General features: G+C 53.1%; 52 protein-coding genes (1 of these 52 only partly in view). 44 read left to right on the top strand and 8 right to left on the bottom strand.

Annotated elements, in window-relative coordinates; translation table 11 throughout:
- From C812_RS10275 to C812_RS10225, 11 genes are all read left to right on the top strand, one after another.
- A protein-coding gene (locus tag C812_RS10275) for an NAD-dependent epimerase/dehydratase family protein (protein ID WP_016312591.1) crosses the window boundary here: on the top strand, positions 1–347 show its 3' end. The gene continues 670 nt to the left of window position 1, outside the view; 347 of the gene's 1,017 nt are visible here — the last part of the coding sequence; its start codon lies beyond the left edge, outside the window; it ends in the stop codon at positions 345–347.
- Complete coding sequence (locus C812_RS10270; protein WP_016312590.1) at positions 347–1,423, top strand: dihydrodipicolinate synthase family protein; 1,077 nt, start codon at positions 347–349, stop codon at positions 1,421–1,423. Before C812_RS10275 ends, C812_RS10270 begins: the two co-directional genes overlap by 1 nt.
- Positions 1,424–1,482: 59 nt before the next feature.
- Positions 1,483–3,552 (top strand): alginate lyase family protein, encoded by a 2,070-nt coding sequence (locus C812_RS10265; protein ID WP_016312589.1) that lies wholly within the window; start codon positions 1,483–1,485, stop codon positions 3,550–3,552.
- A 194-nt stretch (positions 3,553–3,746) separates the two neighbouring features.
- Positions 3,747–5,069, top strand: a complete 1,323-nt coding sequence (locus C812_RS10260; RefSeq protein WP_157274724.1) for an ABC transporter substrate-binding protein — start codon at positions 3,747–3,749, stop codon at positions 5,067–5,069.
- 40 nt (positions 5,070–5,109) lie between these two features.
- Positions 5,110–6,081 carry a carbohydrate ABC transporter permease gene (locus C812_RS10255; RefSeq protein WP_016312587.1) on the top strand — a complete coding sequence of 324 codons (972 nt, stop codon included), beginning with the start codon at positions 5,110–5,112 and terminating at the stop codon, positions 6,079–6,081.
- Positions 6,078–6,893: a carbohydrate ABC transporter permease gene (locus tag C812_RS10250; RefSeq protein ID WP_016312586.1), complete on the top strand. Its 816-nt coding sequence runs from the start codon at positions 6,078–6,080 to the stop codon at positions 6,891–6,893. The genes C812_RS10255 and C812_RS10250 overlap by 4 nt, the downstream gene beginning before the upstream one ends.
- Positions 6,894–6,958: 65 nt before the next feature.
- Positions 6,959–7,951, top strand: a complete 993-nt coding sequence (locus tag C812_RS10245) for a Gfo/Idh/MocA family protein (RefSeq protein ID WP_016312585.1) — start codon at positions 6,959–6,961, stop codon at positions 7,949–7,951.
- Positions 7,941–8,777, top strand: a complete 837-nt coding sequence (locus C812_RS10240) for a sugar phosphate isomerase/epimerase family protein (RefSeq protein WP_016312584.1) — start codon at positions 7,941–7,943, stop codon at positions 8,775–8,777. The genes C812_RS10245 and C812_RS10240 overlap by 11 nt, the downstream gene beginning before the upstream one ends.
- On the top strand, positions 8,774–10,096 hold the full coding sequence (locus C812_RS10235; protein WP_016312583.1) for a helix-turn-helix domain-containing protein: 1,323 nt from the start codon (positions 8,774–8,776) through the stop codon (positions 10,094–10,096). The genes C812_RS10240 and C812_RS10235 overlap by 4 nt, the downstream gene beginning before the upstream one ends.
- Before the next feature lie 89 nt (positions 10,097–10,185).
- Positions 10,186–11,496 (top strand): hypothetical protein, encoded by a 1,311-nt coding sequence (locus C812_RS10230; protein ID WP_016312582.1) that lies wholly within the window; start codon positions 10,186–10,188, stop codon positions 11,494–11,496.
- Positions 11,480–12,469 carry a dihydrodipicolinate synthase family protein gene (locus C812_RS10225; RefSeq protein WP_016312581.1) on the top strand — a complete coding sequence of 330 codons (990 nt, stop codon included), beginning with the start codon at positions 11,480–11,482 and terminating at the stop codon, positions 12,467–12,469. The genes C812_RS10230 and C812_RS10225 overlap by 17 nt, the downstream gene beginning before the upstream one ends.
- Positions 12,470–12,481: 12 nt before the next feature.
- On the opposite strand, the gene C812_RS10220 is transcribed toward C812_RS10225, so the two are convergent.
- Positions 12,482–14,776: an Ig-like domain-containing protein gene (locus tag C812_RS10220; RefSeq protein ID WP_016312580.1), complete on the bottom strand. Its 2,295-nt coding sequence runs from the start codon at positions 14,774–14,776 to the stop codon at positions 12,482–12,484.
- A 162-nt stretch (positions 14,777–14,938) separates the two neighbouring features.
- Here C812_RS10220 and C812_RS10215 point away from each other — a divergent pair, with 162 nt between their 5' ends.
- Complete coding sequence (locus tag C812_RS10215) at positions 14,939–15,427, top strand: DinB family protein (RefSeq protein WP_016312579.1); 489 nt, start codon at positions 14,939–14,941, stop codon at positions 15,425–15,427.
- Positions 15,428–15,449: 22 nt separating this feature from the next.
- On the opposite strand, the gene C812_RS10210 is transcribed toward C812_RS10215, so the two are convergent.
- Positions 15,450–15,911: an AraC family transcriptional regulator gene (locus tag C812_RS10210; RefSeq protein WP_016312578.1), complete on the bottom strand. Its 462-nt coding sequence runs from the start codon at positions 15,909–15,911 to the stop codon at positions 15,450–15,452.
- Positions 15,912–16,250: 339 nt separating this feature from the next.
- On the opposite strand from C812_RS10210, the gene C812_RS10205 reads away from it, so the two are divergent.
- The 8 genes from C812_RS10205 to C812_RS10175 all read left to right on the top strand — a co-directional run bounded on the left by C812_RS10205 (position 16,251) and on the right by C812_RS10175 (position 26,747).
- Positions 16,251–17,855: an extracellular solute-binding protein gene (locus C812_RS10205; protein ID WP_016312577.1), complete on the top strand. Its 1,605-nt coding sequence runs from the start codon at positions 16,251–16,253 to the stop codon at positions 17,853–17,855.
- An 11-nt stretch (positions 17,856–17,866) separates the two neighbouring features.
- Positions 17,867–19,672: a cache domain-containing sensor histidine kinase gene (locus C812_RS10200; protein ID WP_036625287.1), complete on the top strand. Its 1,806-nt coding sequence runs from the start codon at positions 17,867–17,869 to the stop codon at positions 19,670–19,672.
- Positions 19,617–21,212: a response regulator gene (locus tag C812_RS10195; protein ID WP_016312575.1), complete on the top strand. Its 1,596-nt coding sequence runs from the start codon at positions 19,617–19,619 to the stop codon at positions 21,210–21,212. Before C812_RS10200 ends, C812_RS10195 begins: the two co-directional genes overlap by 56 nt.
- A 303-nt stretch (positions 21,213–21,515) precedes the next feature.
- On the top strand, positions 21,516–21,656 hold the full coding sequence (locus C812_RS22550; RefSeq protein WP_167669311.1) for a hypothetical protein: 141 nt from the start codon (positions 21,516–21,518) through the stop codon (positions 21,654–21,656).
- 314 nt (positions 21,657–21,970) lie between these two features.
- Positions 21,971–22,900 (top strand): DUF2268 domain-containing putative Zn-dependent protease, encoded by a 930-nt coding sequence (locus tag C812_RS10190; RefSeq protein WP_036625066.1) that lies wholly within the window; start codon positions 21,971–21,973, stop codon positions 22,898–22,900.
- Positions 22,901–23,187: 287 nt separating this feature from the next.
- On the top strand, positions 23,188–24,165 hold the full coding sequence (locus C812_RS10185; protein ID WP_016312573.1) for an ABC transporter permease: 978 nt from the start codon (positions 23,188–23,190) through the stop codon (positions 24,163–24,165).
- Positions 24,166–24,184: 19 nt separating this feature from the next.
- Positions 24,185–25,099: a carbohydrate ABC transporter permease gene (locus tag C812_RS10180; protein WP_009222871.1), complete on the top strand. Its 915-nt coding sequence runs from the start codon at positions 24,185–24,187 to the stop codon at positions 25,097–25,099.
- Positions 25,100–25,205: 106 nt separating this feature from the next.
- Positions 25,206–26,747: an extracellular solute-binding protein gene (locus C812_RS10175; protein ID WP_016312572.1), complete on the top strand. Its 1,542-nt coding sequence runs from the start codon at positions 25,206–25,208 to the stop codon at positions 26,745–26,747.
- Positions 26,748–26,933: 186 nt separating this feature from the next.
- On the opposite strand, the gene C812_RS10170 is transcribed toward C812_RS10175, so the two are convergent.
- A complete protein-coding gene (locus C812_RS10170; protein ID WP_016310842.1) occupies positions 26,934–28,178 on the bottom strand; it encodes an IS110 family RNA-guided transposase in 1,245 nt (414 codons plus the stop codon).
- A gap of 405 nt (positions 28,179–28,583) precedes the next feature.
- Here C812_RS10170 and C812_RS10165 point away from each other — a divergent pair, with 405 nt between their 5' ends.
- Positions 28,584–33,314 (top strand): S-layer homology domain-containing protein, encoded by a 4,731-nt coding sequence (locus C812_RS10165; protein ID WP_016312571.1) that lies wholly within the window; start codon positions 28,584–28,586, stop codon positions 33,312–33,314.
- A gap of 64 nt (positions 33,315–33,378) precedes the next feature.
- Here the strand turns inward: C812_RS10165 and C812_RS10160 are convergent, their stop codons facing one another.
- The gene (locus C812_RS10160; protein WP_016312570.1) at positions 33,379–34,956 is read right to left on the bottom strand and encodes an FAD-dependent oxidoreductase; all 1,578 of its coding nucleotides are present in this window, start codon (positions 34,954–34,956) and stop codon (positions 33,379–33,381) included.
- 233 nt (positions 34,957–35,189) lie between these two features.
- Here C812_RS10160 and C812_RS10155 point away from each other — a divergent pair, with 233 nt between their 5' ends.
- From C812_RS10155 to C812_RS10140, 4 genes are all read left to right on the top strand, one after another.
- Positions 35,190–36,251: a Gfo/Idh/MocA family protein gene (locus C812_RS10155; RefSeq protein ID WP_016312569.1), complete on the top strand. Its 1,062-nt coding sequence runs from the start codon at positions 35,190–35,192 to the stop codon at positions 36,249–36,251.
- Positions 36,248–37,090 (top strand): Gfo/Idh/MocA family oxidoreductase, encoded by an 843-nt coding sequence (locus C812_RS10150; protein WP_016312568.1) that lies wholly within the window; start codon positions 36,248–36,250, stop codon positions 37,088–37,090. Before C812_RS10155 ends, C812_RS10150 begins: the two co-directional genes overlap by 4 nt.
- A 139-nt stretch (positions 37,091–37,229) precedes the next feature.
- Positions 37,230–37,808 carry a hypothetical protein gene (locus C812_RS10145; protein ID WP_016312567.1) on the top strand — a complete coding sequence of 193 codons (579 nt, stop codon included), beginning with the start codon at positions 37,230–37,232 and terminating at the stop codon, positions 37,806–37,808.
- Between the two features lie 33 nt (positions 37,809–37,841).
- Complete coding sequence (locus C812_RS10140; protein WP_016312566.1) at positions 37,842–38,387, top strand: GNAT family N-acetyltransferase; 546 nt, start codon at positions 37,842–37,844, stop codon at positions 38,385–38,387.
- 85 nt (positions 38,388–38,472) lie between these two features.
- On the opposite strand, the gene murI is transcribed toward C812_RS10140, so the two are convergent.
- Entirely contained in the window at positions 38,473–39,255 is a 783-nt protein-coding gene (gene murI, locus C812_RS10135) for a glutamate racemase (RefSeq protein ID WP_036625064.1), read from the bottom strand.
- Positions 39,236–39,931: an HD domain-containing protein gene (locus C812_RS10130; protein WP_016312564.1), complete on the bottom strand. Its 696-nt coding sequence runs from the start codon at positions 39,929–39,931 to the stop codon at positions 39,236–39,238. Before C812_RS10130 ends, murI begins: the two co-directional genes overlap by 20 nt.
- Positions 39,932–40,152: 221 nt before the next feature.
- Here C812_RS10130 and C812_RS10125 point away from each other — a divergent pair, with 221 nt between their 5' ends.
- Positions 40,153–40,971 (top strand): VOC family protein, encoded by an 819-nt coding sequence (locus tag C812_RS10125; RefSeq protein ID WP_016312563.1) that lies wholly within the window; start codon positions 40,153–40,155, stop codon positions 40,969–40,971.
- Between the two features lie 8 nt (positions 40,972–40,979).
- Entirely contained in the window at positions 40,980–41,612 is a 633-nt protein-coding gene (locus C812_RS10120) for a hypothetical protein (protein ID WP_016312562.1), read from the top strand.
- Positions 41,613–41,631: 19 nt separating this feature from the next.
- Here the strand turns inward: C812_RS10120 and C812_RS10115 are convergent, their stop codons facing one another.
- Positions 41,632–42,342 (bottom strand): M50 family metallopeptidase, encoded by a 711-nt coding sequence (locus C812_RS10115; protein WP_016312561.1) that lies wholly within the window; start codon positions 42,340–42,342, stop codon positions 41,632–41,634.
- 125 nt (positions 42,343–42,467) lie between these two features.
- Here C812_RS10115 and C812_RS10110 point away from each other — a divergent pair, with 125 nt between their 5' ends.
- The 7 genes from C812_RS10110 (at position 42,468) to C812_RS10080 (ending at position 49,538) form a co-directional block, all read left to right on the top strand.
- Entirely contained in the window at positions 42,468–44,237 is a 1,770-nt protein-coding gene (locus tag C812_RS10110) for a TerB N-terminal domain-containing protein (protein ID WP_016312560.1), read from the top strand.
- Between the two features lie 59 nt (positions 44,238–44,296).
- Positions 44,297–45,643 (top strand): ATP-binding protein, encoded by a 1,347-nt coding sequence (locus C812_RS10105; RefSeq protein ID WP_016312559.1) that lies wholly within the window; start codon positions 44,297–44,299, stop codon positions 45,641–45,643.
- Positions 45,640–47,868 carry a DEAD/DEAH box helicase gene (locus C812_RS10100; RefSeq protein WP_016312558.1) on the top strand — a complete coding sequence of 743 codons (2,229 nt, stop codon included), beginning with the start codon at positions 45,640–45,642 and terminating at the stop codon, positions 47,866–47,868. Before C812_RS10105 ends, C812_RS10100 begins: the two co-directional genes overlap by 4 nt.
- Positions 47,869–47,880: 12 nt before the next feature.
- The gene (locus tag C812_RS22835; RefSeq protein ID WP_016312557.1) at positions 47,881–48,036 is read left to right on the top strand and encodes a nucleotidyltransferase domain-containing protein; all 156 of its coding nucleotides are present in this window, start codon (positions 47,881–47,883) and stop codon (positions 48,034–48,036) included.
- A gap of 103 nt (positions 48,037–48,139) precedes the next feature.
- Positions 48,140–48,370, top strand: coding sequence for a hypothetical protein (locus tag C812_RS10090; protein WP_208855763.1), 231 nt, complete (start codon positions 48,140–48,142; stop codon positions 48,368–48,370).
- Complete coding sequence (locus tag C812_RS10085) at positions 48,357–49,007, top strand: pentapeptide repeat-containing protein (protein WP_016312555.1); 651 nt, start codon at positions 48,357–48,359, stop codon at positions 49,005–49,007. Before C812_RS10090 ends, C812_RS10085 begins: the two co-directional genes overlap by 14 nt.
- A gap of 81 nt (positions 49,008–49,088) precedes the next feature.
- Positions 49,089–49,538, top strand: a complete 450-nt coding sequence (locus C812_RS10080) for a PH domain-containing protein (protein ID WP_016312554.1) — start codon at positions 49,089–49,091, stop codon at positions 49,536–49,538.
- A gap of 76 nt (positions 49,539–49,614) precedes the next feature.
- Here the strand turns inward: C812_RS10080 and C812_RS10075 are convergent, their stop codons facing one another.
- A complete protein-coding gene (locus C812_RS10075; RefSeq protein WP_036625276.1) occupies positions 49,615–50,862 on the bottom strand; it encodes an RICIN domain-containing protein in 1,248 nt (415 codons plus the stop codon).
- A 214-nt stretch (positions 50,863–51,076) separates the two neighbouring features.
- Here C812_RS10075 and C812_RS22245 point away from each other — a divergent pair, with 214 nt between their 5' ends.
- The 10 genes from C812_RS22245 to C812_RS10030 all read left to right on the top strand — a co-directional run bounded on the left by C812_RS22245 (position 51,077) and on the right by C812_RS10030 (position 57,475).
- Positions 51,077–51,238 (top strand): hypothetical protein, encoded by a 162-nt coding sequence (locus C812_RS22245; protein ID WP_016312552.1) that lies wholly within the window; start codon positions 51,077–51,079, stop codon positions 51,236–51,238.
- A gap of 3 nt (positions 51,239–51,241) precedes the next feature.
- A complete protein-coding gene (locus C812_RS10070) occupies positions 51,242–51,760 on the top strand; it encodes an RDD family protein (protein WP_016312551.1) in 519 nt (172 codons plus the stop codon).
- A 6-nt stretch (positions 51,761–51,766) separates the two neighbouring features.
- Positions 51,767–52,336, top strand: coding sequence for a GNAT family N-acetyltransferase (locus C812_RS10065; RefSeq protein WP_016312550.1), 570 nt, complete (start codon positions 51,767–51,769; stop codon positions 52,334–52,336).
- A 146-nt stretch (positions 52,337–52,482) separates the two neighbouring features.
- Complete coding sequence (locus C812_RS10060) at positions 52,483–53,127, top strand: alpha/beta fold hydrolase (RefSeq protein ID WP_016312549.1); 645 nt, start codon at positions 52,483–52,485, stop codon at positions 53,125–53,127.
- A gap of 36 nt (positions 53,128–53,163) precedes the next feature.
- On the top strand, positions 53,164–53,796 hold the full coding sequence (locus C812_RS10055; protein WP_016312548.1) for an NUDIX hydrolase: 633 nt from the start codon (positions 53,164–53,166) through the stop codon (positions 53,794–53,796).
- A 104-nt stretch (positions 53,797–53,900) separates the two neighbouring features.
- Complete coding sequence (locus tag C812_RS10050; RefSeq protein WP_016312547.1) at positions 53,901–54,155, top strand: hypothetical protein; 255 nt, start codon at positions 53,901–53,903, stop codon at positions 54,153–54,155.
- A gap of 34 nt (positions 54,156–54,189) precedes the next feature.
- Positions 54,190–54,648 (top strand): putative immunity protein, encoded by a 459-nt coding sequence (locus C812_RS10045; protein ID WP_084770681.1) that lies wholly within the window; start codon positions 54,190–54,192, stop codon positions 54,646–54,648.
- A gap of 142 nt (positions 54,649–54,790) precedes the next feature.
- Positions 54,791–55,255 (top strand): GNAT family N-acetyltransferase, encoded by a 465-nt coding sequence (locus C812_RS10040; protein ID WP_016312544.1) that lies wholly within the window; start codon positions 54,791–54,793, stop codon positions 55,253–55,255.
- A 13-nt stretch (positions 55,256–55,268) separates the two neighbouring features.
- Entirely contained in the window at positions 55,269–55,964 is a 696-nt protein-coding gene (locus tag C812_RS10035) for a response regulator transcription factor (protein ID WP_016312543.1), read from the top strand.
- The gene (locus C812_RS10030; RefSeq protein ID WP_016312542.1) at positions 55,961–57,475 is read left to right on the top strand and encodes a sensor histidine kinase; all 1,515 of its coding nucleotides are present in this window, start codon (positions 55,961–55,963) and stop codon (positions 57,473–57,475) included. Before C812_RS10035 ends, C812_RS10030 begins: the two co-directional genes overlap by 4 nt.
- Positions 57,476–57,671: the final 196 nt, after the last annotated feature.

Here is a 57,671-nt window from a genome sequence, read left to right as displayed (position 1 = left end):
TGGGCATGGTCAACGTCATTTGGCAAGGGGACGCCAATGAAATGGCAATCCGTTCGCTGCTCCATTGTGCCTCACCGCCGAAGACGATCAATGTCACTGGACCGGAGACTGTATCGATCCGTTGGCTGGCTGAACGGTTTGGCGAAGCCTTTGGTATCGAGCCGATCTTCACCGGGGAGGAACAGCCAACCGCATTATTAAGTAATGCGTCCACCTCCCATGCGATATGGGGATATCCGCGGGTTTCTTTGAGACAAATGATGCAGTGGACAGTGGAGTGGATCGAGGCGGGGGGAGCGACGTTAGGCAAACCTACGCATTTCCAGGAACGGGGAGGGGTGTTCTGATGGGCGAGCAACCGCAGTTGAAACCTGAGCTGCATCAGCTGCTACACCGCGGAACGGTCATCCCCGCCCACCCGTTGGCGCTGGACGCAAAGCGCTGCTTGGATGAGCGGCGGCAACGTGCGTTAACACGCTATTACATTGCCGCCGGCAGCGGCGGGATCGCAGTAGGTGTCCACTCAACGCAATTCGAGATTCGCGATCCGAAGATCGGTCTGTTTGAGCCGGTGCTCCGCCTGGCTGCCGAGGAGGTGGAAGCCGCCGGGCTTCAGCGCCCGTTCCTTAAGGTCGCGGGTATCTGCGGCCCAACCGAGCAGGCTGTGCGCGAAGCTGAGTTGGCTGCCGGGCTGGGCTATGACCTGGGGCTGGTCAGCAACGGCGGGCTGACGGATTGCGGCGAGGCGGAGCTGATCCGCCGCACGGAAGCGATCTCGGCGGTGCTTCCCGTCTGCGGCTTTTATTTGCAGCCGTCCGTGGGGGGCAGGCGGCTTAGCTTTGCGTTTTGGCGCGAACTCGCCGAGCTGCCGGGAGTGAAGGCGATCAAAATCGCTCCCTTCAACCGTTACCAAACGCTGGATGTAGTACGGGCGGTATGCGAATCGAGCCGCCGGGATGACATTGCCTTGTACACGGGCAATGACGATAACATCGTGGCCGACTTGCTTACGGTCTATCAATGCCGCACTGCCGCGGGGGAAATGGTGGAGAAGCGGATCGTCGGCGGCCTGCTGGGCCACTGGGCTGTATGGACGTCCAAAGCAGTGGAGCTGCTGGAGGAGATCATCGCTCTCCGTGAAAGCGGAGCCCCGATTCCTTCGGAGCTGTTAACCCGTGGCATCCGAATTACGGATGCGAATGCGGCCTTTTTTGACGCGGCCAATGGGTTTAAGGGCTGTCTTCCCGGCATTCATGAAGTGCTGCGGCGCCAAGGCCTGCTGGCTGGGAGATGGTGTCTTGATCCAGAGGAAGAGCTGTCGCCGGGACAAATCGAAGAAATTGATCGCGTCTATCGCGCATATCCTGATCTTAATGATGATCCGTTTGTCCAAGCTGGGCTGCAACAGTGGTTAGGTCAGTAACATGTATGGCTTGAGAGCGGCTAAGATCCCTTAGCCGAACGAGGAGGCAAACAGAATCCATGGCACTAAAAAAGCAAGGAAGTTTGGAAACACCGCGTTTCTATTGGAATGAAGAGGATCGAACGTTTATCGTGGACGCCTGCCGCAAGCATTGGCCCGAGGAAGTGGAGCAAGTGTTGCACCGGGCTGACTTGGCTGCGCGGAACACGTTTATTTTCACCCATCGCTGGGATATGGAACGCTGCGAAGAGGAGGTAACCTTCGAGAACGGGATCAATTGGGATTACCGACATAACGAAGATTTGGAATGGCTGGTGATGCTGAACCGGGCGCGGTACATGGGCGAGCTGGGGCAAGCGTATTGGTTAACCGGCGAAGAATCGTACGCTCAGGCGTATATTCGTCTGCTGAAGGATTGGATGACGCAAAACCCGCTGACGGAAGCCGAAGTGCGGGAAAGCGTCGGACGGAGCTATAACGTCAAGGACACTTGGCGCAAGCTGGACAGCGGCATCCGAATTACCCACTGGCTCAAAGGCTATTATTGTGTACGCAGATCTAAACATTGGGGGACGGAAGAAGAAGCGTTATTCCTCGAAGCGATCCGTCGGCATGGCATGTATCTGAGCATCGCTTATACGTCGCATGACCGGCAAAGCAACTGGGGATTCCTCGAAACGAACGGCCTGTTTCAACTGGCGCTCTTGTTTCCTGAAGTGGAGGAAGCCGCAACCTGGCTGCAAACCGCGATTGAACGACTGGTTGAGATGTGTCAGCTCCAGGTTTATGATGATGGCCTGCAAAATGAACAAAGCAGCATGTACCACCATGAGGTGTTGCATTTCTTGTTTGAATCCGTATGGCTTGCAGAGCTTAATCGTATTTCGTTACCTTCGGTGCTGCACGATACCTTAAACCGCATGTTCACCGCCTCACTGACGATCGTTCAGCCGGATGGCCGCCAGCCGAACTTTAGTGACAGCGACAGCACGGATATCCGCGATGTGCTGGCGCGAGGGGCAGTACTGTACCGGCGGGGGGATCTGAAATCGCAAGCTTATTCCGTGCTGGATTACGATGGGATCTGGTATTTCACGCAAAAAGGGTTCGAGTTGTACGAGAAGCTTGAAGTGAAAGCGCCGGACTTCGTCTCCAAAGAACTGACGCAAAGCGGGTATGCCTTCATGCGCAGCGATTGGCAGCGGACCGCCCGCTACCTCTGGTTTGATCACGGTCATATGGATGTGATTCGGGCCCACGGTCATGACGATGCCCTGCACATCAGCTTGTTTGCTTACGGCCGTGAGTTTCTGGTTGATCCGGGACGTTGCACCTATATGGAAAACCGGGATCGCCAATATTTTAAGGAATCGCTCCAGCATAATACGGTATCTGTCGACGGGCAGACGATTTCGGAGTATGTGGATTCCTGGAAGTGGAACCATGTCGCCCGTTCACTGGGTCAGGTATGGCGGACCACGCCGGAATACGATTATGCCCAAGGAGGTCATGACGGCTATTGGCGCTTGCCCCATCCGGTTCAAGTGCTGCGGCAAATCTTATTCGTCAAGCCGGACTATTGGGTGGTCGTCGACACCTGCCGATCCCATGGGGATGCGGAGCATGCGTACGCGTTGCCCTTTCATTTGGCGGAAGGGCTTGAAGTGCGGTTTCAAGCGGACGGTCATCTCGTTATCGGAGACGCTGGCGGCGGCGAGGGACCCGTGCTGCGGATTTTACCGCTTCACCCGGTGAAGATCGACGTCGAACCCAGCTGGATTTCCCGCAACTATAACGAAAAAACACCGTCCTGCCGAGCGATCCTTCGCCAATCCGGCCAAGGATTTACGCAGTTTGTTACGGTGTTATACCCTGCCCAGCGGCAGAGTGAGGCACCACCGGTAATCCGCCTGCTGGATGTGCTGGATAGCTACGGCCATCCGGTTCCAGGAGAGCTGGCGACGGCCCTGTCGATCACCCATGACGGCGGTGAGGATGCGATGTTGTTTTCGCACCAGGGGCCCCGCAGTTATCAATTTGCCGGAGTTCACCTCTGCGGCGATGTGCTGCTGGTACGCCGTTCTCATAAGGCGGCATCCCCCCTCCGATCGTATATCGTTAACGTCTAGTGCGCATGAATTTGGGGCGATTTAAGGACGTTGATCTCTAATTCAGCGTCCTTTACTTTGAAGATAACCACAACACCACTCTCATCGACATTCTTGAAAAAGCTTACACGGGGTGGAAATAAGCAAGGGGGATGGAAATGGGACGTCTGGGTAGAAAGCGGAAAAACATAGGGGCTATCGTCATATTGGCGTTCATGTTGGTCGTATCGGCTTGCTCCGGAGGAGGGAACGGGGCTCAATCCAGCAATGGCGGCGACGAGGGGCAACCGCAGAATCAGCCGCAGGAGACGATGGGCAAGCCGGTGGAGCTGAGACTGGGCTATTATTCCTCGGCACAAACTGATGCCAAGATGCAGGAGCTGATCGCCAAGTTCCAGGAGAAGCATCCGAATATTAAGATCAAGACGGAGTCTTCACCGTATAATCAGTTCTTCCAGAAGCTAGATACACAAATCGCCGCTGAGAGCGCGCCAGACCTCTGGTTATCCGACGGTGTGCTTGTCCCGAAATACGCGGAGCGCGGTGTTTTAAAGGATTTGACCGAATGGATTGAACGGGATTTGCAGAAGGACGACTATTACGGTCTCGACTTTAACAAAGACGCAAACGGGAAATATTGGGGCGTCCCGCAGGGCATTCAAATTGCGGTTCTCTACTATAACAAGGATATGTTTGATGAGGCTAAAGTGGAGTATCCCACCGAAGACTGGACCTGGGACGATCTCAAGGCAGCGGCGGAGAAGCTGACCAAGGATTCGAATGGCGTGTATGCGACCGATTCCGCTTTTGACAAAAACAAAGTGGCCCAATACGGCCTGACCTTCTTCAGTATTACGGAAGGTTGGATGACGGTGCTGAAATCTTACGGCGGCGGCGTGCTGGACGAAACGCTGACGAAGTCGATTATCAATACCCCGGAGAACAAGCAGGCGATGGAATGGATCGTAGACGGTATGCAGCGTGAGCTGTTAACCACCCCTTCCGATTTAAAAAGCTTCCAGAGCAACATGGCCCCCTTCCCCAGCAAAGCGGCTGCAATGCGCATTGGGATCTACGCTCGCACGATTGACGCGAATGCGGCGGAGCTGAATTACGACGTGACCTTGCTGCCGAAGGGACCAGACGGCAAGCGGTTCTCCCCGGTGATCGCCAACTCCTGGGTTATCAATAAGAAGGCGGAAGGCGCCAAGGGCGAGGCCGCTTGGGAATGGGTGAAATATTGGGCCACCGAGGACGATGTGCAAAAAGAATGGGCCAGCTTAGGCGAAGCGGTACCGGTGAAAAAATCGGTGGCCAACTCCGAACAATTCTTAAGCGGCAAGCCCGACAACAAGCAGGCGTTCCTGGACAGCTTCGAATTCGCCGGAACGTTGGACGTGAACGCGGTCTGGAGCGAATGGGTCGGCAAATTTGGAGACAGCATCAACCGGGCTTTCGAAGGAGAGATCAGCGTCGAAGAGGCGTTAACTCAGGCGGATAAGGATGTGCAGCAGGTGCTGGACGAATTTTATAAGTAATAAGCCGGGTTGTACATTTCCATAAGAAAGCGTGATGAACATGGTTGAAAAAACGGTGGAACTTCGGACGGGAGACTTGACGCAGGTAGAGTCTCCTCCGATTCGCAAAAGACGAAGTCGCTTGCATCATGACGGCAAATGGGGGCTCCTGATGGTGACCCCCTATATCATTCATTTTCTCGTGTTTGTATTAGGTTCGCTGCTAGCCTCCTTGTATTTCAGCTTCTCAGAGTATGACATCCTGAATCCTCCGAAATGGACCGGATGGGACAACTACACCAAGCTGCTGAACGAGCCGGTCTTCTGGAAGGCGCTGTGGAACACCGTCTATTTCACGATTTTGTTTGTGCCGTTGCAAACCTTTTTTGGGCTTGTTCTGGCGGTGGCGTTAAACCAGAAGCTGCGGGCGTTGAAGTTGTTTCGGCTGGCGCATTTTTTGCCGGTCATCTCCTCTTGGACGGTCATTATGTACGTATCGGATGCGGTGTTTAACCCGCGGTTTGGCTTTGCCAATTCATTGCTGCAAGCCATCGGCCTAAGTCCGCAAAAATGGCTCCAGGATGAGCATCTCGTCATCCCGCTGCTTGTGCTCATCGCGGTGTGGAAGGGGATTGGCTACATTATGGTGATCTATTTGGCTGGACTGCAAAACGTCCCCTCTGAGGTGTACGAGGCGGCTGAAATCGACGGAGCGGGGACGATCCAGAAGTTTCGCCGGATTACGGTTCCGCTCATTTCAAGCACGACGTTCCTGGTGCTGATCATGAGTACAATCTCGACGTTCCAGGCGTTTGAGCAAATCTACGTCATGACCGGCGGGGCGATGGATGCGTCGTCCGCAGGCGGGCCAAACAAAGCGAGTCTGGTGCTGATGATCTACTTGTATCAGGAGGGCTTCTCGTTCCTGCGCATGGGATATGCTTCCGCCATTGCCTGGGTGCTGTTCGTGATTCTGTTCTTGCTGACGGTCGTCCAAATGACGCTGCAGAAAAAGTGGGTGCATTACGAATGAAGAAGAAAAAAATCGCCGGTTACCTCGTTATCATTTGCAGCTCGTTGATTATGTTCCTGCCTTTTCTGACGACCGTGTTTAACTCCTTAAAAAGCTATGCCCAATACACCAAATTTCCACCGGAATGGCTGCCATCGCCGGTACAGTGGAGCAATTATGCCGAAGTGTGGAAGCTTGGTTCGTTTGGTCAGTATACGATGAATAGTGTGATCATCACGGTGCTGTCGGTGATTGGCGCGCTGATCTCCTGCTCGATGGTGGCGTTCGCGTTTGCCCGGCTCAAGTTTCCTTTCAAAAATACCCTGTTCCTTGTCGTTCTCGGCACCATGATGATTCCGCCGGTCGTTTTGATCATTCCGCAGTTCGTCATTTTCAAGTCGCTGCATTTACTTGATACGCTGACGCCGCTCTGGATTATCGAATGGCTGGCCCAGCCGTTTGGTATTTTTCTGATGCGGCAAGCCTTTCTGGGCATCCCTCGGGATTATGAGGAGTCGGCCCGGCTGGACGGCTGCAACCCGATGCAAATTTATTGGCGGATCTTTATGCCGATGTGTAAGCCTACCTTCGCGACGTTAGCTGTATTCACGTTTATGACGAAGTGGAACGAAATATTGTCTCCGGCGATCTTCTTAACCTCGAAAGAAAACTTTACGCTTCCGATCGGCATTTTGTCGATGGCTGGCCAATGGTCGGGTAATGAACAATATATGGTCGCCGCCGCGTTGATGAGCCTGATCCCGATCCTGCTCGTTTTCTTGTTTGCGGAGAAATATTTTGTGCAAGGCAGTAATTCTGCTGGCATTAAGTAGGGCAGTGGAATTCTGCCAAGGCAGTAATTCTGCTGGCATTAAGTAGGGTGAAAAGGAGTGAGCTTATGCGTTACCGGGTTGCATTGATCGGGGCCGGCGGCATTGCGCGCCATCATTTGGACGCGATTCGGCAGCTGGGGCCGGAGCGGCTGACTGCGGTGGCGGTAGCGGAGCCGGATGAGAGCAGGGGGCGGGCCGTGGCAAAGGAATACGCCTTAAGATGGTACGACGACTATCGGGAGTTGATCATTCAGGAACAGCCGGACATCGCCATTATTGCACTGCCGCACCATCTGCACGAGGACTGTGCCGTCTTCTGCGCGGCGAACGGCAGCCATCTGCTGCTGGAGAAGCCGATGGCACTAACCTCCGCGTCCTGCGACGTTATTCTAAACGCAGTGAAGGAAGCGGGCGTCACGCTCTTGGTCGGGCACACACAGCACTATTTGCCAGCGAATCGGCAAGCGAAGGCCCTGATCGAAAGCGGGCGGTTGGGTAAGCTGGTGGCCATTCACGACACTCGGCATAAGTCCTACTTCGAGGAAGACAGGCCGCGTTGGTTCATGGAGAAGGAGAAGGCTGGAGGCGGCATCCTGATGAATTTAGGCGCCCACTCGGTCGACAAAATCCAGTGGCTCACTGGCAGCCGGATAACCAAGGTCAAGGCAGTCCTAAGCTACGAAGCACCCATCGGCAATGTGGAAGGCAGCGGTGTAGTCCTGGCAGAAACGGAAGGCGGCCTCGGTGCAGTGATCGTACAATCCGGTTATCCCGGCGTGGCGAAAGATGAGACGGAGTTGATTTTTACTGGCGGAATGGCCAGGCTGGTTTCTCACCAGGGACTATGGATCAGCCGTGACGGGCACTACGAGCTGACGGAGGATTTCAAGCCCGAAGACGCTAAAGAGCCGTTCGCCGCACAGCTGGATGATCTGCTGGAGGCGATTGAGCATCGCGCTGAGCCGGAGTGCTCCGGTGAATACGCCAAATCGGTGATTTCTGTTCTGGAGGCGGTGTACCGATCGCAGGAGGAGGGGGCGGAGCAGGTTGATCAATAACGCAGGAACCCCCGCGATGAAGTTCAGCATCTGCTCCACCGGACTCAAAGGGATGATCCTCGAAAAGGTGCTGGAAGCAGCAACCCAACTGCAGCTTCACGGCGTTGAGTTGTGGGACGGTCATCTTGAGGCGTATTTGGACAACGGCGGCTCGCTTCCTGAGCTAAGGCAGCAGCTCACAGCGCACCGGCTTGTTGTGCCGGCAATCAGCACATATGCTGCTTTTTCCAAAGGCGAACGGGCTTCGGATCAAGATCTTCAGAATATCCAAAGGGCAGCGCGCTGGGCGGCCGAGCTGGAATGCCCCAGGGTCCGTGCGTTCGCCGGTCACCTGCCCTCTTGTAAGGCAGATGCTATGTTATGGCAGCAAGTCCAATCCGGGTTGTGTGCCGCCTCGGAGGTTTGCTCGCAGCTTGGCATTCGCCTGGCTGTCGAAACGCATAACAATACGCTGGCTGATACCGAAGAGAGTATCGCTGTATTGCTCGAGCTTGGCGGACCGGTTGTGGAGCTGATTTACGACGGGTTTAATTTTTTCGTGGATCAGTTGGATCCGCTGCCGGCCCTAGAGAAGTTTTACCCCCGAATCACGCATGTCCATGTCAAAAACTACAAGTGGAACCATCACAACTGGGCTCAAAGCGTCCCCGTTCCCGTGCTGCAGGGGGACAGCAACCAGCGTGCGATTCTGCAAAGGCTGGCGGAGCTGGAGTATGACGGATTTGTCTCATTTGAATATTTTGGCGATCAGGTCTTGGAGTTAACGCGGTTGTCCTATCTCGAAGTGACACATCAATTCTTCGGCGGAGGTGCATATCGTCCGTGAATCTGAATGTCGCAGTGATTGGTCCAAGTGATCTGGTGGATAAGGTCGTCGAAGTGGGCAGCGTGTTTCAGGAGCTCACGATGATTCCAACTCCCTATTCGCATGAGCAGGAAACGTTAGAGGTCGTCGCCCGCGTTCGGGAGCAGGCGGACATTCTGTTATTTACGGGACCGATCCCCTACCATCTCGCGCTGGATCGTGAACCTGGCGTTCCGATGCTGCATGTGCAATATTCCGGGACGGCGTTATATAAGGTGTTGTTTGATTTTTATCGGAGCCGCTTGTTCGATCTGGAGGAGGAAATCCGCATCAGTGCAGACGTGCTCTTACAGCATGAATTGGAGGAACAACTCGATGAGCTGGGACTGCTGCATCGGCGAATTTATGTCAAACCGTACAGTACGGGAATCCATCATGAAGATTTGATCGCCTTTCACTACGATCTGTGGAGCCGGGGACTCGTTCATGCCACTGTGACTTGCCTCACCTCCGTCTATCAGCAACTGGTCGAGCTTGGCATCCCCGCCTTTCGCGTCGTGCCTACGCAATCCGCGATTCGCGACGCCTTGAACCGGGCGTTATTGGAGGGGAAGAGCCTGCGGCTATCCAGCAACCAAATGGCCATCGGCATTTTGAGCATCGATCACTATGAGCGAGTGGTGAAAGAGGCAGCTTCGGATTACGAAATTCAGCGCAAAAAAATCATTCTCCAGCAAATCCTGATCGACTTCGGTGAAGAGACGCAATCCTTAATTAATTGGACGGACTCGAACGAGGTCTCCTTCATTACCACACGCGGTATCATTGAGCAAGTGACCCGTAAATTTGAACAGGCCCCGCTGCTGCTGGAAGTGATGGAGCGGCTGCAGTGGAAGGCGAGCATTGGGATCGGGTTGGGGCGAACGGCCAATGAGGCGGAAGGGAAGGCCCGCGAGGCGCTCTTGAAAGCCAAAACGAGCGGAGGCGGCAACTGCTTTCTGATGATGCAGGACGGGCAGGTCTACGGGCCGATGGGTTCGGAGCTGACGCTCAAATATTCGGCGCGCAGCGAAGATCCCGAGCTGATCTCGATGGCCAAGAAAGCCGGGTTGAGTGTCGGGACGCTCAATCGCTTGATTTCCCTGTGCCGCAGGCTGAACAGCTCGACCTTAACCGCTGCGCAACTGGCCGAAGGGTTTGGGATTACGCTGCGCAGCGCTCGGCGAATTATGGCCGTGCTGGAGAAATATGAACTGGCGACAATTGTTGGGGAGGAGCAGCCGGTGGGGCGCGGTCGCCCAAGGCAGATTTATGCGCTGCATATCGACGGTTTTTTTTGACGGGACAAAAATAGGTGTTTCGACGGATAAAACGGGCGCCGGGTCGGCATACAATTGGGGATATACACGATGCAAAGGGGATGAAGCCGATGGACCGCCTGATATTGCCCGCCGTGCCCAACCTCCGCCCCAGCGAAGAGGCGCGAATCCGTCGAGACTACGAACGGTTCCGGCATACCGGCCTTCCGGACCGGGTTGAGGCATATCTGTTGGAGGAATATGGCATCGATGTTTCCTCGAATTATGGACCGGCGCCAATCAAGAACCCGTTTGGTAAAGCCGCCGGTCAGCTGTCACTGAATACTTCCCAAGTTCGTACTGATGCGCAGGCGGGCTTGGGGTTTGTCGTCCTGAAGACGGTGATCGCAGAAAACGGACAAGGCCAGCGCTCGATGGAGGCTTGGGCTATTAAGGATACGCGGATGAAGGTTGAACCCATTGTAGGGAAAGAAACGGGGGAAACCGGTTGGAACGTAACCTGGAACGGACGAGGCTGGCATGGGACTTTTGCGGAGTACATGCGCTTTGTCTCTGCCTCCTTGCACATTGGACGAGAATGGGGAACCGTGGTCGTGCCTTCCTGCAAATATCATTTGCCGGCAAGGGACGACGATTTCGCGTTGGAGGAATATCGATACACGACCCAGAGTCTGGCTCAAGTTTGGCGGCAAGCCGGAGAAGCGGGACCGCTTCAACTGGAAAAAGATTTTAGCCCAACCCTAGCCGGATCGGACCGGGCAATGCAGCAGGAGGCGATTCTGCGATGGTACCGGGAGGTGCCCAAGCTGATTCGATCGGCTGTACCGCCGGGCGAGATTCGGCTGGGCATTAAGCTGATGAATACGGTGTTTGACGACGACTTCCAGCTGCAGACGATCCGCACTCTCATCGAGGAAGGGGAGGCTCGGCCGGATTACCTGATTTATGCTAATCGGTTATATGACCGAGCTCGTCTCGATTCCGGGGGAGGCGGGACTGCCTACGGCGGGCCGGATCTCAGCCGACGAAATCTGCGCATATTGTCCCGTTTACGCAGGCTGGAACTGCAAGGGGAACTCTCAGCACCGGTTCCCGTCATTTCAGGAACCGGGGATGTTCGCTCCGGCAAGATAGCCTTGGAATACGCGCTGCGCGGCGCGACAAGCTTGCAGATGCACACCTTATTCCAACTCCCCGCCAGCGCATATGGCATGTCCCGCGGCCCAAAGACGCAGCGGGCGTTGCATGAGCTGTATTTTCATCCAGAGAACGGATTGGTGACTTGGATGCTTCATTTAAGAGAGACCGGCGAAATCGGACATCGGGATGGCATCGCTGCTTTTCGCGACGTGACGACCTGGTATCAAAGAAGGGGACGTGATTTTTTTCTAAGGGGGATGATCCATGAACGCCAGCGTTAATGAGGTTAGACAAGCCTTGGAATGGGGGCTGATCCCTGCCGTTCCGGTGCCGCGAACGCGCGAAGGGCGAATTCATCTGCAAGCGCAGGAGGCGTATGCCGGGTATCTTGCGGACCAACCCATTGCCGGGGCAGCGGTTTGGGCACATACCGGACGCGGCTTACATATGGAGCGCTTTGAGCGAATGGCCGTGGTGCAGCAGTGGAGGGCTGCGCTTGGAGCGTCCAAGCTGCTGGTGGCCGGCGTGGGCGCGCTTCCCGATCCTCGGCGGCTGGGCCTTGCCAAGATCAGCCAATGGCAGCAGGACAGCTTGGCCATGGCAACCGATGCGATCCAGGGGGGAGCCGATGCGCTGCTTGTTTTTCCGCCTTCGCTGTTCCGGGAGCTCCCCGTCGCAGAACAGGATGAAGCGATTATTGAATATCATCGCGAGTTATCGAGGTTAGGTGTCCCGCTTATTCTTTTTTATTTGTATGACGAGGCTGGGGGGATTGCCTATTCGGCTGAAGTATTGCGAGCTTTGCTGTCTTTAGAGATGACGGTAGGCATCAAAATGGCAACGCTCGGCAGCGTTATGACGCTGCAAGATGTATCGGCACTAATGTCTGAGGAGTTTCCAGAGCAACTCCTGATCACGGGGGAGGATCGGATGTTTGGGTACTCACTGATGCGTGGGGCCCGCGCTGCTTTAGTTGGGTTGGGCGCGGCATATCCGAACATCCAACATGATCTGATGCAGGCGTATGCATCGAGAAATTACGAGCGGTTCATGGATTTATCGGCTCGGGTGGACGGTTATGCGGAACGAACGTTTATCCGCCCGATGGATAAGTATATTTTACGCATGCTGTGGTGTCTAGTTTTGTCCGGTGTGATCCCGGAGGAGGCAGCACATGACCTTGCCGGATATGAAATGACCCGGCAAGAGATTGAATCTCTTCACCGGGCCATTGAAAGGTTTCGGCTGTATTAGTCGTGCATGCAGTTAGTACTGCGGCCAAACGGCAGTGATGTGGCGGTCTAGGTCATAGGCGGAAGCCCAATAGTAACCGGGGGCCACGATCCGCTGCGGCAGAAACCCGACTTCCCCGGACGGGAAGGTCAGCGCCTCGGACGTTCCGCTGGCGATGCCGTCCGCATCGGTCACCATTTCGATGTAGCGGCCTCCGCTCTGCGTAAACCGTCCGTAAACGGCGGCAGGAACCCCTTCGCCGGTCTCCAGATCGACAACTTGGAGTTGGACGACGGCCCGTGTACCATCATAGGTTACGCTCATTCCGCCAACGATCATCGGCCTTTGATCGGTATAGGAGGCTGCTGTCGTAGCGGATGCCTCCGGTGACGTGGCTGGCCCGATATTGCCGCTGATGTCTACGGCCGCGATTTTGTAGTAATAAGTGGTGTTCGGCAGCAACCCCGTATCCATATACGTCAAATTGCGGGAGCTTCCGGCCACATGGGCCTCATCCGGTGTAAAATCCGGCTCCGTTCCGCGATAAATCAAATAATGCTCGATGTCGGAATTGTCCGTCGCCCGCCCGTAACTTAATTGAATCGTGTGATCGTCAACGGTGGTGGCCAGCGGCGGGCCCGGCAGAGCAGAGGGCGGCTCCGTATCTGCGGGGTTCACGCGCCACAGGTAGCCGTCCGGTCCCCAGATGGATGGCAGCCAGCGGATTGAGTCGTAGTGATGCATGGCGATGCCGGCGAAGGCGGGATCGTCTTGGAAGGCCGCGTACACCTTATCTAGTTCAGCCTCCATATACGTGCGTCCCTCTTCCCGGAACGTGATCGTTTCCGGATCCCCGCTGTTTGCGATATCCAGCGTTTCCACGCCAATGACCACCGAATTGGGCTTGCCGATGGCATTGGCGTAGCTGAGCTCACCTTGCGCTTGGGCAATGATGCCTACACTGCCATCCGCTACGTCGCGATAGTCCATGATCGAAATATAATCGCTGAGGTCTTGAACATGCTCGGAGAGCCATTTGGTTTGCCCGTTCCACGTAATCTCTTTGGCACCTTCACTGCTGTCAAACCAACGGGGGATCGCCGGGCCGAAGGGCAGGTTGATGCCGGCAGTGTTCCGACGGTCGATCATTTTTTGCAGCACATCCAGGTATTGCAGTTGCACCGAAGGCTTCTCGGCATTAAACTCCGGCAAAATGTACGGTTCGATATCTACGTTTACGCCATCAAAGCGTTCTTCTGGTGCGGCAGCGATATTGTAGTTGATCACTTTCTCCATTTCTCGAATGGCATGTTCATGAAAAGGTGCCAACGCTCCCATGTAGGGCGGTGTCGTGCCGCCTGCGATACAGGCGTGAACCTGATAGCCGTTATTATGGGCCCAGCGCACAAAGTCGCGCACCTTGTCGGGGGACTCTTCGAGGATATCGACCCCGCCGTAAGGGAACACGCCGATATAGAAGGTTGTGATTGGGTCCGAATCAAACGTTGTCGTGTCGTCGGCTAAGGCTTTGAGTGCGGATCGCGAGCCGGGGTTCAGAAAGAGGTTGTAGGCGGCTTTTTCCCAGATCCACATCGCGCGGTCTTGTCTTTCCAACGTGATTGGCTCGTGGGTTCCTTTGCCTGTTGAGGCATAGACGGTCATACTCCGACCGATATTGCCATATTCGTCAATAGCTCGGGCTTCCAGACTGGAGGTTTTGTCACCGAGCCCTTTTATTTTCCAAGTATACTTATAGACATTCCCAGTCTTTTTCGCGGTTTTCCAGGGCCCGCTATTAATCCTTACTTCAACGGATCGGATGCGATTTCTGGAATTGACGCTGACATGAATCGAAGTGGAGTTTCCTTTCACCTTCGCCCCGTCAACCGGGTTCGTGATCGTAACGTGAGGTTTGGCAATCTGGGAATTATCGACATGGACCGTAATCGCCTGACTGGATACCCCGTATCGGGTCGTGCTTTGGGTCCCTCTGGCCAGCAACGTAATCTCCCCATCATATCGGCTGGTATCGAGTTCAGCATACCATACGCCCGAGGTTTCTCCTTGTTCGCTGTCGATTCGAGTTGGCAATTGATCTGTGCCATTGACGATCAGGACGATGTTGTACGCCTCCGTGTACTGCCCTGATACCGTGATCGTTCCTACTTCCACTTCATCTCCATGGGTAGGGGTGTCAATTGTTACGAGGGAAGCAGCTGAGACCGTTGGTAGGGAGCCAAGCGGATAAAGCGGAAGTAGAGAAGCGATGCAAAGAACGGCGAACAGCTTAAACAACCGACTTTTTTGCTGTGCAAGTGATGCAAACATCGTTAACCCCTCACTTCCTGTTACAAATTTGTGAATCTTTACTACTAATGTAAGCATTTTCATATTAAATGATCACTTCCTTTAATCGACCGTAAAAAGAAAACTTGTCCCATCCGTTTAAACGAGGCCGCGTTCTAGCAGTACATGTGATCTAGTTTTTATATGAACAATAGAAAATATTGGCAGGTTCGCAAGGATTGGTTCGAGTGGTGTGGGGCGTTGAGTGAGAAAGAATTGATGGCCAAACGCACTGGAGGTCTTGGGTGCATTATTTCTACGCTGTATCATATTGTAGCTGTTGAGTATAGCTGGATCTGCGGTGGTATCCAGGAGAAAGCCGTACATATCCCTTCGTTTGAAGAGGTCTCCAGTTTACGCCAGGTGCGTGCTTTCTCTGATCGCTGTCATGCTGAGGTTGCCCCATTTGTATATGAATGGAACGAGCAGCTGGAAGACCGCGTGATGATCGACATCACGGATGATGGGGAACGAGAGGCCCATACATACGGCGAAGTGATGCGGCATGTGATCGCCCATGAGATTCACCCTATCGGTCAATTATCCGTCTGGGCACGGGAAGTGGGAAAGAAGCCGATCACAGCCAATCTCATTGGCAGGGGATTATTTCCTCAACCCGACCAACATTCATGATCGGGTTGAGTTTGGATCTACCTTAATTCAAACTTGTAATCGGCACGCAAATTTCACAAAACTCCTTCAGCAGCATTTCCCCAGTGTATCTCTCCAAAATCGGCCGATCGTCGATTTGATAGCCCTTGGCTTGAAGCGTGGGCATCAGTTCGGCCCATGCTTGCTGCATGGCCTGAGCCGTGTGCTTAATCGTACACACCAAGTAGTCTCCTCCGGAAATCTCGCCGATGTGGACAGTATCATCATCTAGGGTTTCATCCTGCGAAATGACAAGACAAGCATCATAACGGCAGTTCTGCGGTGGCGTGGTCTCCGGGTTATCCCAAGGGATACCAAGCAGGATGGCAGAATGATTGAGCAAGTTCCTCTCCGCACCCCAACGTTTCATTCTCTCCATCGCTTGAATGTTACCGGGACCATACGGACCCACCTGACGTACATAAGCGAAGCGATACCGGGGTAGCTTTTCGACTTTGAATTCCAAGGTATTTCCCTCCTTAAAAATTTAGGAATTATCACTTCCTCCTGAATCTAACATGAACTAAAATGATTTACCTCCAAAAATTTTAATTTTCAACTTTCGACAATTTCTCCGCATCCCGGTGTGTATAATTTCGTTAAGAGAGAAAACAAGCCCAGGGATTACAGAACAGGGAGGACACCTATGAATCCAATGATATTTCAAGATACCGTCCGCTCTAAACAGGAAATCCATGCGCTATGCGGAGCAGGAAATTCAGCAATCGTTGCAGGACAGCTATAAGAACCGATTGTATTGATCAAGTCATGCGTTCACGAACCAGATGAAGGGAGTGGTAGTGACATGTCGATGAATCAGGCCAATACACGCTGTAAACGGGAACCGAAAACAACAAGATTACGAATCCGTCCCTTCCATTGGGCCGCTTGCTTGCTTCCTTTATCCCTCATGCTGTCCATCAGTGTCACGGGGTGCAGCTTCAATCCTTCCAAAAGTCCCTCCCCGTCTGGCGATGGGCGGATTCGTCCTGAAATTCAAATCGTCATTTCCAACCTCGGTATGACCTTCCCCGAAGGCATGGACGAGAACGATAATCGCTATTTGAGCTATATCGAAGAGCAAACCGGCTTGGACATCCAGGTCAATACGCCCCCCACCGAAGTCTATGATGAGAAATTGGATGTCATCATGTCCTCGGGGAATCTCCCCGACATGCTGCATGCCTATGAACCCGTATGGTTCGACAATTATGTCAAGCAAGGGGCGCTCCTTCCGTTGGACGATCTGATCGATCAGTACGGCCCCCACCTGAAAGCAAAAATCCCCCCTGAAGTATGGGACCGTGTGAAATACGGCGGCAAAATTTATGCTGTTCCCAGTTTAAACGAAGTGACGGGCATCGAGTTGATGTATGCGCGAAAAGATTGGTTGGACCGGCTGGGCCTGGATCCGCCGGAAACGCTTGATGAGTATTACGAGGTCATTCGTGCCTTTGCCCAAGACGACCCGGATGGCAACGGCCTGCAGGACACCGTAGGCTTGACGTTCACGGCCAACCTTGGACGGTCCTCGCCGTTTTTTGGCGCCTTCGGAACGCAGCTGGATACCTGGTTTGAGCGGGACGGGAAATTGGTGTATGGCAATATCCTGCCGGAAACAAAGGAAGCACTGGGCTTCCTGACCCGATTGTATCAGGAAGGATTACTGGAACGGGAGTTTCCGTTAAACCTTCAGACGAACTTGTCCGAGAAGATCGAGTACGGAAAAGTGGGGCTTTTCTCCGCAACCTGGTACGATACGCGCGGCCCGATAGCGGCCAATATGAAGCAAGACCCGAACGCTCGATGGATTCCCCTGGAATATCCGACAGGACCAAAGGGGGACAAAGGGGTATATGGGATCGATGTTATTCGCGGATACAACGTAATCCCAGCTAGTTCAACGCATGCGGCTGAGGTTATTCAACTGCTGGACTTTATCGCCAGCGATTATAAAACGCTAAAGCTTGGCTTTGAGAATGAAATTTGGCGCCAGGACGGAGATCGGATCGTTACAGACTTCGCATTGCATGACGAGAGTCTGTACCGGGGGATCTATCAATCCTTGGTGGACGTTCCTGATGAGACGTTGTTTAAGCTGCGGCTGGATTCTCTGGGGGATTTCAACTTGTACAACAATATCCAGACCATTCACCGCAATATTATGCCAAATGCATTTTACGGAATACCGACCCCTGCCATGGGAAAATACAACGAAAATCTGGATCGCTTAGAGGACGTTTTTGTCAAAATTATTATGGGTATCGAGCCACTGGATGCGTTCGACCGGTATGTTGAGCAGTGGAAGGCGGCAGGAGGAAGTGAAATTACGAAAGAAGTGAATCGTTGGTACGAGAGCGAGAGCAGAAGAATGGGCAATTCTCTGGGCTTGGAAGGGGGAGAACGGTGATTCGATGGATCATGAACCGGTTTTCACACCATATTCAATTCAGGCTGACCGGATATTTTATCCTCATTTTGCTCCCGCTGGTCTTGATCAGTTTGTTTGCGGTGGAGCGATCACGGGATATTCTCTACAACCAGGCGGTCCAGCGGACCGAAACGGCTCTCTCCTCGGCGATGAATCATTTTGATCTGGTGTTTCAGAACGTCGAGGAGATTTCAACGCTGATTGCCGGCGATCCTGCGATGAATGCGTTGCTGAACGAAAGCGGCAGCGACTTCTCGCCGCAATCCATCTTGGCGTTCTCTTCGATTTTGGAGCAGTTGTCGAATTCGGTCTCGGTGAACCGGTATATTTCACAAATTTCCGTCTACCATCCCGCCTCGGGCATGCTGATCTCCACCCATTACGGCGGCAAGCAATTGGCAGGAGACGCGCAAAAAGAGTGGTTTGTGGAAACCGCCCGCCGTAACGGGACAGGGATTTCTTATGTTAAGGCTGATTATGCTGTGACGGATGAAGTGACCTTTGGGCAATTAACGAACTCCGACAGCATTTCGCTGCTGCGGGCGATGGATTTGTATAACAGCAATCGGCAAGCCAACCTACTGGTCGTCTCGTTCAGCAAGAATAAATTACTTAATATCATTAAAACGCTGCTGCCTTCCGAGAACAGCCGAATCGTCCTGTCAAATGAAAAGGGAGAGGTACTGCTAGAAGCTGGCAAGCCTTCGGCATTACATCTGCCGGATCAGGATATGACCGTTACCATCGATTCCTCCTATTCGCCTTGGCAACTGACACTGGTTCAGCCCAAAAGCGAGCTGTACCGGGAGACGGATCAACTGCGACTGTTTACTTTTTCAATTATTGGGTTGAGTTTAATTTTGGCTCTTATCGTATCTTGGGTGGTTTACAGCGGAATTGCCTCCCCGGTATTGAAATTGGCTAAGGGGATGAGGCGCTTGAGTAACGGTGAGCTTAACGCACATGTCAGCACAAATCGGAAGGATGAATTTGGGTTTCTCATTCAATCCTTCAATCGCATGGCGCTGGTGCAGAAGCATTTGATCGAGGACCATTATGAGCAGCAACTGCGACTGAAGACAACCGAACTTCGGTTTCTGCAATCGCAAATCAACCCGCATTTTTTATATAACACGCTCGATTCGATTTACTGGATGGCGAAGAATTACGATGCTGAGGAAATCAGCGAAATGGTGATGAATCTCTCGAGCTTTTTCCGATTGAGCCTGAACAAAGGTCGGCAGGAGTTTACGGTTGAAGAGAGCATCGCTCATTTAAATTATTATTTGCGGATTCAGCAGCTTCGTTTTATGGACAATTTCCAAGTGGAATATCGGATCTCGGAGCAAAGCAAGCGGATTCCGTTACTCAAGCTGCTGCTGCAGCCAATCGTGGAAAATGCCATCATCCATGGCATGGAGGGAAAAGAAGCAGACGGTTATTTGGTCATCTCCAGTTGGGTGGAGCAGGAGCATACACTTCACATCCGCGTGGAGGATAATGGGCCGGGGATTGAGGAGGAGCGGCTTCGTTACATTCAACAGGAGCTTGACCGGATGGATCTCCGCAAGATTGTGGCCTATTCGCAGGATGAGGAGCAGGTGAAGGATCTCTTTGGCCTGCGAAATGTGCTGAGCCGGATGAAGCTGTATTATGGACCGGAGGCACGGCTTATCGTACAGAGCGCTTCGGGGGAAGGAACGACCGTGACGTTATCGATTCCATTAAAGGAGGATCAGGATGAATCTGATGATCGTGGAGGACGAGCCCCGGCTGCGGCAAGCGCTAGCCTATAACATCATGTGGGAGTCGCACGGCATCGACATGATTGGCACTGCAGCAAACGGTCTGGATGCTCTCAGACTTATGGAACGCAAGAAGCCGGATCTTATGCTGATCGATGTGCAAATGCCGGGCATGGACGGATTGGAGCTGTTGCGGGAGCTTAAAGGGCGGGGCTTGCTTAACCGGTTGATGAAAATCATTATTTTAAGCGGACACGACAACTTTGAATTTGCCCAGATTGCGCTTAAGCATGGGGTTTCGCGATATTTACTGAAGCCGGCGGGCGAGCCGGAGATCTTGGAAGCGGTCTTGGATGCCCGGCGCCAGCTGCAGCAGGATCTTGAGGAATGGCGACGGCAGACTGCTTTAGAGAAGCAGTGGTTGTCCAACCTGCCGCATTTGCAAAACCTGTTCTTCCTTCAGTGGGCGGCCGGCAAGATGGGACGGGAGGAAATTCTGGCGAAAAGCCATGAACTACACATTTCGTTTCACCGGGAGGATCGGATCGCGGTTGCGGTGGTGGAACTGGACCCTATCCCGGAGGTGGGGGAAACGACGGAGATGCAGAAGTTTACGCTCCAGCTACTCGCCAAAGAGCTGTTAACTCCACCCAATTGGTGGATTGCCGCCAACTCGGACATGAATCTGATGATGGTTTATGTGATTGGCCCGGAGGATGATGCGAGCGAGGCGTTGCTGCGGATGAATGCGGATTTGTCCCAGTTGCTCTCCCGAACCAAAGAAGTGCTGCGGCTGACCGCCAGTGCTGGACTTTGTGCGGCGGTGGGGCCGTTAGAGCAATTGTCTGCCTTGTACCGACAGGCTTGCCACGCGCTCCAGGAGCGAGTCGTGTACGGACATGACTTAGTCATTCCGTACCGAGAAACTGACGGGGAGATCGTGCGGCCTTTTGCCATCGAACCGCATCTGGAGAAGGAGCTCGAGATCGGGATGGAGACCGCTGATGAGGCCAAGGCAATGGCGGCTTTGCAGGGAATATGGGATACGTTGGTTGCGAGAATGGAATCCTCGGACGATTTTCATGAAGCGGTGCTTTTTGTGCTTGGCTTATTTGTTCGAATGATTCAAAAGCGGGGATGGACGACCAAGCAAGTGCTCGGCGACGAAGCGCAGTATATCCAGAACGTAAGTCTGCTAAGCACTCAAACGCAAACTTGGGCGCTGCTGACGAGAAGCGTGCAACGTATCGTCGCCTATGTGAAGGAGCAGCGAAAAGCGAGCAGCCACCAGGTCGTGAAAGAGGTCCTTCGTCTGGTGAACGAGGAAATGGATCAAGAACTGACGCTGCACATGGTGGCAGATCGCATGTATATCAACTCCTCTTACCTCAGCCGACTGTTTAAGCAGGAGATGGGCGTGGCCTTTTCGGATTACGTCCTTGAACGCAAGATGGAGCGGGCCAAAGCGTTGCTGCAGGAAGGGCACAAGGTCTATGATGCCGCGCGTTCGGTCGGTTACCGGGATGTCAGCTACTTCACCAAGGTGTTCCGCAAGTACTGGGGAGTGAATCCCGGGGAGTGTAAGGGGTAGTTAAGGTACAGGCAGTGGTGCAGGTACAGGTACAGGTGTAGGTACAGGTACGGGTATAGGTATAGGTCCAGGCTCAGCTTCGGTAAGGCCCGACTCAGCTAATGCTTGGCCGGGGGGCGGGCCGCCAGGCTGTTGGGGGCCGACTAGGTGGGTGAAGCTATTGTTTGTGGGGGCATTCATGTGGTGTTGGTGATAGCGTCTAGTGAGAGGACTTTGGCCGTTGTTGAGTTACTACTGTTGGGGGCCGACTAGGTGGGTAGAGCTATTGTAGGGGATGTCATGTGGTGTGGTGCAAGTGGTTAGATGCTTGTTAGGTGTGTCGGGCTGCAGCCGGAAATGACACAGATCGAGCTTACCGAGTCAGCTGCAAGTCTGGCCTGCACCCGCAGCTTCAGCTCTAACGCTTGTGAGCAACGCTATTTGGGGAATTCCGGCGTGGTTTGAAATCTAACGCTGATCAGGAAGCTTATTTCTCGGTTTCCGGCGTGAAATGGGCTGTTTTTCCGCGAATAAGCTCTCTTGTAAGCGTTAGAATCGAAAATCTCCCGATTTTCGCGAAATAAGCGCCGTGGCAAGCGTTAGCGAGTGATGAGTACGGAGCACGGGGCGAACTCACCTGGCGGTGATGTGCCAAGCGTTAGTGAAATTACAATCAGCACGCATGGAGGCATGCCAAAACGCCGGAAAAACAGCCTTGACTCTAACGTAACGTCATAGCTCATAATTCTCCCTAAGTAAATGAACTAGGAGTGAGAATGATGAACATTACAACGCTGCGTTCCGATCATATTTATCGCAAAGTCGCTCAAGCTGCGCCTGAGGACAAGCTTGAATTGTTCCGCAACGAAATGATGGGTCCCTTTATGGGACAATGGAAAATACAGCAGATTCCATTTCGAGCGCAAGAGCCGAATGGTTTTGATGTGGTGACGTTTAACAGTATGATGCATCGATCCCCCGATGAGATTACCCCGGAGATTTCTTCGGAGATCGAGTGGATCTCGTCGGATTCCTTTTGGTGCGAATGTGAGGAGGCCATCAGAGAAAGCTTATGTCTTTTTGTGGAGCATGGAATTCGCCTCCCTGTATCCGACTACATCTTCACGATCCAGTTAGGAAAACCGGAAAATCGTTCCCTCGTCATCAACGAAGGATACAGCGGATTTGGAGGCATTCCCGGTTATATCTGGGGGACGCTTCTGCCCAATGCGTACACGGTCCCTCGGATGAAGGTGGCGCTGACGCATGAAAGCAACCATAACGTAAGATATCAATTTATTCGTTGGAATCCCAATGTTAATTTAGGCGAGCTTATTGTAAGCGAGGGATTAGCTGAGAGTTTTGCGACGTATCGATTTGGAGAAGAATGGTTGGGACCTTGGGTAGCCAAAACAGAAGCCGAAACCCTAAATCAACGCATCAAGCCGGTACTTAGAGAACGGCTGCAGGTTACCGGATTCGATCAAATTACGCCGTATCTATATGGAGATGAAATCGCTAAGCTGCAAAATTATCAACCTGCCAATATGCCGTACTGCGCTGGTTACGCTTGCGGATATCATTTAATCCAGTATTACTTAAAACAAACAGGCAAAACGATCTTCGAGGCAACGATCACGCCTGCGGATCAAATACTGGAGGAAGTCAAAGGTTTTTGGGAAGAAGAAACCATTATTAACGGTTTATGATATCGTTCAAACTTTTTTGCCCAATATGGTCATGAAGATTTTGCAGATTTTCTATACGAAGCCATTATGCATAACCTAGGTCAATCCGTGCAATAAACATGGCAACATCCATCTTTTGAAGCCGCAAGGCTTCTTTTTTTTGTGCCCGTCAAAGCCGAGAAGCCATCATTTTACCACAAATAGTAATTGGTCTCTCCTACTCAGCTTGCCGGTCGGATTTTACAATATGTTCACAAGATGGTCACAGATGGACGATAGGACAATGAAGTGCGAAAGGGGGCAAGCGGATGCAATTAAAGACCAGAGCCGTGGCAGAATCAGCCCAATCCCAAAAAACACCTCAAGTGAAACGAAGCTATTGGAGGCGGCTGGGACTCGACATCCGGAAGGAATGGGATCTCTATCTCATGCTCGTGCCGGGCATTTTATTCATCTTGCTGTTCAAGTATACACCGATGTACGGAATTACGATTGCCTTCAAGGATTTTAATATTTTCACCGGATTTGCGGACAGCCCTTGGGTGGGGTGGAAGCATTTCGAGCGGCTGTTTACGTCGCCGGACTTTGCCCAAGTGTTTAGAAATACGGTCATCATCAGTTTTCTGAAGATCGTTATTTTGTTTCCGTTACCGATCGTGGTTGCCCTGATGCTCAATGAGATGCGGAATATGATCTTCAAGCGGACGGTGCAAACCGTGATCTATCTGCCTCATTTCCTGTCTTGGGTTATCGTTGGCGGATTGTTTATGGATTTACTATCAACAAACGGCGGGATCGTTAACAAAGCGCTCACCGCAATGGGGATGGAGCCGATTGCGTTCTTTCTGGACAACAGCGTGTTTCGCAGCGTCCTGATCACTTCGGCGGGCTGGAAGGAAACCGGCTGGAGTACGATCGTCTATCTGGCGGCATTCACCACCATCGATCCCATGCTCTATGAAGCGGCAAGGATGGATGGAGCCGGGAGATGGAAGCAGCTGTGGCATATTACTTTGCCCGGGATCGCGCCGGTCATCATCCTGATGTTTATCCTGCGGCTCGGCAGCGTGCTGGAAGCCGGAACGGAACAGATCTTGGTGATGTACAATCCCGTCGTCTATCAGGTGTCAGACGTCATCGGGACGTATGTGTACCGCCGCGGGTTGGGTAGTCAGGATTACAGCTTTTCCACAGCGGTGGGACTGTTTGAGGCCGTAATCTCCTTCACCTTGGTCATAGCCGGGAACGCAGCCAGCCGCAAATATTTACAGCGCGGGATTTGGTAGGAAAGGGGGAGCCCATGTTATGGATCATAAACAGGCCTTGGAAGGATTGCAGCCGCGCGGAGTGATCAAAACCTCGTTTTCCGAAAAATGCTTTACCGTTTTCAATTACGTCTTCTTTATTCTGCTAGGGCTGACAACATTGCTTCCGTTCGTCAATTTGCTTGCCAAGTCCTTGAGCAGCGAAAGCGCCGTAATCTCAGGAAGGGTGGGGTTGCTTCCGGTAGGACTGCAATTTGAGACATATCACTATGTGCTTCAAGACTCCATGTTCCTCAATTCGCTGAAGGTATCCATCGCCCTGACGGTGATCGGAACGGCATGCAGTTTGTTTCTGACGACGCTCACGGCTTATCCCTTGTCTAAAGTACGGCTGCGCGGACGAAAAGGGATCTTGTTGATTTTCGTTTTTACCATGTTGTTCAGCGGCGGGTTAATTCCCACCTATCTGCTGATGCAGAACCTGAACCTGGTCAACTCCTTCCCGGTCTTGTTCCTCCCGGCGATGGTAAACGTCTACAACATGCTGATCATAAAAAACTACTTTGAAGGCCTCCCGGAAGAACTGGAGGAATCGGCCAAACTGGACGGGGCGGGGAATATCCGAATCCTCATGTCGGTCATGCTCCCCTTGTCGCTGCCGGTGCTGGCGACGATTGGTTTGTTTTTTGCCGTAGCGTTCTGGAACGACTATTTCACGGCCATGATTTACATCAGTGACCCGGCCATTAAGCCGATGCAGCTGTATTTGAAGGAGCTGCTCGTTTCCTCCAGCGGGGATTTCCTGAAAGATAACATCGATGCAGCGATTAACACCACCCCGCAGTCGATCCAAGCTTCCTCCATCTTGCTGGCGACCATTCCGATTCTGCTCGTATATCCTTTCTTGCAAAAATACTTCGTAAAAGGCGTGCTGGTGGGTTCAGTGAAAGGTTGAAGCAACATGGCTCGATTAAGGCTAACACCTGAAGGGAGGTGATGTGCTCCGCTGCAGTAGAACCCCAGTAGAAACTCAAAAACAACCGATTTGAAGGAGGGTATATATGAATTTAAAGATGAAAAAAACGTCAGCGGTACTTACCGCCATCCTTGGCTTTGCCCTAGTGCTGTCCGGCTGCGGCGGCGGAGGAGGCGGAACGTCAGAGCCTGCTGCGACTGAACCATCGGGAGGAAACACCAACACATCAACAACAGAAGGCAGTAACAGCGGGGGAAGCACGGACAAACCAGATTTGCGGATGATCATGCAATACGGGCTGTTTGATCCGAAGACCGAATACGTCGCAAAATACATCGAAGAACGCACCGGGTTTCATGTGGAATATGAATTGCTGCCGGCGGAGAACGCTGATGAGAAGCTGAACTTGATGGTATCCAGCAAAGAAAATTACGACATCGCCAAGCTGAATGCCGCCCAATTCTACAATCTGGCTTCGGCGGGGGCACTCGAACCGATGGATGAACTGCTGGAGGCCCATGGCAACTATATTAAGCAGTCGATCAAGCCGGAGTCCTTCGCCAGTGCTACGATCGACGGCAAGATCTACGGGATTCCCGAAACGGGAGCGGGTGTGAGCATCGGTGAAGAGTTGGTCGTTCGCCAGGATTGGCTGGATGAGCTGGGCTTGTCCATCCCAACGAACCGCGATGAACTCTATACGGTACTTAAGACGATCAAGGAGAAGAAAAATGTCATCCCGCTGACGCTGAGCAAGGACTCCATCTACGGCGACATTGCATCTACCTTTGGCGTGCTTACCGATTGGAAGGAAGTCGACGGCAAGCTGGTTCACCGGGCGGAGCAGCCGGAGATGAAAGAATACATTACCTTCATGAACAAGCTGTATAAAGAAGGATTACTAGACACCGAAACGCCGCTCAATACCGCTCAAGAATCGATTGAGAAGTTTTCTGGCGGCAAAGCAGCGATGTATAAGCTGGCTTGGTGGAATGCGGGATCTGCAATCGCGGCGCTGCAGAAGAACTTCCCTGAGGCCAAGACGTCGATTATTCCTTATCTGAAAGGACCAGACGGAAAAGCCGTCGTTGGCGCAAAAGCAAATGTGACCTGGTACATCGGCATTTTGAAATCCTCCAAAAATAAAGAAGCGGCCATGGAATTCCTGAATGCGAAGCTGGAGCCGGAGACATTCAAAGGCATCGCGCTGGGTCAAGAAGGGGTTCACTATGAAGTGAAGGACGACAAATATTATCCAATTCTCCCGATCTTTAATGAACAGTTAAACAATGCGAGCAACTTCCTGACTGGCGTGGACGAAGAGAAATATCCGATTTATTGGCAAGCCCGCGTGCGGAAGGATCCGGTGCTTCAGGCGCATTTTGAAGCGTTCCAGAAAAATGCAGAAGGTCTGGTTGTCGTTGATCCGATGTCTACGGCGCCGCCCATTGAAGCTGTGTCCAAAAATCTGCTGAAGCTGACAACGATGCTGGATGACAATGTGCTGCAGTTTATTTCCGGGGCAAAGCCGATTGAGCAATACGATCAATTCCTGGCGCAATGGAGAGCGGAAGGCGGAGCCGACATGGTGGCTGCGGCGAACGAATGGTTCCAGTCTACGAAATAAGCCATCCTCAGATCAAAAGTCCAGCGGTATGATGTCAAGCTGTTGATTTAATCGAATTGGAAATTTCCCGTGCCTGTTGAGCGCGGAGTCACGAAAAAAGGGCGCATCAAACCAAACCCAGCCAAAAACCATGTCAGATACCAGATTTTTACTGGGAATTCGTGAAGGACTAAGGCAAAGGAGGCGTTAATCCTTGGCGCTATTCACCTTCCTTCGAGGCGTGTAGAGTTGGCCGCTGCGTAGCAGCACATCGACCAAACGCACGAGTTTTCTTGCCGTTAAGACGAGGGCGCGTTTGTGTTGATTCTTGGGCACTTCGTGATACTTCTTCCGGTAATATTCACCGAATTCTTCATCGCGCATCCTAACCGAGTTGGCAGCTTCAACGAGGTAGTAGCGCAGGAATCGGTTGCCGGATTTGATGCGGGCGGTGTCCTCCGCCTCGAAGACGCCGGACTGGTGCCTGCGCCACGTCAGACCCGCGTACTTGGCGACGGCGGCTTGATCCTTGAACCGTTCAATATCGCCGAGTTCGCCGAGCAGACCGGCTGCATAGACTTTGCCGATGCCGGGCACTGACAGCAAGCACTGAGCGCCTTGAATGCCGTCGAGGACCCGCTCGATCGCTTTGTCGAGATCCTTGAGCTGCTTCTGGATGCTGCGGATGGATTCGATGGAGGTGCCGAGCACCAGGTCAATCGAATCCTCCACGACCTTGGACAGCCGATAGGAGGCGCGGGCAGCTTGCTGAATGCAGCGGGCGACCCGCTCGGGATCGGGGAAACGATTGCGTCCCTTGTCCCGCAGATAGTCGGCCAGATCGGCCACGTCCATCTCGGCGATGTCATCGAGGCTGAACTTCTCGGAGAGCATCTCCATGAGCGCATGGCCAAACACGGAGCTGTCGACCTCGGTTGTAAACGCATTGCACTTGTAGAACAGGTTCTGCAAGAAGTACTGCTTCTCGCGAGCCAAGTTATGGACCAAGTGGAAACGCATGCGCGTGAGGCGTTGAAGGGCGACATACTGCTCCTGCATGACGATGGTGGTCGTCAGGCGGCCGAAGCGCAGGCGATCCGCAATGACCCAGGCGTCGAGCCGGTCGGTCTTGTCCATATCCGCATAGGCTTCTCTGAACTTGCTGATGAGCTTGGGGTTCAAGGTGAACACCTTGGCCTTGCGCTCTCGAAGCGCTGGATCCTGATGCAGGTACATGGCAGGGTGCCAGCTGTAGACGGAAGTGGCTTCCAAGCCGATGTGAATCTCGGTGACGGCCAACTTGTCCGCTGCAGCGACGATTTGGTCACGCAAATGCGAGGCGCCATTCAAATTGTTTTTGACGGTGAGTGTCTCAAGCTTGTCACCGTCAGCGTTCATGAAACACGCTTCGAGCTCTTGCGAGCTCACGTCAATACCGACAAAAAGCTTCAAGTGAAATTCCTCCTTTCGCTAGGGATTCAGGGAATGGACGCTCCGGGATGCCTCCGGCGCACGCGCAGATCTATCACCCTCGCGTATGAGGACACACTTCGGGCCATGAGCTGCCCCGGATCTGCTAAAACCGGGCATGGGATGCCGAAGGGAACAGCCAGCGGGTAAGAAGCTCAGACGCGTACCGGAGAAACAGACTTAAGGAGTAGACGATGCTACTGGAGGCAGAAGGATTTCCCCGAATGGACCCTACGTTCCATTGTCCAGAGGCATACCGGAAAGTCCAGTCCCTGATGGAATTTTCAAAGAACAAGCTGGAAATTTGGAGGCTGTTTTCCATCCCCCGGGGGGATGGAAATGAACCTAAAAGAGCTTTTTAAAGATACTATACGAGGAGGCATCTGGATGAAACGTATGTTGCAGAGGCGAATGGCCGGAGTGATTTGTCTCACCTTACTGGCGGCGTTGTTCTGGCCGGGGATGCCCATCGCCTCCTCGGCCGCAGATCCGGAGGAACTTCCGAAGGCGGAAGAGACTTCAAGCGAACCGGTTCAGTTTGTGAATGACGAAGGGAGCATTGCGCTTGAATTCACGGACGTTAACGCTGCGGCTGGCTCATTCGAGGGAAAGGCGGATTACCTTGCCTTGTTCACCAGCGGGGCGACCGTAACCGATGCCACATATGGGCCTGTGACGGAGGTATGGATTGCGGAAGGGCAAGTGGCTCTCACCGTTGATGCCGAAGGGGTCGTGCAGGAAGTTGTTGGTCCCGTGGACGATCCTCCCACAACTTGGGATGCGGAGCGCATGCTCCCGATTCCAGAAGGAGGATACCTTGTGTTGGCGGGAGGGCAGAGCGCTTGGGACGAGTCGGCTTATCGACCTGCGCTTTTTCAGCAGGTTCATGTTGGGGACTCGGTGAAGCTGATGCGTGCAGGGGAAGAAGTGACGGCGGCAGATTTTATACCGGCAACGCCTGATCCGGACCCGGAGCCTGCTCCAGAGCCTCCCCCAGCCGCCGATCCAGAGCCAGAACCTGATCCTGATCCCGATCCGGAGCCTGTGCTTCCTGAGCTCATGCTGTTAACGGAAGACCAGACGACTGTGGACATTCCGGTCATCGAAGTTGCCGGGTTTGTGGCCAATTATGATGAGCAGCTGGAGCTTGCCGTTACGGTAAATGGCGATCCGGCCGAGTTATCGGCAGATGGAGTTTTTCGTGAACATGTGTATTTAATTTCAGGGGCGAACGCAGTAACGGTCATCTTATCTCAGGCCGGGGAGGAATTGGAAAGGGAGACGTTAACGATCATGTATGAACCGTCGGAGAATCAGGACTATATCGAAGTTGAAGCCGCACCAAAGGATATCACGATCGACATTGATGGACCGCGGATCAAGATCGATTACGTGGATCGAGACGTGACCGGCGTGTCCAATATCGTTGCGTTGTTTACGAGGGATTATGGCGAATCAATCGAAATTCCACAGTACAACGTTGCCGTGCAGGTTGATGCCAACAACCAGGTCTTGCAGGTGATCAACCCTTCAATTAATGGCCAACCTCCCGTATGGACCGGGCCCACTCTCCTTGAAATTCCGGAGGAAGGTTATGTGCTGATGGCGCAGGACGATAGTTACGCGGGCAATTATATCAAGCGCTTCCTGGCGGAAAACTTCAAAGTGGGAGACATCATAAAGCTTCGCAAGAATGGGGAAGTCGTATCTGTCCGGGATCTGATGAGCGGGAATGGTCCGATCGCCCGACTTAAGGTCGATAATCAGCGGATGTACACGGTAACGGCCAACCACACGATCCTGTCGGGGATGATCGAGAATATCGACGATCCGGCGTCCATCCAACTGCTGGTGAGTGGAGCCTCCGTTCCTTTTGAGGCGGATGGATCTTTCAGCTATGATTACCCGTTAACGAAAGGCACCAACTACATTGAAATCACGGTGTTGAAAAATGAGATCGAGCAGGATCGCCGGGACTTGGCGGTGTTTGCCCGGGACGATTTATCAGCTGACAAAGAAGTAATTCTATGGGTGGATCAAGCCTCCAACGCGAAAAAGTTTCAAACCAGCGAGCAGGTGCGCGCTTTTCTTCAAAAGGCCAAGGACACCGGAGTCACCTCCGTTGCTTTGGATGTGAAAGGCGTCGAGGGCTATGTCTCGTACAAGAAAAACGACTTGACCGGAAGACCCTACGTCAGCGAGCTTCAATCACCCGGGAGAGCCGGAGCCAATCCCGATCTGGACCTGCTGCAGGAATTCATCGATCAGGGTCATGACCTGGGGTTGGAAATCCATGCGGTGGTTAACGTATTCGCTGAAGGGTCCATCGCTTATAACGAATACGCCGTGCTGAATGATCACCTGGATTGGGAAGAGCGCGTGCACTATGCGGAGAACAACGGTGAAATCAAGCGGCTGCGGGAAAGCGCGAAGCAGGGCTTGGTCGCCTTCGTGAATCCGGCAAACGATGAGGTGCGCGAGTTCGAGCTGAAGACGTTTGAGGAGATTATCAAAAATTATGACGTGGACGGCGTCGTGCACGACCGTGGACGTTACGATAATGAAGGTGCAGATTTCAGCGAGGAAACGAGAGTCAAATTCGAGCAATTCTTGCTTCTGCGCGGCAAGCAACTGAACCATTGGCCGAATGACATTTTTTACTATGAAAATAACGTCAGAGTGGATGGTCCGCTCATTCAGGATTGGTGGGAGTTCCGGTCAAGGGTGATCCAAAGCTTTTTTGGCGAAGTGAAGTCGCTGGTGGATTCCTATGAGGCTGAGTCGGGAAGAACGATCAAAGTGTCTTCTTACGTCGGTTCCTGGTATGAGACGTATTATCTCAACGGGGTGAACTGGGCGAGCAAAAATTTCCGCATCCATCCTTCCCTGGGCTTGCCGGTGGAGTCGATTTATACACCGGAGTATTACGATACCGGGTATATCGAACATCTGGATTTTCTGATGATTGGCGCTTATCAGACGACCAGTCAGGAGATTCAAAAGTACATTACGCTAGGGAACATTGTGACGAATGGCGAGATTCCGCTGTATGCGGGGATTGCCCTCAACAATGTTCAGCTTCCAGCGGTACAGCGGGAGGTGTTCCAGGCGGGATTGAGAACGACCAATGGACTCATGCTGTTCGACGCTTCCCAAATTAACTGGGCGATCGCCAAGGCCTCGCTGGAGGACCGCGAATGGGTGAAGGATTACCAGCTGGGCATGAGCTTGCCTGACAGTCCGGATACGTTCCTGGAAGGCCATTATTACAACGTGAACCGGGTGGAGGGCAACATTAATGTACTGACGGACGCGTTTGGAACAACGACGGGAACAAATCATTTTGGCGTTGAGGTGGTTGTAGATGACACGGGCGCCGTCACCCGCGTAGCCAACCGCAATCAGGCGATCAACTGGAGCTGGGGAGCACCGGAGGAGAACAACAGCGTCATTCCGCCAGGCGGCTTCGTTATCTCAACCATTGATCCGTCGGGAGTTCGAATCAATCGACAGCTTGTGGCCAACGCTTATGAGGTGGGGGATCAGGTACGTTCCGCAGTTTTAAGCGGCTTGATGGACGATGAGTTGCGCGAGACAAGGAACAGCCATTATTCGCTGGAAGGGACGGTTGAAGTGCTTGGTCCGGGGACGCCGTCTGTGAAAGTAAACGGGGAGTCCGCGTCGGTTTCCTCGACCGGAGTGTTTACGGCAAACGTTCCGTTATCGACGGGTATCAACTTTGTCCAAGTCGATGTCTATGTGGATGATCTGAAAACGAACAGCCAGACCGTGCAAATCATTCGCACATCCACCGGGGACAGCGGCTCTAATCCGGGTCAGCCGGGATCGTCGGGCGGCAGCAGCGGGACGACGCCAACCCCGCCGATGAAGCCGGAGCGGCTGAACGTGGTGAAGTCTACGGCGGCGAATGGCCAGCATCTCGTTGACGCGAAAGTCGATTTGTCGCGGATGCTGGAGGAGATCAAGAGCCTTCAAGCGAAACCAGCCCAATCGCAGCAACTGCAATATCGCTTCACGGATACCGCCGACATCCTCACCTTGCACTTGCCAACCAAGGGATTGGAGGCTGCGGTGAAGGAGTTGCCCAATGGCGTTATCTTGCTGGAGTCCCCGTTAGGCAAGTTAGAGCTGCCGGTTCAGGCTTTAGGTGAAGCGCTGCAACAGCGGGGATCTGCAGACAGCTTGCAGATTCGCCTTGGAATCCCTGCCGAAGCGCAGGAGGAAGAGCTGCACCGCTTGTTGCCGGATCAGGCTGAACCGTTTGGTTCGTTACTGGAGGTGTCCTTCTTCTGGGAGCAGGGCGACACCTTAACTGCACTGCAAGCCTTTAAGGGAGTCGAAGCTAAGTTTACGACTGCACCGCTGGCAGGGGCCGTTTCTGCCGATACGACCACCGTTCTGCTTCTGCAGCCTTCTGCGGGCAGCTACATGTTTGTGCCTGCGCTGATCAGGGAGGAAGGTGGGAAGGCCCAGATCACGTTCCGATTGAAGGCCAGCGGCATTTATGCGGCGATGGTATACCGGAAGACCTTCACGGATCTGAACGGACACTGGGCGGCTGATGAGGTTACGATGTTGGCCTCCAAAACGATCATTCAAGGCACCTCGGATACAGAGTTCAGCCCTAATGCACCCCTTACGAGAGCAGAGTTTACGGCCATGCTCGTCCGTGCTCTCGGTTTGACTGGACCGCAGACGAATCCAAACAGATCCTTCACCGATGTGAACTCGGGTGCGTGGTATGCGAGTACGGTTGCAACGGCGGTGGAGCACGGATTAATTGAAGGCTTTGCCGACGGGGAGTTCCGTCCGAGTGAGCAAATTACACGTCAACAGATGAGTGTGCTGCTGGTTCGTGCGTTGAAGCTGGCAGGAGCCGAGGCTCCTGCTGGAATTCCGAGTGCCACGCTGGCTGGATTTGAGGATCGCAGCCAAATTGGGGCTTGGGCTGAAGAAGCGGCAGCGATCGCCGTAGAATCCGGCTTAATGAAAGGGCGCGAGAATGGCAGCTTTGCTCCTGGAGCCTCGTCTACCCGTGCGGAAGCAGCAACGGTGCTTGCTCGAATGTTACGGATGGCGGGACTGATCAATTCATAATGAATGAAAAAATGCCAGTCTGCGGAAGGCTTCATCCGCAGGCTGGCGTTTTTTTCTAGAAATATTAGACAGGGCGCAGCTTAGGCCACTGCAATTCAACCCCTTGGCTATGAAGTAGCTGTTGATAGTCGGATAACGTTTCCTCATGATTGCGTACGTCCGTTGGGAAGAGGTTGCGGTCCAAGCAGAAGCTGGCGCACATTCCCGCGGCTTCGCCGATGTTCCATTCCACGGGATGGAGCCGGTAACAACCGTTGGTGATATGGGTAACCCCGATATTTTTGCCGGCGGCCAGCACGTTTTTGACCCGTTTCGGGATTAAGCTGCCCAGCGGAATTTGAAAGGGCAAGGAAGAGATATCAATGTACGGCCGGTTGCCTGTGCTCGGATGCAGATCGATGCGGTAACATCCGATTCCTACGGAATCCGGGAACTTCTCAGCTGCACCATCTGGTCGGGATGCCGTGGCGACATGCTGCTCCAGCACCGTAAACTCCGCTTGAATTCGTCTCGACTCTCGGATATAGGGGGCCATCGCCAGCCCGTCTTCTGTTCCAACGACGTCGCGGCGCAGGCGCAAACCGGGATAACCTTGCCCGCCGTCCGGCCGAGGCGCTTCGGTCTGCAGCCAATACAACAGCGACAGGCTGAGCTGTTTAGCCTGATGGAGATGACGCGCGGCTTCTTCCTCCGGTACGTCGATAATGGAGCCAAGCCAATAATCGTTCTGCGGCCAGTTGATCAGGGAGATCGGACGGAAGCCGAAGCTGCTGTCGAAATGGGACGGCTCCAGAATTTGCCGGTATTGAAACAGCGGGAACTTGCCACCGTAACCCGGAAATATCTCATACTCCACCGGCTCGTTCGTAGCTGGCCTCACGCCGGTTAAGCTCAATAGCCGATTCGGCCAGAAGTCGGCTTGATATTGTCTCCAGAACTCGTACATCTCAGGCTTGTCGATGAGATGCTCTTCTCCTTCGGCATAATCTACGGCAAAGCAATACGTAAAGCTTTGGATGTCCTGCGGCAACGGATCTCCATCGACTGCATGAGGCTCGCCGGTCTGTGCTTTCGATTCGGCCCCGGTAACATACTCAATTCCCGCGAGTGGAAGCAGATCCCCGAGCTCAGTGGCATCGATAAAAAACGGCGCCTCAAGCACCAGTTCATCCCCGGTGTCGAGATGACGTACCGTCACACTTCGGACGGCATCTCCTTCAGTTTCGGCTTGCTGGAGGCGATAACGGTGAAGAATCGTCAGCCTTCCGCTGTGCAGGTAAGGAGCCAGCATCTGCTCAAGCACAGCCAGGCCAACGCGGGGATCATGACTAATCCGGCTGACGATGCCGCCGCCGGGATTGAGTTCGGGTAGGTTACGCGCCGCCGGTGTTAACGGATAATGATTTCGATAGTACTGGCGTATGCCATTGCGGAATCTTCGGTAAGTTCTTGTACAGCCAAAATGCTCAATCCAGGGGTGCTCATCCGGCGGAACGGCCTGACTGGTCAGCTGCCCGCCAATCCAAAGCGTCTCCTCCGTCATGATGACGGTTTTACCTGAAGCTGCCGCGGCTAGAGCTGCGGCGGTTCCTCCGGTACCACCCCCAAGGATGACGATATCCGCCTTCATTTCGCGTTTCATCGCTTCCATTCTCCTTTTGCCCTGAGATTCATCGTTTGACGTCAGGTTGCCCATGATTGCATTCATTGTAGATGGTTAGGCCGGAGAAAGGTACGGGAAGCGGGTGACCTTTTATGGTAATTTGATGTAGTTTTGCCTTCTGACTTATTCCAATTTGGGACTGATCTGGTATGCTAGGAATCATCATAGACTTATCTTGATCCGACGATTTCTAGTTAGCAGGAGGGAAGCTGATGAACAAGATCACCATTGCCGTGATTGGCTGCGGCACGATTGCAAACCACGCCCACATCCCGTCTTACCTGAACCACAAGCATGTAGAAATCAAGTATTTCTGCGACATCTTGAAGGAACGCGCCGAGGCGGCTGTCACCAAATACGAATGCGGACAGGCGATCACAGATTACCGGCAGATCGTTGAAGATCCGGAGGTGGATGCTGTATCCATCTGTACGCCTAATGCTTCGCACGCGACGATTGCCATTGATTGCCTTCGTGCGGGGAAGCATGTGCTTTGCGAGAAGCCGGCAGCCCGGACTTACGAAGAAGCCTTAGAAATGCAGAAGGTCCAGCATGAGACGGGCAAAGTGTTGAATATCGGGGTCGTGAATCGGTACAACGAAAGTGTCAATCGCATCAAAAACATGATCCAAAACGGCGAGCTTGGCGAGTTGTATCATGTGTACGCCAGCTTCCGCGCCCACCGATCGATTCCGGGTTTAGGCGGCGCTTTTACGACGAAAGCGATCGCCGGTGGCGGGGCGCTGATCGACTGGGGCGTTCATTTTATCGACATCGTCATGTACTGTGCGGGCGATCCGAAGCCTAGAACCGTTACCGGTCAAGCCTATTCCAAACTGGGGAAAGACATGGAGAACTATACGTATCTCAAAATGTGGGCAGGACCGCCGGATTATCACGGTACGTATGATGTCGATGACTTCGTAACCGCATTGATCCGTACCGAAGGCCCGACGATTTCCTTGAACGGAGCTTGGGCGCAGAACATCGGAGTTGAGGAGATGTTTATCGACTTCCTGGGCGACAAGGGCGGCATACGGTTGAACTACGGCGGGGATTTTACCTTCTATACAGCCAAAGACGGCGCTCTGATCGAAACAACGCCAAAGTTCACCTCCGGGAATATGTATCAGCAGGAAATCGACGGCTTCCTGGAGTGCATCCAAACGGGGGAGAAGCAGCCTTCCCATATCGACACCGTCATTCTGTCCTCTCGCATTATTCAGGCGATTTATGATTCGTCCGACAAAGGGGAGGAAATCGCGCTCTCATGAAAAAAATCGGGTTTATCGACCTGCATCTCGACCAGTTCCATGCCAACAAATATCCCGGGTGGATTGAGCAGGCTTCTGATGGTGCCATGAAGGTTACGTATGCTTATGGCAAAAAAGACAAGGAGAACGGACTGACAAACGAAGCGTGGTGTCAAGCACACGGTATCGAGTTGTTGCCGTCCATTCAAGACGTTGTGGAGCGGAGCGATTACTTGATCGTGTTATCGCCTGACAACCCGGAGTATCATGAGGAGTTGTCGCAGCTTCCACTCAAGTCGGGCAAGCCGACCTACATCGATAAGACGTTTGCTCCAGACCGGGAGTCAGCGGTGCGCCTCTTCAACCTGGCCGCGCAGCACGGAACGCCGATGTATTCGACGTCGGCGCTCCGTTTTGCCAGCGAATATGCGGAGATTGATCCGGCAGGGATTCAAACGATTTGCAGCTGGGGGCCCGGCGCTTTCGATAACTATTCAATTCATCAAATCGAGCCGATCATCCGTCTGATGGGGCCCCCTCCCAAACGCGTCATGTTCACCGGGACGACGGATTCCCCTGCACTTCTCATCGACTTTGGGGAAGGGCGGCAAGCATCAATCCACCATCTGGGGGATAATTGCCCGTTTACCCTTGGCATCAAATACGGGAACGGAACCTTTAAGCAAGCCACGGCGGCCTCCAATTTCTTTGAGCCGTTTATCCGGAATCTGGTGACTTTCTTTGAAACCGGTCAGCCCGCAGTTGACCCGGCAGAAACTGTAGCCGTGATTACTATCATCGAGTACGGATTGAAGGCAGCTGAAACACCCGGGGTTTGGTTGGATTTGCCATCATCCTAATCATATTCAGCATAAGACAACCCACCTTCGCATGAAGGTGGGTTTTATAGTAATAGATTCAAAAGGCTAGTGGTCTGCCGGGATAAGAATGTATAATGATGGAAGCATTCATTTCCAACGATCTCACGCGGGAGGATCTATGAGAAAACTTGCTATTTTGGCGTTGGTCCTAACTGCACTTGGGCTTGGCTACTTCTACATAAGCAACTCCTATTCGTCTACACCCATTGAGGCAGTCGAGAAAGTTCGATTTATGAACGATGGACAACTCTTACACGAGGCTGAGACAGATCGAGGGAGGGTGTTGTTTCTGCTTCGTCATCTACAAAACGGGCAGACAATCAGTGCCGAATACGTTCAAAAAACGCCGTTGCTGGGCTGGAAATGGGGATGGGGCGGAGGGCATACCGTGCCTCGCATCTCTGAAAATGAGCCGGACAGCTTCTGGACGGAGCAATATTTTTCATCCACAAAGGGCACAGATGCAGATTCCCCCTTTCCGCTTCTCTTTGGCGTGATCCAATACCCGCAAATCGATACGATTCAAGTCTATAGCTACACGACTAACGAAAGTTTGACTGCTACGATTCAGGATACGGCGGATTCAGGCATTCGAATCTGGTACCTTTTTCTTCCCGAAGAGCAGGGAACCCGGTTTAAACTGACAGCGCAAATCGGAGATCACCAAATCATCAGTACCAAGATATCGGAATTATAAATCAAGGCATTATGGAAAAAGAGAGGGCTATCTATGAAAAATGAAATCACGACCAAACGATTGACGCTCAAAATCATCGATGACACTTATACGGATCAGGTCTTGGCCTTTGTTATGCGGAATAAAGACTTCCTCAAGGAATGGGAACCTATAAGAACGGAAGACTTCTACACGTACTCCGCTCAACAGGACATCCTGCGGGATGAGGCCGAAACGATGGAGCGAGGCCTGCTCCGAAAATTTTGGCTGTTCAGAGATGGCCGGATCATCGGCTCGGTGGCACTAAGCAATATTGTCAGAGGGGCGTTCCAGTCTTGTTATATGGGGTATCGAATCGATGAGCAGGAGCAAGGAAAGGGACTGATGACAGAAGCGGTGGAGGCAGTGGTCAACCACGCGTTTCATGAACTGCGCTTGCATCGGATTGAGGCCAACATCATGCCGAGGAATCAAGCTTCACTTCGCGTGGTTCAGAAGTTAGGCTTTCAAAATGAGGGCATCTCAAGAAAATACCTGCAAATTAACGGGAAGTGGGAAGATCATATCCATATGGTTCTGCTCAATGAGGAGATGGAATGATGGAACCTGTGCCCGCGCAGATCAAAAAAGCCCTGTCCTAAGCGATTTCATCGCCGGGACAAGGCTTTTTATACGTTGCCCTGCATTATTGAACAGAATATTGCGTTTGCAGGTAATCCAGCGCTCGGGCCATTTTGTCCAGATAAGCCGGGTTTTCGTCGGAGCATTTGAACTCGATATGCCCCTTGAATTCTTGATCGGGTTGGGCCGAACAGCCAATCAGCGAACACAGCCGTTCAACGGTACCTTGGCTGCCGTCAATCAACTCAATATGGGGAGGCAGGATTTGCTGCAGGATGCTTTTGTAATAAGGAAAATGCGTACATCCCAGCACAATTGTACTGTATTGCGACAAATCGATGCCCGCAAGCTTGCGGCTGAAGTAACGCTCGATTTCGTCCCGATCAAACTGCAGTTGCTCGCAGTATTGCACCAACTCCGGCAGCGGCATCGAATCCACCACTTTGTGGTCGTCCACCCGGGCCACCAGGTCAGTGTATTTCGAGAGGCTTAACGTCAACGAGGTTGCAAAAACCAAAACCCGCTTGCCAGCGGCTTGGCTGCGTTTTACAGCCGGCTTGACGGCTGGCTCCATGCCAACAATCGGAATGTCGTAGGTGCGGCGAAGTTCCTCAATCGCTGCGCTTGTTGCCGTATTGCAAGCCACGACCAAGGCTTTAATGTCGCCCTGCATGATACGACTTACCGATTCCTCGACGTACCGTCTCACTTCGGGCAGCGTCTTCGTCCCGTAAGGCACGTGAAGCGTATCGGCAAAATATAGAAAGTCTTCGTTCGGCAGCTTCCTCATCGCCTCCGTTAACACGGTCAAGCCGCCAATCCCTGAATCAAAAAATGCGATTCTCACTCATATCACCTGAATTTGTTGTGGTTTGTTCATCCTGATGTTCGTCAGCGGCATCCCATTCGCGGTAAAACTGCTCTAAGAAATGCAGCATAAATTCATGCCGTGATTCAGCCAGCTTCCGGGCATACCGGGTATTCATCAAATCTTTTAACTTTAATAGCTTTTCGTAGAAATGATAAATCGTCGTTTTTTCGCGGCTGCGATAATCCAAATCGGAGAAATCCCGCCCCGGTTCATGCATCGATCTGCCTCTGGAACCCCCATAGGCAAATGTTCTGGCAATACCGATCGCGCCGATGGCATCCAGTCGGTCAGCATCTTGAACGATTTGTCCATTGAGCGTTGCCATAGGGGGATTATTGCCGCCATTATATGACATGGTCGATATAATCTCCATGACTTCGTTGATGACGGATGAATCCTCGATATGTGCTTCCAACCAGCTGCGAACCCGATGCAAGCCGGCTTCCTTGGACGGATTCAGCTTCTCGTCGGCGACGTCGTGCAGCAGGGCTGCCAGCTCACATACGAACAAATCTGCCTGCTCCTTACGGGCGATAGCCAAGGCCAACTTCCGCACCCGATGGATATGCCACCAGTCGTGGCCGCTCCCGTCACCGCTGTGCACGTTTTGCACAAAGTGCTCGGCTTGTTCGATGATATGCTGCGGATCCATCTGCACCGTTCCTTTCCAATCCCTAGTTCACAGAAACATCGAATACCATCTTACCGCAAAATCGCCATTCTTTAAACTTGTTTGTGAGTCCCAGTCGCATTATATGAACGAAAGATTCAGAAGGAAGCGGCGCAAAAGCTAAATTTTACCTTTATCCTGCGGACAGGTTCAGCGATAATAGGATTGGAAAGTTCTGTATGAACGGAAAAAGGAGGCACCCTATGGCAGCGGGCAAGGAAATCCCCGAGCTTTATTTTGACGGTCAATATATTGATGTGTTGTGGGATAATCATGATCAAGTGGTGAAGTGGTTCGAGAAGTACTTGGGTTGGAAGGTGCTTCGGCAAGAAAACTGGAAGGTGGATCCGCGCTGTTCCCAGGGTAAAATGACGCAGCTTCCTCTTGGAACCTGGTTGGTAACTTATCTTACGGATACCCGGCTCCCCCATCACTATGCAGAACGAGGGACGGTGGATGCCGACCTTCGGGTGTGCTTTCGAACCCGGGAGTTGGATCGTCTGCGGCGAGCATTTGTCACCGATGGCGTACGAGTATCTCCGGTATATGCCGGACCTGAGTCCCGGTATTTCGATGTATGGGCTACCGCCGAAGGCATCCGGTTAACGTTGCAGGAAGATTTGACGTTGCCTTCTGCCGACTTAGCGCCCTCTTGGATTCGGGTAGGCGTTAGCCGGTTAAACGAGTCTATTCAATGGTACGGCCAGTATCTGGGCATGAAATGCACCCAGCATGATCCGAAGGGCGGCTACGCGGTGATGGAGATGAAGCTGAATCATTCCGAAGCCAAGTCGCTTTGGGTACTTGAGCAAAAAAGCGGTAAGGCTTTCGTCGGCAAAGTGGACGGGCAGGTTCAGCCGGTATGTTGGATTCAGGAGCGCCAGGACTTGTTCAAATATTACCAATATTTAAAACAACGCGGGATCGAAACCTCTGGAATCGGGGGCTATCTGACCCAGGGACTTATCGGCTTTCATTTCTACGATCCAGACGGCAATCGATTTAATATCAGTAGTTTGTGAGGTGTAGGATGAGAAAATACATATATCTTATCCTGGCTTGTGTTCTAGTTGCTTCTTTGGTCCTCACGGGTTGTGAAGGGAGTCGTTCAGAGGTGCTTGACCTAGAGAACCACCTGCCAGATCAGGAAATCAAGGGCATCACGATTGAAAACTTGCCGATGGACAACGAAGAATATGCCATTCTGAAAGCAGCAGGATCAGATCGTGCCTTGGTCTTTGATGTGAACTTAGGCAAGGTTCAAGCCGATCGGGTTCATATATGGATCGATGATTATGAAAATGGGGAAAAAGTGGGCTCCTTGTTTGGGATGGAATCTTCTATAGATCAGGTTCATGACAATTCCTTCAGATTATATTTAACGACGCTTGCAATGGGGAATGGGGACGAGGTCTGGACGCTTGCTTTCCGGCAAAATGGCAACGTGGTTAGCTCGAAAACGGAACTCCCCAAGCAAGATTATGATAGTGCGATGACCCATCCCATGACATCCATTACTGCGAACCCAAATGAAACGGCCGTTTTGGGCGTAATTGCAAGAAACAAAGGGAAAGACCATATGGAGTCCAGCGATGATGTCGATGCATTAATTCGTGACAATCAGGCGGTTTATGTCATGAGATGTATGGTTTACGGTGATTAAGGATCAATAAGGGTATGTTTTACGGGCTCACTGAGCTGCCTCGGCTCATTCTACGCTTCTCCCGGTTGCGTTTGCGGTCATTCCAATACAGCTGCAGCGCGGACAAGGCGCATAACAATGAAATCATTACAAAGATGAGCGACCACACGAGAGGAGCAACCCCTGTCAGCTGGGCCAGATTGGTCGCATCTCCCGCCTGGCTGGGCGATACAATGGAATTTAGCAGCAGCGTGACCGGCCCCAGCACCGACTCTTCCAAGCATAGGAACGACAGCAGCAGGTAATAGAAGTTGCGAATGCGTCCTCCCCACAGGAAAAATGCAGCGTTCACCAGCACAAACAAAATCAACCATCCCCGGCCGTAGCCCGAGCGTACAAACAGCAGCAGCGAGATCAACGCCAGCATACTGATCAAGACGAGGCCGGCGGCTTGTTGTTGTCGGGAATAGCCGAAGAACATGGCGACCGCAAACAGGGAAGCCGAGGTATATCCAGCCAAGGATACGGCGATTTGGCTCCATCCCGATGCCAGTACCGAATAGGTGACGCCGCTGTGATCCGGGTGCAGTTCGATGCGTAGCACTTGCCCGGACGCAAGTAAAGTAACCACGGCATGGCCGAGTTCATGCACCATCGTGTCCAGCATGCGGAACCAATCCGAGAACGGAATCAGTCGGGTTAAAACGGCCGCTCCAATTAGAAAAACACAAGCTTTCAGCCATTTATTCATTAAACCTTCGCCCTCCCCGGCAACTTGCAGTTGCTTTTCATTATAAGGGAGGGCAAAATAGTATTCAAAAGGCGAACAAATTTTCGGTCGGATGGTATAATGGTCGTGACGGAGGTTTAGGAACGATGAATGAAGGTACGGATGAGAAACACAGCTTTTTCAACCGACATTTACATCATAATCGGGAACAACAGACGAGCTCGGAACACCGGTTAATTTTCGCCGAATTGGAAGTGGTGGACGGAAGCAAGCCGGAGGAAGGCCGGAAGGAGCCGGTGAGCCGGGTTGTCGAGCCGGATCTTTGGGAGCGTAATACGGATTGGCAGCAGGATTTTCGTTATATCTCCCGGGAGCAACGGTTTGTCCAGAAGGCGAAGGAATTGGCGGAAGCCGTAGAGAGGGCAGCGGAGTTTGTTCCTTTTCAAACGTATTGGCCGACCTATGATGAGATGCAGCCAAGGCAGCTGAAATGGTATTTGTTCTGGCGCGGGGAGGTCCGTTCCGGACGTTATCCGGATACTGATCTGTCCTACATCTTCGTTTATTTGTACGAGCTGATCCATGGAATCGGCTGGTCGGAGCCGGCCGAAGGATATACCTTAATGGAACAAGTCTGGCAGGGTTACCGGCAGCGTTATCCTAAACTGGATCTTTACGTACGGGAGTGGTTATTTGATTTGACCTTGGTGTTCCAATTGGAGGAACGTCCCACGGAACCGATGACAAAGCTGCCCCGCAATTTGTCCATGGAACTGAAGGAGCTGGAATGGCGCAGACGATTCACCGCTGAACCGCTGGACTTGAGCTGGGAGCTGTTGCTTAAGCTGATAGATTATGATGTGGAGAAGAGCCGTTTTTACCAGGAGCAAGGGCGCAAGGACATGCAGAATTACGTGCCGAAGGTCATCTCGCTGGTCGACGGCTATCTCTCTAGAAGCAAAGGCATTCGCATTCTGGAGCTGTATAAGCCGAAGGAGACTCAAATGTCCCGCTATCTATTCCGCAGCGCGGTATATGATCATGAAATGTATGGGCGCACGAAGACGGTTATTGTCTTGCCCTACAGCGGGCATCCGCCGTTACGCGCATTTCTGACCCAGCTCGTTCGCTTGACGGAGAACTTATTGCGGGAGTTTACCGGGGTTAAGGGGAAGCTGCGGGGGATCGATGTAGGGCCGGAGATCGAGAAGCTGGTCCGCCGTTATTTGCACAAGGAATTTGAACGACGGAAGGCAGAAGAAGCGAAAGCCCGGGCACCCAAGGTGAAAATTAACACCGCCAAATTGCGGAAGCTTCAGCAGGAATCCGATGAAGTGCGGGACATGTTGCTCAGCGAGGAGCAGACGCTGGCCTTTACGCCGGAAGCACCGGGAATTCCGCTGGAGCAGGCTGTAACTTCGTTGGAACGCAAGCTCGTTGAAGTTGAACCGGTGCAGCCTGCCTTTGATTTTGAACGGGGATATGAGCAGGTATCGGAAGATTCCACGGCGGCGCGATCCGATCGCGAAGACTTGATCGGGGGGCGTAAAGAGGAGGCGGTTATTGCTTCGCAGTCCCCGCAACCGGATAAACAAGCTTCTCAGTCCGTGACTGAGGAACGAAGTGATGCTGAGCAGGTCCAAAGCGAGGCGAATGCGAACCTGCCGGAGGAATGGCAGGAACTGTTCGCCGGCTTGACGACTCCGCAGGCGCAGATGCTGGCCGCCCTACTCCAGGGCTATCGTGCTGCGGAACGCCAAGCGATAGCCGAGCAGGCTGGCTCCATGCCTGAGCTGCTGATCGATGAGATCAATGAGCTGGCGATGGAGAGAATTGGTGATCTTCTGATCGATGGGGACGAAGTCGTAGAAGAGTACCGTACGGAACTTAACGAATGGCTTGCAAGTCAACGCTGAGCGATAAGCGGTACATTGATTGGATATAGGATAAGTTTGGAACGATGAGGTGAACGAGAATGAAACAGGTGCATATCCCGAAGCGGCTGACCACCGCGCTTGTCAATTCCTTGACGGCCGGGGTCGTGCCGCGTGTCGGGCTGGAACATATCGCGGTCGGTCGGAAACCGGAGGTGGCGTCGATCCTGCAGGATATGGACAATATCGCGGAGGGCGGGGCGGCTTTCCGCTTGATCACAGGGCGTTACGGAAGCGGGAAGAGCTTCCTGCTCCAAATGATTCGCAACTATGCGATGGATCGCGATTTTGTGGTGGCTGACGCCGATTTGTCGCCGGAGCGTCGGCTGGTTGGCACGAAAGGTCAAGGGCTGGCAACCTACCGGGAGTTGATGATGCATCTCTCCACTCGGACACGGCCCGACGGCGGCGCGCTGGAGACGATGCTGCAGAAGTGGATCGCCGCTCTCCAACAGGAGCAAATGCAAGCCACCGGCCTGCGTCCCGGTGATCCGCAACTGCATGATGCGGTGGAGCTTCGCATTTATGCGGTGACCAATGAGATGCAAAGTCTTGTGCACGGGTTTGACTTCGCCAAGGTGCTGGCCGCCTACTGGTCAGGCTACAAGCTTGGTGACGATGATCGGAAAGCCGCAGCCTTACGCTGGCTGCGCGGTGAGGTTCCGACCAAAACGGAGGCGCGTCAAGAGTTGGGCGTTGGTGTAATTATCGACGACGACAACTGGTACGATTACATGAAGCTGTGGGCGGAATTTGCCGTGCGCATCGGGTATCGGGGGCTGCTTCTGTTTATCGATGAGGGCGTGAATCTGTACAAAATCACAAACAGCATTTCCCGCCAAAGCAATTACGAGAAGATCCTGACGATGTTCAACGACACAATGCAGGGCAAAGCCCAGTACCTCGGCATCTTCATGGGCGGTACGCCGCAGTTCGTGGAAGACGAGCGGCGGGGGCTGTTCAGCTACGATGCTCTGCGCTCGCGATTGATCGACGGGCGTTACAGCAGCGGGACGCGCCGTTCGTACACGTCGCCAATCTTGAAGTTGGACATGCTGTCGCATGAGGAAATTTTGCTCCTGTTGCAGAAGCTGCGCGAGATTCACGCGATCCATTTCGGTTACACGATGCAACTGACCGATGAACAGCTGATCGTATTTATGCAGGCAGCGGTAAATCGACTGGGGGCTGAGGAGTTGCTCACAACCCGGGAGGTCGTGCGCGATTTTATGGATGTGCTGCACCTGATGCACCAGCAACCGGAGCTTTCGTTCGAGGAACTTATGGGTGAACGGGAACAGGAATATGCGGCGTCGATGAGCCAAGGGGCCAAGGATAAAGGCGGCTCTGACGAGCTGGACGACTTTTTGGCGGAGTTTGAGTTATGAGCGGGCCTAGTCCTTTCTCCCGGTTAGCGCCGTTTATTCAGGAATACATCTATCGCAAAAATTGGGACTCGCTGCGCGACGCCCAGGTGGAAGCCTGTCGTGTACTGTTCGACACGCCGCACCATCTGTTGATCGCATCCGGCACGGCGTCGGGGAAGACGGAAGCCGCCTTTTTCCCTGCGCTGACAGAGCTTTATCATCGGCCATCGGAATCCGTTGGCATTCTATACATTGGGCCGTTAAAGGCATTGATTAACGACCAGTTTGAGCGGATCAAGGAGTTGCTGCGGGATGGGGAAGTGCCGGTCTGGCATTGGCACGGGGACGTCGCCCAAGCGGAGAAAACCAAGCTGATGCAGCGCCCCAGCGGTGTCCTACAAATTACCCCCGAGTCGCTGGAAGGGCTGCTGATGAACCGCCCGAATGCAATCCCCGCCTTGTTCCATGACCTGCGGTATATCATGATCGACGAGGTGCACGCCTTTATGGGGGCCGACCGGGGGATTCAGGTCATCAGCCAACTTACCCGATTGGAGCGGATGGCTTCCTGTAAGCCGAGACGAATCGGTTTGTCGGCTACACTTGGTGATTACGAGATTGCAGCCCGTTGGCTGGGGGCGGGGACGCCGCAGCCGGTGGAGGTGGTCTCGCCGCCGGGCGGACGTAAACTGAAGTTGTCGGTGGAGCATTTCTCCTTCCCAGATGCCCGTGATGAACGGGAAGCGGAGCATCTTGAGCTGGCCAAGCAGAAGTATTACAACTTCATTTACGACAACACACATCGCAAAAAAGCGCTCGTCTTCACCAACAGCCGCACCGACGCCGAGTTGACTACGCTGGAGCTTCGCCGGATCGCAGCGAAGCGGGAGGAGCGCGATGTGTTCCATGTTCATCACGGCAGCATTTCGGCGATGCTGCGCGAAGAGACCGAGGCCGCGCTGCGCTCCGGCCCGGGACCGGCGGTCGCCGCAGCGACGGTGACGCTGGAGCTCGGCATCGACCTGGGCGAGCTGGAGCGGGTCATCCAGCTCGGCGCACCCTACAGCTGCTCCAGCTTTGTGCAGCGGTTGGGACGCTCCGGCCGGCGTGGTGATCAGGCATCGGAGATGATGTTCCTCTGCGCGGAGGAAGAAGATGAGGATGCCCAATTGCCGGCACGAATGCCGTGGACGCTGCTGCGGGCGATCGCGGTCATCGAGCTGTATGTGCGCGAGCGCTGGGTGGAACCGGTCGAGCTGCGCAAGAAGCCGGTTGGCGTGCTGTACCATCAGACGATGAGCACGCTCAAGAGCATTGGCGAAGCGGAACCGGCGGATTTGGCCCGGGCTGTGCTGACATTGCCGGCGTTTCGCGGCGTTGAGCCGGAGGAGTACAAGGCAATGCTGCAGTACCTGCTGCAAACCGACCATATTCAGCAGACCGAGGAAGGTACCCTGATCATCGGACTTGGCGGAGAGAAGATCGTAAATAACTTTCGCTTCTACGCGGTCTTTAAGGATGACGAGGAGCATGTCGTCTACAACGGTTCGGAGGAAATCGGCAGTATCACTACTGTGCCGCCGCCTGGCTATTGCTTCTCGCTCGCCGGGAAGCTGTGGAAGGTCGAGGAAGTGGACAGCAAGCATAAAGCGGTGTACGTCAAATCCTCGCGCGGCAAAGTGGATACGCTTTGGCTTGGTGCCGGGGGAGATGTACATACCCGGGTCATGCAGAAGATGCGCCAGGTGTTGGAGGAACACACCTTGTACCCGTATCTTGCTCCGGGCGCGGCTAATCGTTTGGAACGGGCGCGCCGGTTAGCCCGGGAGAGCGGGCTGCTGAGAAGTCCTGTCATTCCGGCTGGCGGCGATTCGCTGTTTATTTTACCGTGGGCGGGAAGCAAGCAGTTCCGAACCTTGGAACGTCTGCTGAAGCATAATTTGACGGACCCGATGGGCTTGCGCCAAGTCGTTCCGATGGAACCTTATTATATGGTGGTGTCAGGAAGAGCAGGTGCCGAGGAGCTGCTAGCCGCGATTCGGGCGGAACTGAATTCCATCCCTCATCCTGAGGCATTGCTGGCTGCATCCGAAGCCCCTTATTTGGGCAAATACGACGAGTTCGTACCGCCTGAGCTGGTGCGTCGGGCTTACGCTGTGGATGGGCTGGATGTAAAAGGGTTGGCCGAAGCTTTAGAAGCGGCGGGGAAGCCAAGTGAATATCGCTCGGGCAGTTCTAACGAGTAGTGGAGGACAACCATGGAAATAGAGCTCATATTGGAACGTATCGTGAATCAACTGCTGGGAACAGAAGGTCTTCAAGCCATCGTTCTGGGAGGGTCGCGGGCGACGAACACCCATCGTCCCGATTCAGATATTGATATCGGTCTGTACTATGGGGCGAGAACGGCTTAGATATTGCTAGACTGAATCAAATCGCCAAGGAACTTGATGATCAGCACCGCAACAACCTGATGACAGGGATCGGCGAATGGGGGCCCGAGGTGAATGGCGGCGGTTGGCTGATCATCGGCGGATACCATGTGGATTTTCTGTAGCGGTGCGCAACATTCAATCGTTTGCAATCCGACCGGAACGTTACAAGGAACGATTGGATGGGGTTTACACCAAGCTGGGCCCGGACCCGAAGGGAATCCGCGAAAGCATCCAAGAACTCCGAAGATTGATCGATGAAGTAAATAAGCTCGCGAAGACGTCAACCGGGAGGAAGCCTGATGAGTACGAGTAAAAAAATGAAAATTAGCCCTCCGCAGCTTGCGGCTGAATTAACGGCAGCGGATTGGGCGGATGTGCTGGACGATGAGGACCATGAGCTGGTTGGAGCATCGGTGGCGGGTGCATCCTATGAGTACGGGAATATCGAAAAATGCATTTTATCCAAAGTGAGGCTTCGGGGTTGTTCTTTTGTTAGTACCGCTTTTGAGCGAATGGACATGACCGACGTCGTGTTGGAAAATTGCGATTTATCCAACGCGGTGCTGGAGAAAGCCATCATCCACCGGGTGCATTTCAACGATTGCAAGTTGACGGGGCTGAATTTGTCCAAAATAAATGCGGGCTCCGTGCTGTTTGAACGTTGCGTGATGAATTTATGCGATTTTGTGGAAGCTTCCTTAAAGCAAGTGAGATTTCAGGACTGTTCTCTGCAGAATGCGAATTTCTACGGCGCCAAATTCAAAGAGATTGAGCTGCTGAACTCGGATCTGAATGAGGCGGATTTTAACGATACCTCGCTAAAGGGGATAGATATTAGCACCTGTACGTTCGAACGCGTTGACATCCCCGCCTATGCTTTGGCAGGTTGTACTGTTTCCCCTGAGCAAGCGATCGGCTTTGCCAAACTGCTTGGCCTGATCGTAAAATAATACAAAGACGCACATAACACCCGGATACATCCGGCAATATCTCGACGATACTCGTAAACGTGAATTGCAGGAGGGCTGACTATGCGATTCAAAACGAAGCGGGATCCGTTATTTGTATGGCTTTGGCTGCTCATGCTCTTTTTTGCTAATCTCGTGCTGCTTTGGCCGCTGCTTCTTGATCCACAAGCGTTAACACGGACAGAGATTGTAGGGATCATCGTGCCCGATGCGCTCGTCACCCTATTGCTGACTTGGTTAGCGCTGGATATCTCTTATGTGATCAGAGAGGACCTGCTTGTAGTTAAAGGCGGGATGTTTCGTTCGAAAATTCGTTATGAGGATATCACTCGAATCACGCGGCAACCGAATATCTGGTTGGGATATCGGCTTTTATTCTCGCGGGATGCAATCGAAATCCATTACCGGAACGGTGTCCTGGGCAGCGTTGCCATTTCGCCGGTGGATCAGGAGCGATTTATCCAAGAACTGATTCGCCGGAACCCCTCGATCGAATTTAGCGACCAACCTTGAACAGGGAGCATAACAACCTGCTAGCACATTAAAGGGGCGAAAGTGAAATTCCGCCCCTTTGCTATGAAGTATTAGCTTAGTTTACCTTCGTAAACATCCACTTCTGCGCATCCGTGCCGTTATCGGTCCACTGCTGTACCGCCGCTCCGTCCGCTGTTGAAGCGCCAGATACATCCATGACCAAACCGCTGGCTTTGGAGATCAGCTTGAAGTATCCGCCGCCGGCATCCACGATCCGCCACCGCTGCGCGTCCGTACCGTTATCCGTCCATTGCTGTAGCTGTACGCCAGCAGCTGTGCTAGCACTAGGCACGTCCAACACCTTGCCGCTATGAATGGCGGTCAGCTTATAATAGCCGTCGCCGGTAGATTCCAGACGGAAACGTTGGTTGTTGGCGGAATAGTTGGTCCATTGCTGAATTTTAGCGCCGTCCGCAATGGAGACATCCGTGACATCCAGTACCTTGCCGCTGACTTTGGAGGCGATGGTGTATACCGCACCGTTCTCAAGCACGGGAGAGGATCCCCCTTGATCCTGATAGACGCGAACATAATCCACAAGCATTTGTGCCGGGAACGGTGTCGAGCCGTTCGGGCTGCCCGGCCAGTTACCGCCAACGGCGAGGTTCAGCAGAATGAAGAACGGCTTCTGGAATTCTTCTGTATTTCCGGTTCCGTTGGCGATATAGATCTCGTTGTACTGAACGCCGTCAACGAACCAGCGGATATAGCTCGGATCCCATTCGATCGAGTACGTGTGGAATTGCGAGAAATCCAAATTGCCCGAAGCCCGGCCGTAAGAGGCATATCCATTGGCGTCCCAATGGACGGTTCCGTGGACAACTGATTCATTGTTGACATGTTCCATAATATCGATTTCACCACAGTAAGGCCAACCGACATCTCTGAAGCTTTCGCCCAGCATCCAGAATGCCGGCCATATGCCTTGTCCAGTGGGAATCTTTATGCGGGCTTCGATCTTGCCGTACTTGAAGCTCTTTAAGCCTTGGGTTTTGATTCGTGCGGAGGTATAGTTTCTTCCTTCATAATTTTCTCGCTGGGCGGTGATGACCAGATTGCCGCCTGTAACCTGTACGTTTTGCGGCCTGTCGGTATAATACTGAAGTTCGTTGTTCCCCCATCCGTTATAGCCGGTGCCAATTTCGGGGGTCCATACGCCTCGATTCAACGAGGAACCGTTAAATTCATCGCTCCAGACCAACTGCCAGTTGGGAGCCGCGCTTGTTGTGTTGGGGACGGGAATAAAGACGACCAGGAGGGTAATCACCAGGAAGAGGAGAATCGGTTTACCGCGTTTTAGCATCATGAACAATCGCTCCTTTCAAAATTGAATGGATTGGGCTGACAGTCCAAATGCGAAATTCATACTAAACCGGTTTCGATCTTGTTATGATAGCGCTATCATTACATAGATTACCATTTAAAGGTTTGTTTTACAACAACTATTTTTACAGGTTTTTCAAATTGATGGGGTTCTGGTATTCTGGTATCAATTCAAGATGGAACGGGGGAAAGCTATGAATCTGCGAATATTAAAAGAGGGCGATGCGCAAGTTTATCAAAGCCTGCGATTGCAAGGATTGCAGGAACATCCGGATGCCTTCGGTTCGACCTTTGAGCGGGAAGTGGCCTGGAGCAAATATGATCATCCTTGTATATCCCAAAGAATCGGCGGGTGAGATATGAGACTCGCCCTGAAGAGGTTGTTGGCCTATTGGATCGATTTCACGATGCTGGCAGCTGCTTTGGTCGCAGTACAATGGCTGGTGAATTTCGCCGCTTCTGGCTTCCCCTTTAGCGAATTTGACAAGGGGATTGAAATTGAATTATGGGTGCTGGCTACGATGTCGTTGCCGGTATGGAGTTATTTTATTGTGATGGAGCTGCGTCATGGACAGACGTTCGGGAAAAAGTGGCTTAACCTGTGCGTCACCAATCGCCAAGGTGATCCGATCCAAATCGGGCAAGCGTTGGCTAGAACGGCGGTACGCTTGTTGCCGTGGGAGATGGCCCATACCATCATCTTGGTGCCCGAACCGTGGTGGAGCGTGGATACGCCGGCGCATCCAGGCTGGATTTACCTGCCGAACGGTTTAATGATCGTTTATCTTGTGATATTATTTTTCACTAAGGGAAGCCGGACTTGCCACGATCTGGTGGCTGGCACGAAGGTGAATCCAAGCGCACGAGAGAGAGGGTGATAACCGATGAAGTATTTTAAGAAGCTGGTGGGGTCCAGACTGTACTTGTCCCCGGTAAATCCAGAGGATGCGGAGACGTATGCTGATTGGATCAACGATCTTACCGTTTCCGTCCGGCTAGGGACATCCCGTGACGTGATCGGGTTGCAACGGGAGCAGAGATTTCTGGAAGACTTGGCCAAGGAAGGTCAAAATTATGCCATTGTTCGACTGGATGGAGATCAGTTGCTAGGCAATTGTTCGTTATTTGCTATCGATCATGTCCGCAGAGTGGCTGAGGCGGGGATCTTCTTGGGAGATGAGGGGCAGCGGGGGCAAGGATACGGCACCGAGGCGCTGCAACTCCTATGCGAATATGGATTTAAGATCCTGAATCTCAACAACATCATGCTGCGCGTTTTTGAATTCAACCAACCGGCCATCCGATGCTATGAAAAAGCGGGGTTCCGCGAGTTTGGCCGCAGATCGCAAAGCTACTATGTGAACAATACTTACTTCGACGAAATCTACATGGAACTGCTGCGGGACAATTGCAAGACGAATTTTCTGGATGCGAAGCTGCCCCGCCGCGAATAGAACGTGATATGCTGCATGACCCGGCCAAACGTATACGAAAGCCGGGTTGTATTTTATGCGAAAGGAAGACGACTCAAACCATTCAGGAGAATTTTCAGCTATAGGTAATCTGGAGTTACTCTAATATCGAGAGGAGAAGATCAAAGATGAAAGCGTCCACTCTGAAGTTTCCTTCCTATTGGAAGACCGAGATTAGCGTAAGATATATTCAAGTCACCGACTCTAATCGAAAGCTGGTGGTCTTGTTTCCCGGCAAAAACTACTCTTGTGATCGACCCACCTTGCATTATGCGGCGCTTGCAGCCCGGGAGTGTGGATATGATATTCTGGTGCTCGAGTACGGTTACCAAGCCGCTCGTAAGGAGCTCGAGTATCGGGAAATTCCGCAGGTGATTCAGGATTGCGAACACGCGATACGGCAGGTTATTGGCAGTTATGAGGAGATTGTGTTCATCAGCAAAAGCCTGGGGACGGTGGTGGCTGGCGAAGTCCATCGCAGATTGGGAGTTAGGGCCGAGGAAATCCGGCATATTTATTTGACGCCAATTTCCGACACTCTACCGTATATCCATGAAACTCAAGCGGTTGTCGTTTACGGTACGAAGGATGATGTGTTTCCTCCCGGATTGGCAAGTCGGCTGAAGGCATCAGACCGATTGAAAATTGTGCCCATCCCCGGGGCTAACCATGTATTGGAAACGGGACGGGTGGAAGAGAGCTTGGACATTTTGCGAGAGCTCACCGTTATATATAAGGAAGTATTGCTTGGTGGAGTGAAGCATCAGGCGTAAAAACAATGGGCTGATATGAACCACTTGGAGGACAACATGAGCGAAACTGAATTGTTTGACATCTACACGAAGGATATGAAGAAGCTGGGTACGGCTCCAAGACAAGAGGTTCATGCCAAAGGGCTGTGGCACCAAACCTTTCATTGCTGGATTATGAAACGGGATGCCCAGGGTGAAATTTATTTGTTATTTCAACGTCGGCATCCCAATAAAGATGTGTTCCCGTTGTTATTGGATACCTCTTGTGCAGGGCATCTCCAAGCCGGAGAAGACGTTAAGGACGGAATCCGTGAACTGAAGGAGGAGCTTGGGTTAGCGATCCCGGTTGAGGACCTGACGTATCTCGGCAGGGTAGCCCAAGAGCATTTCCCTTCACCTGATTTGATCGACCGTGAGGTCAACCATGTCTACATTTATGAAAATGAACAGTCCTTACTTCATTATCGCATCCAGACTGAAGAACTGATAGGGCTGTATTGGGTAAGCATACTGGATTTACAGGAGCTGCGCCGCGGGGAACGCGACGAGCTGACGTCAACGGGGGTTTACATGGATGAAGCCAGCGGGGGGCTGAAGGAAGAACAGGCCACGTGGCGGCTTACGGATTTTACGCCCAATTCGGACGAGTATTATCAAATGTTATTTGACCGGATCACCTCCTTATTCTGAACGCGGCGGGTTTTCTGCTGGGCGCCAGCATATATAAAAGGTATAGACGTGTGCGGCATGAACGAGAAGCTAGGAGGTGACTTCAGCTGAACAAGGAAAAGAGCTTGTTATATGCTTTTTTGGTCGGCGTCGGTTTTAGCTTGGTTCCATTCCCGACGTCGGGCTTCTTTCTCATCCAAGTCATTTTCATTTTTATTCGCAGCCTGGGCATGATTGTCACGATCTTTGCCGGGATCTTACTCTTATCGGAAATCTATTCCCACCTCAAAGGCTTCTACGGAAGTTTGATCCAAAACCTGGCCATAGCAACCGCTGTGATTCTGGCGCTCGTTCTTATTTTCTACTGGGGATTGTTCTAACTAGCTTCGTATCGGGGAAAGGGGAAAATCCACATTGGAATCCAGGAAGTTTGTTGATGTGAACATCAAACGGGCCATCGCAGACCAAGCGGAGCGGACGGACCAGCGAACGCTGGCGTTATGGGCGGCGGAATGCGCGGAACGTGTACTGCCTTGCTTTGAGGCGACACGGCCGGAGGACCTGCGGCCGCGGCAAGCGATCGAAGCGGCGCGCGCGTGGGTGCGCGGCGAAGTCAGCATGGCCGCGGCCCGCGCAGCAGCGGTTGCCGCGCATAACGCGGCGCATGATGCCGGCCATGCCTCCGTCAGCGCTGCGGCGCGAGCGGCGGGCCACGCGGCGGCTACTGCGCATGTGGCGGGGCACGCGGCGCATAGCGCCACCTACGCCGCCAAGGCGCTCGCCTATGCTGCGGACAATGCGGTAGCGGCCAAAGCAAAGACCGAGCAGGAGCGGCAGTGGCAGCTCCGCAGGTTGTTGGAATTGAGCACGTAAGCGGTGATGGAGGCGTTGAGTTGAAGTATTTTACCAAAGCGATGTATGAGCAAATGCAAATCAGGGGATTACACGATCTTTCGTTGGTTGCCGGCGGTGTGAACATCGAGTAGTTGATTATTTGACATAAGGAGCTAAACCGATGAAATCTTCATCATTAATCGTCCGTGAAGTACAGTCGGGTGACCTGGAGCCCTTGGCACGGCTGTTTGACGAGTATCGCCAATTTTATGAACAAGCTTCAGATCTCGAAGGAGCCCGGCGTTTTCTGGCGGAAAGGGGAAGCCGGCATGAATCCGTCGTCTTTCTGGCCATCGATTCGGTCAGCGGGACCGCCGTTGGGTTTACGCAGCTGTATCCGTCCTTTTCCTCCATCTCGATGAAACGAGTATGGATTTTAAACGATTTATACGTGCGGGAGGAATATCGGAACCAGGGCGCGGCGAAGCTGCTCTTGGAAGCAGCCAAATCCCACGCTCAGCGGACGAACGCGAAAGGCTTGGAGCTGTCGACGGCGATGACGAACGTCCGGGCCCAAAGATTGTATGAAACGAGCGGGTATGAACGGGATACGGAGTTTTATCATTTTTTTTTGAGCTTGATGTAAAGGGAGTTATTGCATGACCAAGGTGCTTGTAGTAGATGATGAAGCGAGTATTTCTGGAGCCGTGTCGTACGCGCTTCGGAGGGAAGGGTATACGGTGGAGACGGCAGCGGACGGGCAAGAAGCTTTAGACCAGGTTGAGATGTTCAAACCGGATGTGATGGTGCTTGACGTGATGATGCCAAAGCTAAGCGGATACGAGGTTTGCCGCAAGCTGGAGGGGCGGCCGTCGCGGCCAGCGATCCTGCTGCTAACCGTCAAAAACGACATCGTGGATAAAGTGCTGGGATTGGAGCTCGGAGCAGACGATTACATGACTAAGCCGTTTGATATGCGAGAGCTTGTCGCTCGGGTGAAGGCGCTGACCCGTCGCGGCCCGCGGGCGATCCCGGCCAATTCCGGCGAGGCGCAGGAACGTATACGGCTGGGGGGACTCACGATCCATCTGCTCAATCGGACGGTTCATGCCGGAGACACCCTGATCGATTTAACGCCAAAGGAATTCGATATCCTGGCACTCCTCGCCGGGCATCCGGGACGGGTGTATTCGCGGGAAGCGCTCTTGGAGCAGGTGTGGGACATGGATTTCGCGGGCGGCACGCGAACGGTGGACATGCACGTGCAACGGCTGCGCAAGAAGCTGGGCCCGTGGAACGATTGCATTCAAACCGTCTACGGTATCGGTTATAAAAGCGTGGAGCTTTCATCATGAAACAGCGGAGTCTACGGTTTGGCCTGAAATGGAGAGCCGCGCTGCTGCTGGCTTTCCTGCTAACTGCGGTGATTGCTGTGCTTAGCCTGCTGGTATTGGCCGGGATCCGCGAGGATCAGCGCCAGCGCTTGGAGCAAATGCTGGCTGCAGAGGCGGAAACCGCGAACCTTCGGGTCCGCCAAGAAGCGTTGACGAGCGGCTCGCTGGATCCAGACGCGTTTATGGAGCTCAGCGGGCAAGACCTTGCCGTCAATTTAGGTGCAGAAAGCGGACTTCCGGTCACACTATATAAGCTGGACGGTTCGCTTGCCGGCACCTCGTTGCCGTTCCAGCCCAAGGCGGACGTTCAGGACGCGCTGGCTTATACAGCCAAAGGACAGTCCGCGTATATCACGCAAGGCGATCAGCTGTTGTATCTGGCACCGCTTTATACGATGGATCAGCAGCCGGCGGGGACGGTCCAGTTTCATATGTCTCTTGCAGAGCAGCACGCTTTTTACGAAAGAATTCAGCGTCTGTTCTGGCTGGTTGGCGCGGCCGTACTGGTTGGGGGATTTCTGCTCGGCTACCTCTACGTCTGGCGGCAGGCCAATGTGATTACGCGGCTCAACCGCGCCGCCATGCGCATCGGGGAAGGGGAGTACCTTCGTGAGCCCACGGTTCGACGGAAGGATGAGCTGGGTGAATTGGCGTTGGGAATCTATGAAATGAGCGGAAAAATCGCCACAACCCATGCCCAACTAACCGATGAGAAAAGCAAACTGATCGAGGCCGTAACCCGGTTGCAGGAGCTGGAGCAGCAGCAGAAGCTGTTTATCGGGAACATCAGCCATGAGCTGAAGACACCGCTGACCTCGATCCTTGCCTATACGGACTTGTTGAATATGTATCGGGATGATCCGGCGTTGCTTGACGAGGCGTGCCGCCAGATCGGCATGGAGGCGGAGCGATTGTACGCGCTGGTTGAGAAAGCGTTGAAGCTCTCCTCCATGGACGTCTATGACTTCGAGACGAAAGCGGCTTCGGTGGACCTGAAGCCCTTGCTGGAGGACGCGACCGCACGCCTGCAGGCGAAAGCAGAGCAGCAAGGCATACAGATCGTCACTGACCTGCAGGACGGCAAGGTATGGGCCGATGCGGATAACGTGATGCACATGGTGATGAATCTGCTAGATAACGCTGTGAAATACAACAAGCCCGGGGGAAAAGTGTTTTTGTCCAATGAGGCCGTCTCGGTAACGGATGGCACCGACCGGATGCAAATTACGGTGAGAGATACCGGGATCGGCATTCCACCGGGGGCGCAGGCTCGCATCTTTGACCCGTTCTACACCGTCAGCAGCGATCGGTCCAGAGCCCATGGCGGGACAGGCTTAGGGCTGTCGCTGGTGCGCAGCTTGGCGGAGAAGCAGCATGGCTCGGTGAAACTGGCGGCTTCCGGTCCCGAAGGGTCCACGTTTGTGATCGAGCTGCCGCTTGAACGTCCGCAACCTGCAGGAAGCGGCGGCTAAGCCAGCCCATTTCAGCCCAGACTTGAAGAAGTCGGGGCTTTTTTTGCATTCAAATGCAAAAGTACATTTGATTTCCTGGATAACCGCTGGTTTCGGGCCAATGAAATGTAAAAGCGGCTAGGCCCCCTAAATCCGGAGTCCTGACCTACAAGTTTTGTGTTATCGCAGTCCAGCTCATTTTCTTGTGTGTTTACAT

The organism is Paenibacillus barengoltzii G22, assembly GCF_000403375.2.
In the GTDB taxonomy this organism is placed as follows: Bacteria; Bacillota; Bacilli; order Paenibacillales; family Paenibacillaceae; genus Fontibacillus; species Fontibacillus barengoltzii.
The sequence above is the reverse complement of the archived record's forward strand: the minus strand, read 5'-3'. Positions and strand labels throughout refer to the sequence as shown.

Excerpts from the sequence above, each read along its gene's own strand:
- C812_RS10270 (WP_016312590.1), top strand. The coding sequence starts at position 347 with ATGGGCGAGCAACCGCAGTTGAAACCTGAGCTGCATCAGCTGCTACAC.
- C812_RS10265 (WP_016312589.1), top strand. The coding sequence starts at position 1,483 with ATGGCACTAAAAAAGCAAGGAAGTTTGGAAACACCGCGTTTCTATTGG.
- C812_RS10260 (WP_157274724.1), top strand. The coding sequence starts at position 3,747 with ATGTTGGTCGTATCGGCTTGCTCCGGAGGAGGGAACGGGGCTCAATCC.
- C812_RS10255 (WP_016312587.1), top strand. The coding sequence starts at position 5,110 with ATGGTTGAAAAAACGGTGGAACTTCGGACGGGAGACTTGACGCAGGTA.
- C812_RS10250 (WP_016312586.1), top strand. The coding sequence starts at position 6,078 with ATGAAGAAGAAAAAAATCGCCGGTTACCTCGTTATCATTTGCAGCTCG.
- C812_RS10245 (WP_016312585.1), top strand. The coding sequence starts at position 6,959 with ATGCGTTACCGGGTTGCATTGATCGGGGCCGGCGGCATTGCGCGCCAT.
- C812_RS10230 (WP_016312582.1), top strand. The coding sequence starts at position 10,186 with ATGGACCGCCTGATATTGCCCGCCGTGCCCAACCTCCGCCCCAGCGAA.
- C812_RS10225 (WP_016312581.1), top strand. The coding sequence starts at position 11,480 with ATGAACGCCAGCGTTAATGAGGTTAGACAAGCCTTGGAATGGGGGCTG.
- C812_RS10220 (WP_016312580.1), bottom strand. The coding sequence starts at position 14,776 with ATGTTTGCATCACTTGCACAGCAAAAAAGTCGGTTGTTTAAGCTGTTC.
- C812_RS10215 (WP_016312579.1), top strand. The coding sequence starts at position 14,939 with ATGAACAATAGAAAATATTGGCAGGTTCGCAAGGATTGGTTCGAGTGG.
- C812_RS10205 (WP_016312577.1), top strand. The coding sequence starts at position 16,251 with ATGTCGATGAATCAGGCCAATACACGCTGTAAACGGGAACCGAAAACA.
- C812_RS10200 (WP_036625287.1), top strand. The coding sequence starts at position 17,867 with ATGAACCGGTTTTCACACCATATTCAATTCAGGCTGACCGGATATTTT.
- C812_RS10195 (WP_016312575.1), top strand. The coding sequence starts at position 19,617 with ATGAATCTGATGATCGTGGAGGACGAGCCCCGGCTGCGGCAAGCGCTA.
- C812_RS22550 (WP_167669311.1), top strand. The coding sequence starts at position 21,516 with ATGCTTGTTAGGTGTGTCGGGCTGCAGCCGGAAATGACACAGATCGAG.
- C812_RS10190 (WP_036625066.1), top strand. The coding sequence starts at position 21,971 with ATGAACATTACAACGCTGCGTTCCGATCATATTTATCGCAAAGTCGCT.
- C812_RS10185 (WP_016312573.1), top strand. The coding sequence starts at position 23,188 with ATGCAATTAAAGACCAGAGCCGTGGCAGAATCAGCCCAATCCCAAAAA.
- C812_RS10180 (WP_009222871.1), top strand. The coding sequence starts at position 24,185 with ATGGATCATAAACAGGCCTTGGAAGGATTGCAGCCGCGCGGAGTGATC.
- C812_RS10175 (WP_016312572.1), top strand. The coding sequence starts at position 25,206 with ATGAATTTAAAGATGAAAAAAACGTCAGCGGTACTTACCGCCATCCTT.
- C812_RS10165 (WP_016312571.1), top strand. The coding sequence starts at position 28,584 with ATGAAACGTATGTTGCAGAGGCGAATGGCCGGAGTGATTTGTCTCACC.
- C812_RS10160 (WP_016312570.1), bottom strand. The coding sequence starts at position 34,956 with ATGAAACGCGAAATGAAGGCGGATATCGTCATCCTTGGGGGTGGTACC.
- C812_RS10155 (WP_016312569.1), top strand. The coding sequence starts at position 35,190 with ATGAACAAGATCACCATTGCCGTGATTGGCTGCGGCACGATTGCAAAC.
- C812_RS10150 (WP_016312568.1), top strand. The coding sequence starts at position 36,248 with ATGAAAAAAATCGGGTTTATCGACCTGCATCTCGACCAGTTCCATGCC.
- C812_RS10145 (WP_016312567.1), top strand. The coding sequence starts at position 37,230 with ATGAGAAAACTTGCTATTTTGGCGTTGGTCCTAACTGCACTTGGGCTT.
- C812_RS10140 (WP_016312566.1), top strand. The coding sequence starts at position 37,842 with ATGAAAAATGAAATCACGACCAAACGATTGACGCTCAAAATCATCGAT.
- C812_RS10130 (WP_016312564.1), bottom strand. The coding sequence starts at position 39,931 with ATGGATCCGCAGCATATCATCGAACAAGCCGAGCACTTTGTGCAAAAC.
- C812_RS10125 (WP_016312563.1), top strand. The coding sequence starts at position 40,153 with ATGGCAGCGGGCAAGGAAATCCCCGAGCTTTATTTTGACGGTCAATAT.
- C812_RS10120 (WP_016312562.1), top strand. The coding sequence starts at position 40,980 with ATGAGAAAATACATATATCTTATCCTGGCTTGTGTTCTAGTTGCTTCT.
- C812_RS10115 (WP_016312561.1), bottom strand. The coding sequence starts at position 42,342 with ATGAATAAATGGCTGAAAGCTTGTGTTTTTCTAATTGGAGCGGCCGTT.
- C812_RS10110 (WP_016312560.1), top strand. The coding sequence starts at position 42,468 with ATGAATGAAGGTACGGATGAGAAACACAGCTTTTTCAACCGACATTTA.
- C812_RS10105 (WP_016312559.1), top strand. The coding sequence starts at position 44,297 with ATGAAACAGGTGCATATCCCGAAGCGGCTGACCACCGCGCTTGTCAAT.
- C812_RS10100 (WP_016312558.1), top strand. The coding sequence starts at position 45,640 with ATGAGCGGGCCTAGTCCTTTCTCCCGGTTAGCGCCGTTTATTCAGGAA.
- C812_RS22835 (WP_016312557.1), top strand. The coding sequence starts at position 47,881 with ATGGAAATAGAGCTCATATTGGAACGTATCGTGAATCAACTGCTGGGA.
- C812_RS10085 (WP_016312555.1), top strand. The coding sequence starts at position 48,357 with ATGAGTACGAGTAAAAAAATGAAAATTAGCCCTCCGCAGCTTGCGGCT.
- C812_RS10080 (WP_016312554.1), top strand. The coding sequence starts at position 49,089 with ATGCGATTCAAAACGAAGCGGGATCCGTTATTTGTATGGCTTTGGCTG.
- C812_RS10075 (WP_036625276.1), bottom strand. The coding sequence starts at position 50,862 with ATGCTAAAACGCGGTAAACCGATTCTCCTCTTCCTGGTGATTACCCTC.
- C812_RS22245 (WP_016312552.1), top strand. The coding sequence starts at position 51,077 with ATGAATCTGCGAATATTAAAAGAGGGCGATGCGCAAGTTTATCAAAGC.
- C812_RS10070 (WP_016312551.1), top strand. The coding sequence starts at position 51,242 with ATGAGACTCGCCCTGAAGAGGTTGTTGGCCTATTGGATCGATTTCACG.
- C812_RS10065 (WP_016312550.1), top strand. The coding sequence starts at position 51,767 with ATGAAGTATTTTAAGAAGCTGGTGGGGTCCAGACTGTACTTGTCCCCG.
- C812_RS10060 (WP_016312549.1), top strand. The coding sequence starts at position 52,483 with ATGAAAGCGTCCACTCTGAAGTTTCCTTCCTATTGGAAGACCGAGATT.
- C812_RS10055 (WP_016312548.1), top strand. The coding sequence starts at position 53,164 with ATGAGCGAAACTGAATTGTTTGACATCTACACGAAGGATATGAAGAAG.
- C812_RS10040 (WP_016312544.1), top strand. The coding sequence starts at position 54,791 with ATGAAATCTTCATCATTAATCGTCCGTGAAGTACAGTCGGGTGACCTG.
- C812_RS10035 (WP_016312543.1), top strand. The coding sequence starts at position 55,269 with ATGACCAAGGTGCTTGTAGTAGATGATGAAGCGAGTATTTCTGGAGCC.
- C812_RS10030 (WP_016312542.1), top strand. The coding sequence starts at position 55,961 with ATGAAACAGCGGAGTCTACGGTTTGGCCTGAAATGGAGAGCCGCGCTG.